This window comes from Pseudomonas sp. R11F (assembly GCF_050312575.1).
In the GTDB taxonomy this organism is placed as follows: Bacteria; Pseudomonadota; Gammaproteobacteria; order Pseudomonadales; family Pseudomonadaceae; genus Aquipseudomonas; species Aquipseudomonas palleroniana.
The window spans coordinates 1-57,671 of the sequence record NZ_JBNPJU010000015.1 but is presented as its reverse complement, the minus strand read 5'-3'; the positions used below and the strand labels follow the sequence as shown (position 1 = coordinate 57,671).

The following is a 57,671-nucleotide window of genomic DNA, read 5'->3' as shown; positions in this document are numbered from 1 at the left end:
CGAAATCGTCGGTATTGGCACGCATCCGTCCCGGGGCCTCAAGAAGGGCGTGGTGGTCAACATCGAGTCCACCGTGCAATCGATCCAGCGCGCCATCGAAGAAGCGCAGCTGATGGCCGGTTGCCGGATTCACTCGGCGTTCGTCGGCGTTGCCGGTAACCACATCCGCAGCTTGAACTCCCACGGCATCGTGGCGATCCGCGACCGCGAAGTCAGTTCGGCCGACCTCGAGCGCGTCCTCGACGCAGCCCAGGCCGTGGCCATCCCGGCTGACCAGCGCGTCCTGCACACCCTGCCGCAGGACTATGTGATCGACAACCAGGAAGGTGTTCGCGAGCCCCTGGGCATGTCGGGCGTACGTCTGGAGGCCAAGGTCCACGTGGTGACCTGCGCCGTCAACGCCGCGCAGAACATTGAAAAATGCGTGCGCCGCTGCGGCCTGGAAATCGACGACATCATTCTCGAGCAACTGGCTTCGGCCTACTCGGTACTGACCGACGACGAAAAAGAACTGGGCGTGTGCCTGGTGGACATCGGTGGCGGCACCACCGACATCGCGATCTTCACCGAAGGCGCGATCCGTCATACCGCCGTGATCCCGATTGCGGGCGACCAGGTGACCAACGACATCGCCATGGCGTTGCGGACACCGACCCAGTACGCCGAAGAAATCAAGATTCGCTACGCCTGTGCCCTGGCCAAGCTGGCCGGTGCCGGTGAAACCATCAAGGTTCCAAGCGTCGGCGACCGCCCACCGCGCGAACTGTCGCGCCAGGCCCTGGCCGAAGTGGTCGAGCCACGCTACGACGAACTGTTCACCCTGATCCAGGCGGAACTGCGCCGCAGTGGCTACGAAGATCTGATCCCGGCCGGCATCGTGCTGACCGGTGGTACTTCGAAAATGGAAGGCGCGGTCGAACTGGCCGAGGAAATCTTCCACATGCCGGTGCGCCTGGGCGTGCCCCATGGCGTGAAGGGCCTGGGCGACGTGGTGCGCAACCCGATTTATTCCACTGGCGTGGGCTTGCTGTTGTACGGGCTGCAAAAGCAGACCGACGGCATTTCCCTGTCGGGCCCGAGCATTCGTGACAGCTACCGCAGCGACGACGATGAGAAAGCGCCGTTGCTGGACCGGATCAAAAGCTGGGTGCAAGGCAACTTCTAACGATTTACCGCAACACCGCAACACCGTTCCAAGCAGTAGGCGAAAAAACTAGAGAAAATGAAAGGAGAGGGAACATGTTCGAACTCGTAGACAACATCCCCGCAAGCCCGGTCATCAAAGTGATCGGTGTCGGCGGTGGCGGCGGCAACGCTGTCAACCATATGGTCAAGAGCAACATTGAAGGCGTTGAGTTCATTTGCGCCAACACTGATGCCCAAGCGCTGAAAAGTATCGGTGCGCGGACCATCCTGCAATTGGGCACAGCCGTGACCAAGGGCCTCGGCGCCGGCGCCAACCCGGAAGTCGGCCGTCAAGCCGCTCTGGAAGACCGCGAGCGTATTGCCGAAGTGCTGCAAGGCACCAACATGGTGTTCATCACCACCGGCATGGGCGGCGGTACCGGTACCGGTGCTGCGCCGATCATTGCCGAAGTGGCCAAGGAAATGGGCATTCTGACCGTCGCTGTGGTGACCCGTCCGTTCCCGTTCGAAGGCCGCAAGCGCATGCAGATCGCCGACGAAGGTATCCGTCTGCTGTCTGAAAGCGTCGACTCGTTGATCACCATTCCCAACGAGAAGCTGCTGACTATCCTGGGTAAAGACGCCAGCCTGCTGTCGGCTTTCGCCAAGGCTGACGATGTATTGGCCGGTGCCGTTCGCGGTATCTCCGACATCATCAAGCGCCCAGGCATGATCAACGTCGACTTTGCCGACGTGCGTACCGTGATGAGCGAAATGGGCATGGCGATGATGGGCACTGGCTGCGCCAGCGGTCCGAACCGTGCACGCGAAGCCACTGAAGCGGCCATCCGCAACCCGTTGCTGGAAGACGTGAACCTGCAAGGCGCGCGCGGCATCCTGGTGAACATCACCGCAGGTCCTGACCTGTCCCTGGGCGAATACTCCGACGTGGGTAGCATCATCGAAGCCTTCGCTTCCGAGCACGCCATGGTCAAGGTCGGCACCGTTATCGATCCGGACATGCGTGATGAGCTGCACGTGACCGTGGTTGCTACCGGCCTGGGTGCAAAAATCGAGAAGCCTGTGAAGGTCATCGACAACACCCTGCACAACAGCCAGGCCAGCCAGCCAGCTGCGGCTCCAGCGCCCGTGCGTCAGGAACAGCCGTCGGTGAACTACCGTGATCTGGACCGTCCGACCGTGATGCGCAACCAGGCCCAGGCCGGTGCTGCGGCGTCCCGTAGCCTGAATCCGCAAGATGATCTGGACTACCTGGACATCCCGGCATTCTTGCGTCGTCAGGCCGATTAATGGAATGTATCAGGGCTATGAAGGTGATTGGTGTTCAGCAAAGGTCTGGTCTGGTATTATCGCCAGCCTTTGTTGATACCAGTTCGCAATTTGCGCTGAAGCGGTCCAATCCATGATTAAACAACGCACCCTGAAGAATATTATCCGTGCAACAGGTGTAGGTCTGCACTCCGGGGAGAAGGTATACCTGACCCTCAAACCTGCACCTGTCGACACCGGCATCGTGTTTGTTCGTGCCGACCTGGACCCTGTGGTGCAGATTCCTGCTCGCGCGGAAAACGTTGGCGAAACCACTATGTCGACCACATTGGTCAACGGTGACGTCAAAGTGGATACGGTGGAGCACTTGCTCTCGGCCATGGCTGGCCTGGGCATCGATAACGCCTACGTCGAGCTCTCCGCGTCCGAAGTCCCGATCATGGATGGCAGCGCTGGACCCTTCGTATTCTTGATTCAATCTGCCGGCCTGGAAGAACAGGACGCAGCCAAGAAGTTCATTCGTATTCTGCGGGAAGTGACAGTAGAAGACGGCGACAAGCGCGCCACCTTCGTCCCGTTCGAAGGCTTTAAAGTGAGCTTTGAGATCGATTTCGATCACCCGGTATTCCGTGACCGCACCCAAAGTGCAAGCGTGGATTTTTCCAGTACTTCGTTCGTAAAAGAAGTCAGCCGCGCGCGTACCTTTGGTTTCATGAGTGACATCGAGTACCTGCGCAAGCACAACCTCGCACTCGGCGGTAGCGTTGAAAACGCCATCGTGGTCGACGCGGATGGTGTACTGAACGAAGACGGCCTTCGCTATGAAGACGAATTCGTGAAGCACAAGATCCTCGACGCAATCGGTGACCTCTACCTGCTGGGCAACAGCCTGATAGGTGAGTTCAAAGGCTTCAAGTCGGGCCACGCCCTTAACAACCAGCTGCTGCGCAAGTTGATTGAGCAGACAGACGCTTGGGAAGTCGTGACCTTCGAAGATGCCAGCACCGCACCGATCTCTTACATGCGTCCCGTTGCGGCGGTGTAAGTAACAACTCTCTTTCTTTAGTTTTGAAAGGCCACCTTCGGGTGGCCTTTTTTTATTCGCTCATTGCTATCCGGTTACGGCCCGAGTACTTGGCCTCATACAACGCCTGATCCGCACTGAGCAATAACGTCTCCAGGGACATGTGGCTGTGTTTGTCCCAGGTGCTCATGCCGATGCTCACGGTAATCGGCTGCTCGGCGCCGGGCACCAGTGGCAAGTGTTCGACGCTGCTGCGGATATGTTCGGCGATCACCCAGGCACCTTTGACGTCGGTGTGCGGCAGCACCACCGCAAACTCTTCTCCACCGTAGCGCGCGGCCAAGTCTGCCGGGCGCCGGATGTTGTCGCTGATCACCTGGGCAACCGTGCGCAGCGCCTCGTCGCCACCGTGATGGCCGTGGCGGTCGTTGAATGCCTTGAAGTGATCGACATCGATCATCAGCAGCGTCAGCGGCTCGGTCGAGCGTTGTGCGCGGTCCCATTCCAGTTGCAGGCGTTGGTCGAGCACACGGCGGTTGGCCAGGCCGGTCAGGGCGTCGGTGGCGGCCAACTCCGACAGCACTTGTTCGGCGCGATAGCGGCGGCGCAGTTCGCGGCGCAGCATCCAGGTCAGCCATAACAAACCGATGCACAGTACACCGGTGGCACCACTGGTCAGCAACGCGGCACGTTTCCAGGGGGCGAACACATCCTCGCTGGACAGGGCCACCACCACGATCAGCGGCAGGTCGCCCACGTTGGTGAACGTATACAGGCGCTCTATCCCGGTGAGGGTAGAGACTGCCTGGAAGCTGCCTTCGCCTTCGCGCAGCATGCGCTTGAAGTTGGGGCGATCACTCAGGTCTTTGTCGATCATGTCGCGTTCCAGCAACGGCTGCTGGGCCAGGAGAATGCCGCGGTTGCTCAGCAGATTCACGGAGCTGCCACTGCCGATGGTAAGGCGATTGAACAATTGATCGAAATACGCCAGGCGCATGGTCGCCACCGCCACCCCGGCAAATTCGCCATTGGGCCCGGATACGCGGCGGCTGAATGCGATACGCCACACTTGCTCGCAGTCGCAGTGGATCTTGAACGGGCGGCTGATAAACAGCCCGGCGTCGGGGTTCTGTTGCTGCACCAGGAAGTAGTCGCGATCAGCAAAGTTGCGCCGTGTCGGATGCAGGGTCGAGGAGTCGGCAATCACCGCGCCATTGGCATCCAGTAACAGTACTTCGCCTTTGAAGGGCGCCGCGTTGGATTGATCAAACTGCACCAGGTGCCGGATGTCCGCAGGCACCGACGTCAAGTCCTTGTACGAGGTGGCCGCGATCAGACCCTGCAATGCCAGATCGTAGAGTTCGACGTTGCGCAGCACATCGGCGTTGATCAGCTGGGCGATGTTGGTGGTCATGCGCTTGGCCGCCTGCAGGGTGCTGGCGTGTTCACGGCTTAGCAGCGCGGTGACGATCACCACGATCAGGATTACGGTCAGGCTACTGCCCAAAAGCAGCAACAGTTCCGAACGGACGGGCAATTTACGAATGCGGGGTTGGCTCATCGCGCAGACTTCAACAGGAAGATACTGGCAGTTTAGTTCTGCACGATGAAAATTAAATCATTGGTTAATAAGAAAAGTTTTTTGATCAGAACACGTTGATCGGGTAGTCCACGATCACGCGGTATTCATCCACATCCCGGTCTACCGCCGAGTAGCCATTGCCCCCGCGGTTGGTCGCCCATTGCAGGCGCACGGCCAGGTTCTTGGCCTTGCCGCCCTGTACCACGTATTTGAGGTCGATGTCGCGTTCCCAGTGCTTGGCGTCCTTACCGTCAGCGCTATACCAGGCGCTGTAGCCACGGCTGTTGGGGTCGACCTTGGTCAGGTCGGTCTTGCCGCTGATGTACGAGACGGCTGAGGTCAGGCCAGGCAGACCGAGGCCGGCAAAATCATAAGCGTACTTGAGCTTCCACGAGCGCTCGCCAGGTCCGTTGAAGTCCGAGTATTGCTGGGAGTTATCCAGGTAAATGCTGTCGCCTTGGGTGATGTAGTCGAATGGCGTGTTGCCGTTGACCCGTTGGTAGGCGGCGGTGACGCTGTGATGGCCGATGCCCACGGTCAGGTGCAGGCTGTAGGTGTTGTTGTCGATGCTGCCCAGCAACGATTGCCCGGTGTCCTGGGTGTGATAGTAGTGCAGGCCAGGGTTGAGGCTGACCAGGTCGTTCAGCGTGTAGGTGTAGTCCAGGTCGTAGTAGTACTGATGCCAGACGTCCTTGAGTTCGGAGGCGTATAGATTGCTGGTGAGGCCCGCAACACCGCTGAACGATACGCCGGCCCAGTTCAGGTGTCGGCTGTCGGTGTGGTCCGGCAGGGTGCCGTAGCTGGTGCCGATACGGCGGTGGCCGCTCTGGTTGTAGAGCTTGGTGAAACTGGCCTGGCCGCCTTCGATCATCCAACCGTCGAAACTGTGGTTGGCCAGGCTCACGCCACGGAAGGTCTGCGGCAACATGCGGGTCATGCCGCCGGCGATTACCGGGTTGTTGAGCAACAGGTCACCGGCTTTCAGCTCGGTGTCCAAAGCACGCATTTTCAAGGTGCCGCCGGCGGTGGAGAACGAGCCGGGGGCTTTGCCGTTGCCGCTGCCATAAGGAAGGATGCTGGAACCGTCGGTGCCGCCACCGCCGTCAAGCTTGAGGCCGAGCATGGCATTGAGGTCCAGGCCGAATCCGACCGTGCCTTGGGTGTAACCGGACTCGAAGGTGCCGATAAAACCCTGGCCCCACTCCTTGCTGTCATCGGTGTGAATGTCGCGACGGTCGCGGTTCATGTAGTAGTTGCGGGTGTTGATGTTGAGGTGCGAGCCTTCGACGAAACCATCGGTGGAGGTCGGGTCGGCGGCGTGGGCGAGAGAGGTGATCGTTGCTGCAATAGCGACAAATAACGGGGTGAATGTCAGCGAGGTTTTCACCAGTGAAGCTCCTTTGGTCAATCATTGACGGCCAATGTCGTAGGGGATGCCTGGCCTTTTTTAACGGCAAAAAAAAGCCGCTGAAGTCAGCGGCTTTAAGACGAATTCCCAGTGTAGAGCCCTGGAAATAAGTCGAGGGAAATTCGGGTGAGCGGGAAGCTGTCTTTGCCATCGCGCTCATCGATGCGTCAAAGTAACGCAGGTGAGCGGTGCGATACAGAGTGTAACAAGATAATGACTGTTGCCAAAACCGCAACAGTTTGGCTTGGCTGATGTGTTTGGTTTCATGTGTGGGAGGGGGCTTGCTTCCGATGGCAGAGTATCAGTCGCTACATTCTTGACTGATGCACCGCTATCGGGAGCAAGCCCCCTCCCACATTTGCCGGCGGATTCAGATTGGCAGGGTGATGCCAAAGGTGTTGCCGCCACCCTCACTGTGTACAAACACATCCCCTCCATGCATCAGCGCAATCGCCTTGACGATGGCCAGCCCCAATCCGTGGTTCGCTCCGCTGTTGCTGCGCGACGCATCCACCCGATAAAAACGTTCGAACAAGCGTGGCAAATGCTCGCCGGCAATCTCGTCGCCAGGGTTGGTCACGCCGATCGTCACCTGATGCGCTTGCTGTTCAATGATCACGTCGATGACCTGCCCCGGCGCGGTGTGCTGCACGGCATTGCTCAGCAGGTTGATCAGCGCACGGCGCAGGTGGGCCTTTTCGATATGGACCAAGGCGTCGCCACGTACCTGCACTTTGACCTGGGCATCTTCGAGGATGAAGTCCAGGTAATCGAGGGTGGTGGCCACCTCATCGGCCAGTGAGCTTTCAATCAGCTTGGTCGCCTTGCTGCCCTGATCGGCGCTGGCCAGGAACAGCATGTCATTGATGATTGAACGCAGGCGTTCCAGCTCTTCAAGGTTCGATTGCAGTACCTCGAAGTAATGCTCCGCCGAGCGCCCCCGTGTCAGCGCGACCTGGGTCTGGCCGATCAGGTTGGTCAGCGGCGAACGCAGCTCGTGCGCCACGTCGGCGTTGAACGATTCCAGGCGTGAGTAGGCTTGTTCCACCCGGTCCAGGGTGGAGTTGAACGAGTTGACGAACTGGCTCAGTTCCGGCGGCAGCGGCGACAACTGCAGCCGCCCGGAGAGTTTGGGTGGCGCAAGCTTCTGCGCTTCGTCCGAGAGCTTGCCCAAGGGCTTGAGCCCGATGCGCGAGACCCAGAATCCCAGCAGAGCCGCCAGCACTACACCGACAAAGGCCAGGCCGATCAGGGCCATCAACAGTTGGTGCTGGGTGGCGCGGAAGTTCTCGGTGTCGATGGCAATCAGGAAGCGCAAGGGCGGGCGTTGTTCTTTGGCCGGAAACTGGCTCACCAGCACTTTGAACGGATATTCATGCCCCGGCAGACGCAGGTCGCGCTTGCCGGTGGGGCCGGCGGCAAAGGCGCGAATCCGTGCATCCGGCTCACCGTATTCATACTGAGAGTCGCTGCTGACCACCCAAAACCGGATGCGTTTGTCTTCCTCACCCAGCAGCTTGAGTTTGGCGGTGATCTTCGCCCAGTGCTCCGGCGTACCGAAGCGTGTCACCGAAGACTCCAGCACGCTGTAGCGGGCATCCAGCTCGGCGCCGGGCAGCAAGCCCAGGCCACGGTCCACTTGCTGGTACAACGCGCCGCCGATCAGCACGAAGATCAGCAGCGCGACCAGGGTGAACATGCCGCTCAGGCGCAGGGCGATCGAGTTAGCGGCCACTTGGGTTCTCCAGCACACGGCTTTCCAGTACATAACCCATGCCGCGAATGGTGTGCAGCAGTTTCTCCTCGAACGGCCCGTCGAGCTTGGCGCGCAGGCGCTTGATGGCAACTTCCACCACGTTGGCGTCACTGTCGAAGTTGATGTCCCAGACCATTTCCGCAATGGCGGTCTTGGACAGGATTTCGCCCTGGCGTCGCGCCAATACACTGAGCAGCGAGAACTCTTTCGCCGTCAGGTCCAGGCGCACGCCATTACGGCTGGCCTTGCGGCTGATCAGGTCGATCCACAGGTCGGCGACGGTGACCTGCACCGGCTCATGCCCGCCACTGCGGCGGGTCAACGCTTGCAGGCGCGCCACCAGTTCCAGGAACGAAAACGGTTTGCCCAAATAGTCATCGGCGCCTTCGCGCAGGCCACGAATACGGTCCTCCACGCGCTCGCGGGCGGTGAGCATGATCACCGGCGTCTGCTTGCGCGCGCGCAATGCACGCAACACGCCGAAGCCGTCGAGGCCGGGCAGCATCACATCGAGCACGATCACTGCGTAGTCATTTTCCAGCGCCAGGTGCAAACCCTCGACACCTTCGCGTGCCACATCGACGGTGTAGCCTTGCTCGGTCAAACCACGGTGCAGGTAGTCCGCGGTTTTCTCTTCATCTTCAACAATCAGAACGCGCATGAGCCGTTTGCTCCAGGACGGGCCTCAGCCTCAATGTGGGGTCGCCAGCTCAAGCGCTGGCTTGGGCCGGTGGAAGATCTTCTCAAGGTACAAGTATATGACCGGCGTGGTGAACAGCGTCAGCGCCTGGCTCACCAGCAGGCCACCCACCACGGCAATGCCCAGCGGTTGGCGCAGCTCCGCACCCGGGCCGGAACCCAGCATCAACGGCACCGCGCCGAGCAATGCGGCCAGGGTCGTCATGATGATCGGCCGGAACCGCGTGACGCACGCTTCATAAATCGCCTCTTGCGGTGCCAGCCCGCGCACGCGCTGGGCTTCCAGGGCGAAGTCGATCATCAGGATGCCGTTTTTCTTGACGATACCGATCAGCAACACCAGGCCGATCAACGCCATGATCGAAAAATCCTGGCCCAGCAGCCACAGCATGATCAGCGCGCCCAGGCCCGCCGAGGGCAAGGTGGAGATGATCGTCAACGGGTGCACGAAGCTCTCATACAGCACCCCCAGGATAATGTAGACCGCCACCAGCGCCGCGAGGATCAGCCAGGGTTGGCTGGCCAGCGAACTCTGGAACGCCTGGGCCGCGCCCTGGAACGTCCCGATCAAGGTTGCGGGCATGCCGATTTCATTCTTGGCCTGGTTGAGCATGATCACCGCATCCCCCAGTGCGACGCCGGGCGCCAGGTTGAACGACAGGTTGGCGGCCGGGAACATGCCGTCATGGCTGATGGACAATGGCCCGACGCTGGGTGGGTCGACCTTGGCCAGGGCCGACAGAGGCACCATCTCGTTGGTCAGCGGCGAGCGCAGGTAAAAGTAGTTCAGGCTTTCAGCCTTGCCGCGCTGCTGGCTGTCCAGTTCCAGTACCACCTGGTATTGATTGATCTCGGTCTGGAATTCGTTGATCTGGCGCTGGCCGAAGGCGTCGTACAGCGCCTGGTCGACATCGGTGGCGGTCAGGCCGAAGCGTGCGGCGGCCTGGCGGTCGATGCTGATGTGGGTGATGCTGCCGCCCAGTTGCAGGTCGTTGGACAGGTCGCGGAACGCCGGGTTGGCGCGCAGTTTTTCGGTGAGGCGCTGGGTCCAGGTGTTGAGCGTCGGGCCGTCGTTGCTCTTGAGTACATATTGATACTGGGCGCGGCTGGGGCCGGAGCTGAGGTTGATGTCCTGACCGGCGCGCAGGTACAGCACGATGCCCGGCACTTTCGCCAACTGGGGGCGCAGGCGATCGATGAACTGGCTGGCGGACACATCGCGATCACCGCGGTCTTTCAAGGCGATCCAGAAGCGACCGTTGGCGATGGTCTGGTTGCTGCCGGTCACGCCTACCGAATGGGAAAACGCTTCCACGGCGGGGTCAGCCTTGATGATCTCGGCCAGGGCCTTGTGTTTGGCGACCATGTCCGGGTAAGACACGTCGGCTGCGGCTTCGCTGGTCCCCAGTACAAAACCGGTGTCCTGCACCGGGAAGAAGCCCTTGGGGATAAACACATAACCGACCACGGCCAGGGCCAGGGTCACCAGGAAGATCGCCGCCATGCTGCGTTGATGGGCCAGCGCGCGGCGCAAGTTGCGCGCATAGCCGGCCAGCAGGCGTTCGCTGAAGCCGGGTTTGTCGGGGGCGTGGTGGGGCGGCGCACGCATGAACAGCGCGGCCAGGGTGGGCGCCAGTGTCAGCGAAACCACCACCGAAATCAGAATGGTCGAGGTGGCCGTCAGCGCAAACTCTTTGAACAGCCGTCCGACCACGCCGCCCATGAACAGCAGCGGGATAAACGCCGCCACCAGCGAGAAGCTGATCGACACGACGGTAAAGCCAATCTCGCCGGAACCCTTGATCGCCGCTTCACGTTTGTCGAGGCCCGCTTCCAGATGGCGGTGAATGTTCTCCACCACCACGATAGCGTCGTCCACGACGAAACCGACCGCGATCACGATCGCCACCAGGGTGAGGTTGTTGAGGCTGAAGCCCAGCACATACATCAGCGCGAAACTGGCGACCAGCGACACGCCAAGCACGCTGGACACAATCAGCGTCGCCGACAACTGGCGCAGAAACAGCGCCATCACCGCCACCACCAGCAGGATGGCGATCAACAGCGTCACTTCCACTTCATGCAGGGACGCGCGGATGGTCTTGGTGCGGTCGCTCAACACACTGACGTTGACCGAAGCCGGCAACATGCCTTCCAGGCGCGGCAGCGCGGCCTGGATACGGTCCACGGTCTCGACGATGTTGGCGCCCGGCTGGCGTGAAATCACCAGGTTGACGCCGGGCGTATCGCCTGACCAGGCCTGTACGTAGGCGTTTTCCGAACCGTTGATGACTTTGGCGATGTCACGCAGTTGAACCGGTGCACCGTTCTTGTAGGAAACGATCAGTTGGCCGTATTCGTCCGGGTGAAACAGCTGGTCGTTGGTCGACAGCGTCGACACGCTGTTCTCCCCGTAGATTGCGCCCTTGGCCAGGTTCAGACTTGACTGCTGGATGGCCAGGCGCACGTCCGCGAGGGTCAGGCCGATGGCCGCGAGTTTGTCCGGCGAGGCCTGCACGCGAATCGCCGGGCGCTGCTGGCCGGTGATGTTGATCTGGCCGACGCCGTCGATCTGGCTGATCTGGCGGGCCAGGAGGGTTTCCACGTAGTCGCTCAGTTCGGTGCTGGGCATGCTGTCGGCGCTGACGCTGAGGATCAGTACCGGGCTGTCTGCCGGGTTGACCTTTTTCCAGGTCGGCAGGCTCGGCATGTCCCTGGGCAGTTTGCCGGACGCGGTGTTGATCGCCGCCTGGACTTCCTGTGCCGCGGTGTCGATGCTTTTGTTCAGGGTGAATTGCAGGGTCAGCAGGCTTGAGCCCAAGGCGCTGCTGGAGGTCATCTGGGTCACGCCGGGAATGGCGCTGAATTGCACCTCCAAGGGCGTTGCGACCGACGAGGCCATGGTGTCCGGGCTGGCTCCGGGCAGGGTAGCGGTGACCTGGATCGTCGGAAACTCCGCTTCCGGCAGTGGGGCGACGGCCAGGCGTGGGAAGGCAATCAGCCCCAGCAACACCAGGGCGAAGGTCAGCAGCAGGGTGGCAACCGGATGGTCGACGCACCACGCGGAAGGCGAACGGCTGCCGCTCATGGTTGCACCTGAGGGGCAACGGTCTGGATCACTTGGGGCGGTTCCTTGAGCACCTCCACCCGCGCCCCGGCCTTGAGCCGCGACTGACCATCGCTGACCAGCACGTCCCCGGCCTGTACCCCCTTGATGATGTTGAGGTCGCTGTTCTGGTAGACCACTTGCACCGGCACCACTTCAACCTTGTCACCGCTGACCCGGTACACGAAGTGCGAGTCCAGGCCGCGTTGCACCACGGTCGGCGGTACCACCAAGGCATTGTTGTCCACGGCGGTCTGGATCTTCAGGGTCACCAGCTGCCCCGGCCACAGGCGCTGGGCGGCGTTGTTGAATTCGGCTTTGGCGCGCAGGGTGCCGGTGGTGGAGTTGATCTGGTTGTCGATCAAGCTCAAATGGCCTTCGGCGAGCAGGTCGCCGGTCTGGCCGTCGGTGTCGGCGCCCATGTAGACATCGACGTTGGCCTGGGTCGGCGCGGCGATCAAGCCTTGCAGGGTCGGCAGCATTTGCTGTGGCAGGGAAAATTCGACGGCAATCGGGTCGATCTGCGTGACGGAGAACAGGCCCTGGGTATCACTCATACGCAGGAAGTTACCCTCATCCACGGTGCGAATACCGACGCGGCCGCTGACTGGCGAGCGTATCTGCGTATAGGAAAGTTGCACCTGAGCCGAGTCGATAGCGGCCTGGTTCCCCTGGACCGTGGCCTTGAGCTGATTGACCAAGGCTTGTTGCTGGTCGTAGGTCTGCTTGGATACGCCGTCGTCAACGCTCAATGCCTTGTAGCGCTTGAGGTTGACCAACGCCACCTGCAACTGGGCCTGGCTTTCTCCCAACTGTGCCCTGGCCTGGTCGAGGCTGGCGCGGATCGAGCGGTCGTCGAGGGTTGCCAGCAGGTCGCCGGCCTTGACCCACTGGCCTTCCTTGACCAGCAGTCTGGTCAGGATGCCGTCGATTTGCGGGCGAATCACCACACTGTGCAGCGACAGCACCGAACCGATACCACTGACGAAACGCGGGACATCCTGTTGTGCAACGCTCACCACACGCACCGGAATGGCAGCCGGTGCAGCCAGTTTGGTCTTGGCGGGGCGGGTCAATGCCCAGGCTGCAACCGCCAGCACCAAAAGGACGCCCACCAGCAGGGCCGTGTTTCGTTTTATTTGCATAGGTGAGGCGCCAGGGCAAAGGATCGTAAGAATGAATGAACCTTTATAGCTCGCCGACCCGGTCAGCAAAGTGACCGCTGTCTGACGGCGCTGTCAGTTAAGGTCCGACCATTCGTACGACAATAGATAAAGATACGAGGGCCGCAGGTATACTGCGCGCCAGTGTGGCCTGCAAGCCGGTCCCTCTCCATTTTTTGCCCGCTCCGGAGCTTTCATGACTTCCCCGACCCAACCCGCTGTTGAAGCGACCGACCTCGTTGATACGGCCAATCCCGACGGCGTTGAAAAAGCCGAGATCCCGGCTTTCAAGTTCCCTTTCAAGCCGGGTGAACTGGCCGGGGCCAAGAATGCCGGCCAGCCTTGGTACAAGGGCGGTGTCAAGAATGGTCATACCAAGACGCCAGGTATGGCGCCACCCGGTACTCGCCGTTCCATGGGTAAACGTTAAGAGTAAAAAATCGCGGGCAATACCGATCATTGCCTACGGCAATAGCTGAAATTTCGTATTGTCGGCCCGCGGACCTTTCTTGAAAGCTTGCACGGTATCCGCTTCGCTCCGGTTGTTTTTGCCGGAGCGAAGGTGAGATGAGGCTGGCTTTTCCGGAAAGGATATCCCCCTGATGCTGAAACAGCTCTGTGTTGCGTTTGCCGTATTACTGCTGCTCGTCATGTTCAGCACTGCCGCTGCCAGTGATCCACCCAGACACGAAATCCGTTTTGCCGTCGCCGCGCATTTTCCCCCGTTTCAAAGCCGCAATCAGCAAGGCCAACTGGTGGGGCTGAATATCGAATTGGGCAACGCCCTGTGCGTGCAGCTCAATGTGCGTTGTACCTGGGTTGACCAGGTGGTTGTGGAAAACTTCCCTGCCCTTGAAGCTCGGCAATTCGACGCGATCATGGGCATGGCGCCGACATCGGCCCGGCGCCAGTGGGTGAACTTCACGGATGATCTCTACCCGATCACCACCCGCCTGGTGGCTCGTAGATCATCGGGTCTGACTCCGGATCGGCGATCGCTCAAGGGCAAGCGTGTCGGTGTCCTGGTGAAAAGTAACCGTGAAGCCTTTGCCCTCTCGCAGTGGGCGCCGGCAGGGGTGACCATCAAGAGTTTCTGGCTCAATGACCAGCTGGTTCGCAGCCTGGTCGCGGGTGACATCGATGCGACGCTGCAAGGTACTGTGGAAATCCGTGAAGCGCTGCTCGACACACCCGACGGCCTGGGTTTCGACTTCCTCGGCCCTGTCGTCTCGTCGCAACTATTGGGTAACAGCGTGGCGATTGCGGTGCGTAAGCCCGATACGGCGTTACGCAGTGAACTCAACCGTGCGCTCGAACAACTGATGCAGAACGGCGAGTACCGACGCATCCTGCACTCTTACCCTGTTAACGGGCTGCATGCCTGTCCATGATCGCCCGTTTCCCCATGGTCAGGCGGCGCGCAAGGAGATGAATGCATAGTTGGCAGGCACTTCGGTAACGATTTGTGCCCCGGCATCCAGCACCTGTTCGGCGATATCCATCCCGGACACATGAAACACCCACTCATGGGCCGCATACGGCTGGTCAACCGCCAACTCGATCGCCTGGGTAAAGGCGTGCATGTCCGGTAAGTAGGCCGTAAAACCGTCACCCTTCAGCGCTGTGGTGCGGATGCCGAGTAAGGCGCACACCGCCTCTTTGGTCTGTACATCATCACGGTCAGCCTGGCGTGAGCGACGAATCAGCTCCGCCAACGCAGGGTCCGTCAGCTCACCCCCGACGATCAGGGCCGGCCCTTGTTCCCAGGATTCCGGTGGGCAATCCTTGGCCGCCGGGTTCAGCGGAATATGCGGGTTGATTTCCATCGGGTATATCCGACACACCAGCGGGCGCCGCTCGTAGATGCCGCAGCGGTTGTCTTCGTCAAGATTCCGGCAGCGCCCGGCGTTGTAGGCGGCAAAGGTGATTGCCACTAATGCCTCGGTATTGCCGCTGGGCACTTTTACCGAACGGCGCTCGGCGTGTTCGCGCTGCTGCTGCGGCACCCCCAGGCCACTGGCCAGGAAACCTTCTACAAGAACGATCACATTACCGCCATCCGCCGCCCATTGCCGGGCTTCGTCGAGGGTCAGGGGGACGTGGTGGTCGGTGCAGCACTTGCCGCAACCTACGCAGGAAAAATGAGTGTTCATGGGCAAGTTCTGTCACCAGGCAAGGTCAGAGGGCACGCAGGAACGGTGACGGGTTTTTTACCTCTATCCACCATTCGGGCTCTCTTGAAGCAAGTTACACGCCAGTGCCTGTCAGTCCTCTATCACTACATCGCGTAGGACAAATCTCATACCTGCGCTTTCATAGAGCTGCCGCGCGCGCAGGTTGCTCTCCAGCACCTTGAGGTCCACATAGGGTTCGCCGCGCTGCTTGAACACTGCAAAGGCCAGCAGCAACAACGCACGCCCCAGCCCCTGGCCTTGGGCGCAGGGGTGAATCGAGAGGTTCTTGATAAAGGCGCTGGTCCAGCATTGAGCCACGCCGAGCACGCCGTCGGCGTTACTGGCCACCAGGCACAGCGTCGGGTCGAACTCGGCATCCGTGATGAATTGATGTTGCCATTGCTCCAGGCTGGCCACGCGACCGCCACCCTGGTCCTGGGTCAGGCGCAAGACTGAATGGATGGCTGGGGCCAGTTCGGCGCGGTAATGATCCAGCTCAATACCCGCCGGCCACTGTGGCGCGGGCAGGCTGCCCGTCAGGTCACGGCGCAGCAGCTGGAAGTATTCCCGCATGCCTCACAGACCTTTTTGCGCCACGCTCTGGGCGGCGACCACCAGGCATTTGGTCAGGTCTGGCGAGGAGAACTTGGTCAGCACCGCGTTGGCCCCGGCCAAGCGCGCTTTCTCGCTGTTCATCGCGCTGTCCAGCGAGGTGTGCAGCAGCACATAAAGGTCCTGGAAGTCCGGAGTTTCGCGCAAGGTGCGGGTGAGGGCGTAACCGTCCATTTCAGACATCTCGATGTCCGACACCAGCACGTTGATCTGCGCGTCAGTGCCTTGCAGCTCCAGCAGCACATCAATTGCTTCCTTGGCGCTGCGGGCGGTGTGGCAGGTCAAGCCGAGGTTGCGCAGGGTATGTACCGACTGTTGCAAGGCGACCTGGCTGTCATCCACCACCAGGATGCGGGCATGGCCGAGAACTTCGGCTTCTTCCATGGTCAGGTCGGTCGGCGCCGCTTCAATCGGGGCCGGGGCGATGCCATGGATGACTTTCTCGATATCCAGCACTTGCACCAACCCGCCTTCCACCTGGGTAACCCCAGTGATAAAGGCACGATTGCCACCGGAGCCATAAGGCGGTGGGCGGATATCAGTGGTCAGGCAGTGCACGATCTTGCTCACCGCCTGCACATGCAGGCCCTGCTTGGAGCGGCTGACATCGGTGACGATCAGGCAGCCGCCGTCGGGGTCTTGCAGGGGCATTTCCCCCAGGGCGCGGCTCAGGTCGATCACCGACAGCGAAGCGCCGCGCAAGGTGGCGATGCCTTTGACGTGGGGGTGCGACTCCGGCAGTCGGGTCAACGGCGGGCAGGGGATGATTTCACTGACTTTCAGCAGGTTGATCGCCATCAGCTTGCCGCTGCGCAAGGTAAAGAGCAGAAGCGAGAGTGAGTCTGCGCGGGCTTTGGTGGTGGACATAAAAACCTTCTGTGGATCAGGGACTGTGATCTGTAGCAGGTTATCGACTCGGGGGAGCCAGGCTTTAACCGGATTTTGTTGCTGGCCGGCTCCCCCCACCGTGGATCTGTATCAGCCCTTCCACACTTGTGGGTTCACCAAGTCCTGCGGACGCTGCCCCAGCAAGGCGCTGCGCAGGTTATCCAAGGCACGGTTGGCCATGGCTTCGCGAGTTTCATGCGTCGCCGAGCCGATGTGCGGCAGCGTCACGGCATTGCTCAGTTGAAACAACGGCGACTCGGCCAATGGCTCCTGTTCATACACATCCAGACCGGCACCGCGAATTTGCTGGTTTTGCAGGGCTTCGATCAACGCCGGTTCGTCGACGACAGGCCCACGGGAAATATTGATCAGGATCGCGCTGGACTTCATCAGTCCCAGCTCGCGGGTGCTAATCAGGTGGCGGGTCTTTTCGCTCAACGGCACCACCAGGCACACGAAGTCGGCTTCGGCCAGCAATTGGTCCAGGCTACGGAACTGCGCGCCCAGCTCCTGCTCCAGCGCCGTCTTGCGACTATTGCCGCTGTACAGGATCGGCATATTGAAACCCAGGCGACCCCGTCGGGCCACCGCTGCGCCAATATTACCCATGCCCACGATACCGAGGGTCTTGCCGTGCACATCGCAGCCGAACAACGGTGCGCCGACGCTGGCTTTCCACTGGCCGGCCTTGGTCCAGGCATCCAGCTCGGCCACGCGGCGCGCGCTGCTCATCAGCAGGGCGAAGGCCAGGTCGGCGGTGCTTTCGGTGAGTACATCGGGGGTATTGGTGAGCATGATCCCGCGCTCGTTGAAGTAGGGCAGGTCATAGTTGTCGTAACCCACCGAGACACTGGATACCACTTCCAGCTTGCTCGCCGCTTCGAGTTGCGCACGGCCCAGCCTGCGGCCCACGCCAATCAGGCCGTGGGCATGGGGCAGGGCGTCATTGAATTGAGCGTTGATGTCGCCGCGCTTGGGGTCGGGCACGATCACCTCGAACTCCTGTTGCAGGCGTTCGATCATGGGCGGGGTGATACGGCTGAAGGCAAGGACAGTCTTTTTCATTGCAGGCGGGCTCATCGACTACGGAAGAATGCCAAGCACGCTAACATTTATCCCCCCAACGCAACACCACTGTAGTGAGCGGGCTTGCCCCGCGCTGGGTGGCGCAGCCGCCCCAAACCCAGGCGCCTCGGTCTTTCTGAAACACCGCGGCGGACTTATCAGGGCGGCTTTGCCACCCAGCGCGGGGCAAGCCCGCTCACTACAAAGTCGCGAGGCGAACGCCGCTGCTCAGCTCATACGCGGCCAGCTCCGCCTGGTGCGCCGCCAGGATCTCCGGCAACGACCCGCGCAGGTATTCCACCCAGGTCTTGATCTTCGCATCCAGGTATTGGCGCGACGGGTAGATGGCGTACAGGTTCAGCTCTTGCGAGCGGTAGGTCGGCATGACCCGGACCAATGTGCCGTTGCGCAGGCCTTCGATGGCGGCGTACACCGGCAGCAGGCCGACGCCCATACCGCTGGTGATGGCGGTTTTCATCGCATCGGCCGAGTTCACCAGGAACGGCGAGGTGTTGATCGCCACGCTTTCCTGGCCTTCAGGGCCATTGAAAGTCCATTTATCCAGTTGGATCACCGGGCTGACCAGGCGCAGGCAGGCATGGTTGAGCAAGTCCTGTGGGCGCTGCGCGCAACCCTTGGCCTTGACGTAGTCCGGCGAGGCACACGCAATGCTGTAGGTGATGCCCAGGCGTTGGGACACAAAACCCGAATCCGGCAGCTCGCTGGCCAGCACGATCGATACGTCGTAACCCTCGTCGAGCAGGTCCGGCACGCGGTTGGCCAGGGTCAGGTCGAAGGTTACGTCGGGGTGGGTACGCCGGTAGCGGGCAATCGCGTCGATCACGAAATGCTGGCCGATGCCGGTCATGGTGTGCACTTTCAGTTGCCCGGCGGGGCGCGCATGCGCATCACTGGCCTCAGCCTCGGCTTCCTCGACATAGGCGAGGATCTGCTCGCAACGCAGCAAATAGCGTTTGCCGGCTTCGGTCAGCGCGATGCGGCGGGTGGTGCGGTTCAACAAGCGGGTTTGCAGATGGGCCTCGAGGTTGGAGACCGCGCGCGACACGTTGGCCGTGGTGGTATCCAGCTGCGCGGCGGCGGCGGTAAAGCTGCCGGCTTCGGCGACGCAACTGAACGCGCGCATGTTTTGCAAAGTGTCCATGGAGTGTTCTCAGGGGAGATGACAAATTGTGACAGAAAGTTACGCCGACCAGTGATCCCTACCAATGGATTATCGCCTGAACGGTAACAAAGATTCACAGGAATACCAGCTTATCGTCCTGCATGCCGCCGCCTAGAATTGCGCCACCTTCCCCGCACCACCACCTCAGGAATTCGCTTGCCGTGCCGTGCCGCATCAGCAGAGAGCTGAAGACTCTCAGTGTTTGGGCTTTATCGTTAGCAATCAGCGGCTGCATCGGAACCGGAGGCATTGCCCCACAAGGCCAGGTCCTCAACGCCAATACCCTGGCCACCGACGAAGCCATCCAGAACGCCGTCCAGGACGCCCACTGGCCCACCGCCCAGTGGTGGCAAGCCTACAACGACCCGCAACTGAACCGCTGGGTTGAACGTGCCACGCAAAACAGCCCGAGCATGGCCATGGCCGCCGCGCGGGTGCGTGAGGCGCGGGCCATGGCTGGGGTGGCCGAGTCGGCCGAGTCGTTGCAGGTCAACAGCGACACCACTCTCAAGCGCCACAACTGGCCCAAGGACCAGTTCTACGGTCCTGGCGAGTTGAGTGGCGCGAACACCTGGGACAACAGTTCCACGCTCGGCCTGAGTTATGCGCTCGACCTGTGGGGCCGTGAAAGCAATACCACGGAACGCGCTGTCGACCTGGCCCACATGAGCGCCGCCGAGGCGCGCCAGGCCCAGCTCGAATTGCAGAACAACGTCGTGCGCGCCTATATCCAGCTGTCGCTGCATTACGCCAGCCGCGATATCGTCGCCGCCACCCTGGCCCAGCAAGAGCAGATCCTGGAGCTTGCCAACAAGCGCCTGAACGCGGGGATCGGCACCCACTTCGACGTCAGCCAGGCCGAAACCCCATTGCCGGAAACCCATCGCCAACTGGACGCCCTGGACGAAGAAATCGCCTTGAGCCGTAACCAGTTGGCGGCGTTGGCCGGCAAAGGCCCGGGGGAGGGCGCGACCTTGCAGCGCCCGACGCTATCCCTCACCGCCCCGTTGAAACTGCCGTCCAGCCTGCCCGCGCAGTTGCTCGGCCAGCGCCCCGACGTGGTCGCCAGCCGCTGGCAGGTCGCTGCCCAGGCCCGGGGTATCGATGTCGCCCATGCCGGTTTCTACCCCAACGTGGATCTGGTCGGCAGCCTCGGCTACATGGCCACCGGTGGCACCGCGCTGGGCTTCCTCAGTGGGCAGAAATTCAACTACACCGTCGGCCCGGCGATCACCTTGCCGATTTTCGACGGTGGCCGCCTGCGCGGGCAATTGGGTGAGGCGAGTGCCGGTTATGACATCGCCGTGGCCAAGTACAACCAGACGCTGGTCAACGCGCTCAAAAGCATCAGCGACCAGTTGATCCGCCGCGAGTCCATGGACAAGCAGGCGGCCTTCGCCGCGCAGTCGGTGGCGTCGGCCCGGAAAACCTATGACATCGCGATGATCGCCTACCAACGCGGCCTCACGGATTACCTCAACGTGCTGAACGCCCAGACCTTGCTGTTCCGCCAGCAACAGATCGAGCAACAGGTGCAGGCCGCACGCTTGAGCGCTCACGCCGAACTGGTGACCGCCCTGGGTGGCGGCCTCGGGGCCGGCAACGATGTGCCGCAACCGGCCAAGACCCTCCCAAGCAAGACCCCGGCGGCGCTCGCCGTGTTTGACCACTGAGTAGCCTGTGATGACTCCTTTGCCTGCACCGCTGCGCTGGCTGCACTCCCTTGAGTGGCGCCGTGGTTTCTTCGACTGGGCGCGCAGCGACGGCGTGACCTGGGTCTACATCTTCAAGGTGCTGATCGCTGCGTTCCTCACCTTGTGGCTGGCCATGCGCCTGGAACTGCCGCAACCGCGCACGGCAATGATCACGGTTTTCATCGTGATGCAGCCGCAAAGCGGCCAGGTGTTCGCCAAGAGCTTCTACCGTTTCCTCGGCACCCTGGCGGGCTCGGCGGTGATGGTCTTGCTGATCGCCCTGTTTGCGCAGAACACCGAACTGTTCCTCGGCGCCCTGGCGATCTGGGTCGGCCTGTGTACGGCCGGTGCGACGCGTAACCGCAACTTTCGCGCCTATGGGTTCGTGTTGGCGGGCTACACGGCGGCGATGGTCGGCTTGCCGGCCCTGGCCCACCCGGATGGCGCGTTCTTGGCGGCGGTATGGCGCGTACTGGAAATCTCCCTGGGAATCCTGTGTTCCACGCTGGTCAGCGCGGCGTTCCTGCCGCAGACCTCCAGCGCGGCAATGCGCAATGCCCTGTACCAACGCTTCGGCGTGTTTGCCTTGTTCGTGACCGATGGCCTGCGTGGGCGCAGCCAGCGCGAAGGCTTCGAGGCCAGCAACGTGCGTTTTATCGCCGAAGCCGTGGGCCTGGAAGGGTTGCGCAGCGTCACCGTGTTCGAAGACCCGCATATGCGGCGGCGCAATGGTCGCCTCAGCCGCCTCAACAGCGAGTTCATGAGCATCACCACGCGCTTTAACGCCTTGCACCAATTGTTGGAGCGGCTGCGCACCGATGAGGCTGACCACGTCGTCGCGGCGATCAAGCCCGGTTTGCAAGTCCTGGCCGAAGTGCTCGACGGTTTTTCCGGCCGTGCCCTCACCAGCTCTGACGCCGCACGGCTGGCCAACCAACTGAGCGCCTACAAGGACGGTCTGCCGGCCACGGTGCGCAGCCTGCGTGCGGCCTTCCAGGAGGGCGAACCCACCGAGGCTGAGCAGCTGGATTTCCACACTGCCTACGAGTTGCTTTACCGCTTTGTCGATGACTTGCACAACTACGCGCTGACCCACGCTTCCCTGGCCGACCACAGCCACGCTCGGGAAGACTGGGACGAGCCCTATACGCCAAAGACCAACTGGCTGGCCTGCGCCGCTTCCGGGATCCGCGCGTCGTTCATCCTGATCGTACTCGGCAGTTACTGGGTGGCCACCGCCTGGCCAAGCGGCGCAACCATGACCTTGATCGCCGCCGCTACGGTCGGGCTGTCTGCGGCGACGCCCAACCCCAAGCGCATGGCGTTCCAGATGGCCTGCGGTACCTTGATCGGTGCGCTGGTGGGCTTCGTCGAAATGTTTTTTGTGTTCCCGTGGATCGACGGTTTCCCGCTGCTGTGCGTGATGCTCGCCCCCGTCATCATCTGCGGTGCGTTTCTCGCTTCACGCCCGCAATACGCCGGCGTAGGCGTGGGCCTGCTGATCTTTTTCAGCACCGGCTCGGTGCCGGACAACCTCACGATCTACAACCCCTACACCTTCATCAACGACTACATCGCGATGGTCATCGGCATGCTGGTGTGCGCGGCGGCGGGGGCGATCATTCTGCCGCCCAACAGTCGCTGGCTGTGGCGTCGCCTGGAGCAGGACCTGCGTGAACAGGTGGTGTATGCGATCAGCGGAAAGCTAAAGGGCCTGGCGTCGAGCTTCGAAAGCCGCACTCGCGACCTGCTGCACCAGGCCTACGGCCTGGCGGTCGGCCAGCCGCAGGTGCAGCGCGACCTGCTGCGCTGGATGTTCGTGGTGCTGGAAGTCGGCCACGCGATCATCGAGTTGCGCAAGGAACAGGCGATCCTGCCGGTGCACCCGGCGTATGCCGAATCCCAGCCGTGGCGCCAGGCGATCCGCGTGATGGGCCGCTCACTGGTGCGACTGTTCCTGCAACCCAGCGCGAGCAACCTGGAGCGCGGCCTGATCGCAGTCGACCACGCCATCAGCCGCGTGCAGGCCACCGACGAACCTTTCGCCCCGCACTTCGACACTTCGGCCCTGCGCCGGGTGAAAAGCTATCTGCATTTTATCCGCACCTCGCTGCTGGACCCGCAATCACCACTGGCGGCCCTCAAGGGCGCCACGCAAGGAGTCACGCATGCCCCGTGAAATCGCGTTCCACGGCCTCTACATGCCGACCATGACCCTGATGTTCCTGATCGCGGCGGGGCTGGCCTGGGGCGTGGACCGCTTCCTGGCCGGGTTCGACCTGTACCGTTTTTTCTGGCACCCGGCGTTGTTGCGCCTGAGCCTGTTCGTTTGCCTGTTCGGTGCCCTGGCGCTGACCGTCTACCGTTGAGAATGCCCCGATGAAAAAGTTTTTCAGTCTGCTTGCGACCTTGCTGGTGCTGGCCCTGGCCATCTGGATTGGCCGCACGCTGTGGGTGCACTACATGCAAACCCCGTGGACCCGCGACGGCCGTGTGCGCGCCGATATCATCAACGTCGCCGCCGACGTGACTGGCGAAGTGGTGGACGTGCCGGTGCGTGACAACCAACAGGTGAAAAAGGGCGATCTGCTGATGCAGATTGACCCCGAGCATTACCGCATCGCGGTCAAACAGGCGCAAGCGCTGGTGGCCTCGCGTAAAGCCACCTGGGAAATGCGCAAGGTCAATGCCCACCGCCGTGCCGACCTCGACGCCCTGGTGATCTCCAAGGAAAACCGTGACGACGCCAGCAACATTGCCGACTCGGCATTGGCCGATTACCAGCAAGCGCTGGCGCAACTGGAAGCCGCCGAACTCAACTTGAAGCGCACTCAAGTGGTCGCGGCCGTCGACGGTTATGTGACCAACCTCAATGTGCATCGGGGCGACTATGCGCGCATCGGCGAAGCCAAGATGGCCGTGGTGGATATGAACTCGTTCTGGGTCTATGGCTTCTTCGAGGAAACCAAGCTGCCCCACGTCAACGTCGGCGACCCAGCCGATATGCAACTGATGAGCGGCCAGACCCTCAAGGGGCACGTGGAAAGCATCTCACGTGGCATCTACGATCGTGACAACCCTGAAAGCCGTGAGCTGGTGGCGGATGTGAACCCGACCTTCAACTGGGTGCGATTGGCCCAGCGGGTGCCGGTGCGCATTCATATCGATGAGGTGCCCGAAGGCGTGCTGCTGGCGGCAGGCATCACCTGCACGGTGATCGTCAACCCGACGACCCGTTGAGCAGGCCGCGTTGCACGGCCTGCCCAGGCAAACGCCTACGGGCCGAACCGCACCAGCATGCGTTGACCGACCCGCAGTGACGCCGGCGGGGGCTGGTCGAACGCCAGGATACATTCGACCGTACGCATGTTGGCCCGCACCTGGGCGTCGTCTTCAAGGGTGCTGTTGCCCAGCACCGCACTGATGCGCACTACATGGGCAGACAGCGGTGCCGAGCCAATGCCGCTGTCATCCGTCACTTCGGCCCGCATGCCGGGGGTGACCACGCCGGCAAATGACTCATTCAGCTCGGCACGTAGGATACGCGGCTGGTTCGGCAACAATACGAAGGCCGCACCGGACTGCGCGGAGACCGCCGCGCCGGGCTGGATCAGGCGACGGACCACTTCGGCATCGATGGGCGCGCGAAGGCTGCGCCGGGTCAGTTCGTAGCGTGCTGCATTGAGCTTTCTCGTCGCGATGTCGGCTTGCACCTTATTGGTTTCGCTCTCGTCACGCAGCCGCTCGACCGCCTCGTGGGCCTCATCGGCACTTTGCTGGTCGCCGGCGCCTGCTCCGGCGGCCAATGTCAGGCGCTTGGCCTTCTGTTCGGCGAACTTGAGCTGCCTGGCCAGTTGTTTGGCTTGTACCTGCACCTGTTGTTGCCCGGTCAGTGCAGCACCCACCGCCAGTTGTTGCAGCTCGCTGTCCAGGGTGGCGAGCAGTTGGCCTTTTTTGACCTGCTCGCCTTCTTTTACCTTGATCTCATTAACCACCGCGTCGGAAGTGAAGCCGAGCTTGAGCAGGCCGCCTTCCACGTCAATGCGGCCACGGGCGACCGCCAGGTAGCTGGGGGCCGATGCGGCTGGGTTTGCCGGTTGATCTTCACGGGAGCAACCCGCGAGCAACAACAGTGCGCTACTCAGAACCAGCCATGGGCGAAGCGAACGCGAGTTCATACAAAATGTTCCTGGGCACCGGCCAGCTTGGCGGGTGGGAAGGGTTGGGAGTGATCGTTCAGGATGCGGCCGTCTTCAATGCTCAGCACCCGGTCGGAACTGCTGATCAGACGCGGGTCGTGGCTGACACACAGCACCGTGGTCCCGTGTGTGCGTGCGATCCTGTGCAAAATGTCGATCACGATATGGCCGTTGGCGGCGTCGAGCGCGCTGGTCGGTTCGTCGGCGAACAGCAGTTCGGGCTCTTTGGCCACGGCACGGGCGATGGCGACACGTTGCTTTTCGCCACCGGACAATTCGGCCGGGCGCAGCTTCATGCGCGCACCGAGCCCGACTTCTTCCAGGGCCGCGATGGCGCGCTGGCGTACTTCTTTGTGAGGCAGGCCCAGGTAGCTCAACGGCAGTTCGACCTGTTGCAGTGCGGTCAGGGCCGGGAACAGGTTGAAACCCTGGAACACAAAGCCGGTGTGCTTGAGGCGAAAACGCTCGAGTGCCTGGTTGTCCAGGCTTGCCAGGTCTTGCCCCAATGCGGTGGCGCTGCCCTGGTCGGGGCGTTGCAAACCACTGAGGATCGCCAGCAGCGTACTTTTGCCGCAACCGGACGGGCCTGAGATCAGGGTCAGTTCCCCTGGCCGTATCGCCAGGGAAATATCGTGCAGCACGGGCGTCACGATCCGGCCCGAAGTAAACGACTTGCTGATACCACGGGCTTGAAGCGTGATGGCGGTTGCCGATGTCGAGAGGCTCATGGGCAGTTATCTCAGAAGGCTTGCCGGGTCGGCGTGGCGTAAGGTGCGGATGGCCGCTAGGCCCGACACCAGTGCCAGGATCATGCTCAGCAGCACGCACGCCAGAGCCGCGCCGGGCGAAAGTTGCAACGGCACGTTGTAGTGCGCCGCCATGACAAAGAACAGCCCCGCCAGCACCGAACTGCCGAGCAACCCCAGCGCCCCGACCCAGAACGCCTGTTCCATCACCACTTTGCGCAGGGCATTGACCCCCACGCCAAGGGCATTCAGGGTTGCGTACTCGCGGATCGAACCGACAATGGCGGCCACCAGTGTCTGGCTGGTGATCACGGCGCCGACCAGAAAGACGATGCCTGCCAGAAACAACACGCCTGCACCGGCGCCCGTGTCGAACATCCAGTACATCTGCGAGCGCTGGGCGAACTGCTGGGCGCTCCAGACTGCGTAGTTGCCGAACCCGGCACCGCCGCCCAGGCGCGCGGCAACGGCTTCGGCCTGGCTCGGGTCGCGCACTTTGGCGACCAGGTACGTCATGCGGTCCGCCGTGGCGGTGGCGTCGAGTTGTTGCGCCGTGGCGAGCGATGCCAGCACGTTGACCCCGCCCAGCGCACGCAGGCCGCTGGTAACGCCGACCACATGCACGCGCTGGCCGTTGATGATTGCGCTATCCCCCAGCTTGACGCCCAGGCTGTCCAGGTCGGCGCGGTCCACGATCACGGCGCCGGGCTCATCCAGGCGGGCACGCAGCAGGGGTGGCAAGGTCCGTTCAAACATCAGGCCCTGGGGCCCGGCATCAATGCCGCAGACGTAGACCGACACGCCACCGGTATCGCGTGCACCGCGCCAATCGGCATCCACCCAGCGGAACGACTCCACCCGCTGGATATCGGCATCCATGCGCAGGCGCATTTCTACATCGGCATTGATCGGCCGCCCGAGGTTGACGCTTTGCGTACCGGGATAACCGACCCAAAGGTCTGCCGTGGAGCCGGTGATATACACACTGGCACTGCCGAAGATGCCCAGTACCAGGGCCGTCTGGAGCAACTGCAGCAAACCTGCAAAGCCTACCGCGATGATCGCGGGCAGGAAGCGGCGCCACTCATGCACCAGTGTCAAACGGGCAAGCGCCACCATCAGTCAGCATCCTTAAGCGTGGTCGCCGGTAACGGCGCGCCACCGAGCGCCTTGTAAAGCGCGACGTAGGCGACATCCCTTTGGGTGGTCGCGTTGTCGGCCTGTTGCTTGGCGCGCAGCGCTTCCACCTGGGCGCCCGTCAGTTCCAGCGGGCTCATCAAACCCAGGTGGACGCGCTGTTGCGCCGCTTCCAGGCGGCTATGTGTCGCGGCATAGACCTGTTTGGCCGATTGCTCGCGCAGACGCAGTTGCTCAAGGTCGCCCAAGGCGATTTCGGCTTCGGCAACGCCTTGCAGTACCGCTTGCCGATACGCCAGCACGGCGGCCTTCATCTGATGATTCCTGGATTTGGCGGCGGCGGCCCGCTGGCCCCAGTCGAACAGCGGGATACTGATCCCGGGCCCGGCCGAGAAAATGCTGTTGCCGCTGGGCGTGTGCTTGCGATTGCTGGCAATATTCAGCGACCACTGCAACGACGTGCCCAGGCTCAGGTGCGGGTACATATCGGCACGGCTCAACCCGAGTTCACCGGCGGCGATCAACACCTCGGCCTCGGCGCCGGCAATTTCCGGACGTGTGCGCAACAGGTCCGCCGGCAGGCCGTTGAATTGCCGTTGGCCAAGTGTGGGGGCGTAGCCGGGTTGCAGCCAACCCGCGTCGGGTTCCGGTTGCCCGGTCAGTAGCGCCAATTGTTGCGCATGGCTGTTGATCAGTTGCCGTGGCTCGGTCAGCAGCATCTCCGTCTGCGCCAGTTCAGCCTCGGCGCCGGCCACATCGCCCTGAGGCGCCAGTGTGAGTTGCTGACGTACCTGCAACAGTTGCAACTTTTCATGCTGGGTGTCGCGCACGCTCAGCAGCGCGCGTTCTGCCTGTTGCGCCGAGCGCAGTTCGATCCATTGGCGCACAACCTCAGCCACCAGCGACACCTGCACGCTGCGCAAGTCGGCAACTATGCGCGCCTCGTTACCCTGGGCCACGCGGTCGGCGCTTTGTCCGGCGCCAAACAGCGGCAGTTCCCACTGCGCGTCAAAGCCGATCAGGAAGTACGACGTGCTGGTATCAGGGCTGATCGCATCGTGAGTCTTGATCCCCAGCGAGGGCAGATACGGCGATTGCGCATGTTGGCGCAATACCCGTGCGGCCCGCAGGCGCTCGACGGCGGCGGCGACATCCAGGTTGTTTTGCAGGGCTCGCGCCACCAGCGCATCCAGCTTGGGGTCATTGAATGCGCGCCACCACTGGTTCAGGTCGGGGGCCAGCGGCGACCCGGGAGGCGGCGCGTTGCGCCACGCTTCGGGTGGGGTGGGTTTCAAGGCCGGCAAGGGGGCGACTGAACAGCCGGTCGTGACCATCAACAGCAGTGACAGTGAGCATAACGTCCGGCAAGAGCGCGATAGGTTAAAAGGCTTGATTGGTTTCACCCAGAAGCTTCCAGGACTGTTTTAGAGGATCGATGCGGACTTCGATCAACGACCAGCCGGATAGGGGCGAGGTGTTTGTTGAGTCAGGAATCAGGGCGCAACTTTACGCAATGCGCCCGTTCAGGGTTGTAGCAAAATTGTATTGCTCTGTAATGAATGACCCTGGAGTCACGCCTGGCAGTAGGTTTCATGCAGGTGCCGCCATAGCAGCGCACCGCTGGCCTGCTTCTCGAACACCACGGTGGCCCGCCGATCCGTCCGGGTACCGCTGTCATCGATCTGAAGCTCGCGGTAAGTGACTGTCGCACCGTTGGCGTGTTGATCAATCCCGGTCATTTCGCTCAGGGTGATTTTCAACCCTGGACGCATGCCACCCAGGCGCGTGAACAGCGCATTGACCCCGGCCGCATTCACCCTGGCGCCGGTGGCGGGTGCCACCATGCTGAATTCGGGCGAGAAGCGCGCCAGCAGGCTCGGCAATGTTCCTTCAGGCGCCACTCCGGCAAACCATTGCTCGATCTGGATGTGGGTGTGGATCACTTCGTCGAAAAAAATACGGTAATCATTCATGGCTGTCGCTCACTGGCAGGATGAAGCAGTGCGCGGACTCTGGACGTATCCAGGCGTGACACTGCGAAGACGGGCAGCACGGTCAGGGCTGCGGCTATCGTGAAGGTTGTCGCGAAAGAATCCAAGGCCGACAACAGCGCACTGAGCGCCGCGGCGCCAAGGCAGAAGCTGATTTGCCGGTTGATGTTCCACAAGGCGCTGGCATGACCCATATGGGCGGCGGGAATATCCAGAAACGCCAGGGTTTGTGCGGTGCTGCTACACAGGCTGCCACCCAGGCCCATCAATACATAGGCAACAATAATCACGCTGGGTTCGGGGTTGTTCAGCAAGAGAATGCCGCCGCATTGCAGGGCCATTCCCATCAGCAACAAGGGTTTGGGGCCGCAACGATTGAACAGTTTTTTGCTGAGGAAAATGGCCAGCGCCGACGCCAGCGCCCACGGCAACATCATTGCGCCAGTGCGTGTTGCGTCATAACCCAGGCTGCGCAAATAGAGAATGGCGATCAGGCTGGTACCGATAAACACGCCGGGAATGAACAGATAAACCAGCATTGCCACCCGCAGCATCGGGCTGCCGGCTTGTTTGAAAATACTGCCGATGTCCAGCGCCGTGCGCACGGCGGTCGGCACGTCAGGTTTTATCCACAACATGGTCAGCAACCCGGTGACCAGCGCCAGCGGCAGGTTGGCATAGAAGATCCAGCGCCACGACACGCTGTCGACGATCAGCCCGCCCAGCGCCGGCGACAGTGCCGGCACCAGCAACGCCACCGACATCACCCGCGCCGTCAGTTGGCTGCGCTCCGCTGCCGGAAATTGCCGATAAGCCATCGCTTGCCCCACCGGAATCAGCAGCCCGCCACCCAAGCCTTGCAACGCACGCCAGCCAATCAGCGCTTCGATCGAGCTTGCCTGGCCGGCCATCACCGAAGCCCCGGCGAACAACAGCAGGCTGCTGGCAATCAACGTGCGCTCGCCCAGGCTCGCCGCCAGCCACACACTCAATGGAATGATCAACGTGAGGCCGAGCATGTAGGCGTTGCTGACCCACGCCAGTTGCGTCACCGAAGCCTGTAACTGGCGGGCGATATCCGGGTAGGCGACGGTAGCGACAAACATGTTCACCAGGTCCAGGGCGAAGCCCAGCAAAAAGATCCAGGCGACTTTCGAGCGGTAGGTCATGAACGTGATCCTGCGAGTGAAGCGGGCAGGGTAGGCCACATGTTCACTTTGGAATACATCGGTTTGCCTGCTAGTTTGTCAAAAATATTTTGACAAGTGAGGGGGGTTGCCCATGGTCAGCCTGGACCGATTCGACACCTTCAAAGCCGTGGTAGAAGCCGGCTCGCTCAGCGCGGCCGCCGACCTGTTGGGCCAGACCCGTGCCGTGGTCAGTTTCAACCTCAAGCGCCTGGAGGCCGAACTGGGCGTTACCTTGCTCACTCGCAATACCCGGCAACTGGCGCTGACAGACGCCGGCGAGCGCTTCTATCAGCGCTGCACGCGGGTGCTGCTGGAAGCGCAACTGGCGATCGAGGATGCCCGTTCGGAACACGCCCAGCTCAAGGGCACGCTGCGCATCACCACGACCGTGGACTATGCGCTGGCCGTGGTGGCCCCGGCGGTCGAGGCGTTCCGTCGACTGCACCCGGACTTACATATTCACTTATCCACATCGTCCACTCACGCCGATTTGATTTCGGAGCGTTTTGACGTGGCGATCCGGCTGGGGCGCCTTGCGGACTCCAATCACCGCGCCGTGCAGCTGTCGACCTACGAGGTATTGGCGGTTGCAGCGCCAGCGTTTGCCGGGGTTCGAACCCTGGACGAGTTGGAGCGCTTGCCCAAGCTGGGGCATGGCCGCCTGACGGAGTTGAACGTGACCGGCCCGACCGGTGACCCGCACTCCTATCGCATCGGCCCGGCGGCACTGGTCGCCGACAGTGCCGCCGTGCTCCAGGCCTTTGCCGTGCGCGGCCACGGTGTCGCGGTGCTGCCGCAGTGGCTGGTGCAAGACGATCTGCGGTCGGGGCGCTTGGTGTGCCTGTTGCCGGACCATCGCTTTGCCCCGCAAGGGGTTTATGCGATGTATCCGGATACGCGGCATTTGCCGCAGAAGGTGCGGGCGTTTATTGATTTTATGAAAGGCTAGAGCGTCCGCGTCAGCCCGAAGCGTTTCATCAGGATTTTCTCCAGCAGCGCCTTGGGCAACAACGCGGCCATCAACGGCAACGCCCGGCTGCCGTTGCCCGAACGCAACAAGCGTGGTGGTTCGTTCTGTTGCACCGCCTTGAGCACATCCGCCGCGAATACATCGGCGGGGGTCGGCTTGTCCTGGGAGGCCTGGCTGCGCGCTCGAATGCCCTCGCGCAGCGGCCACCACGGCGATTGTTCGTTGATCAACAGCTCTGCCTGGGCGCCGGCATTTTTGGCGAAACGGGTGTTGATCGCTCCCGGTTGGACTTCCATCACCCGCACACCAAACGGCGCCAACTCCATGCGCAGTGCATCGCTCAAGGCATGCACGGCGGCTTTGGATGCGCAGTACGCACCGGCAAAGGGGGTCACCAACACGCCCGATACGCTGCCGATATTCACCACCAGGCCTTGGCGACGACGCAGGGCGGGAAACAGCGCCTGGGTCACGCCGACGATGGAAAAAACGTTGGTTTCGAACTGGCGTTGCAAGCCGTCGGTGCCGCCATCGAGCAAGGGGCCCATGGCGCCATAACCGGCGTTGTTCACCAGCACATCCAATTCGCCCAGTTGTTCGGCCAGGCGCTGCAAGGCGGCACTGTCGTTGACGTCCAACGGCACGGCATTGAAGCCGGCCGCGGCCAGGCTGGTCACATCGTCCTGGCGGCGGGCGCTGGCCCACACCTCGTAGCCTGCGCTCTTGAACGCGTCGGCGAGGGCGCGGCCAATGCCGCTGGAGCAACCGGTGATGAGTACATTAGGCATGATCAGTCCTTTGTCAGTCCGAGAAACTGCCCTGCAGGTGCTCGGCGCGAAATTCCAGGGTTTGCGGGCGGTAGCCGGGGCGTAGCGGCGGCGTGGGCAGGCAGTCTTCCCAGGTCTCACCGGCCTGCAGTTCGCCGGGGCCGCGATAGCGTGGAGCGGCGTAGACGTTGTCGGCCAGGTTGACCGTGTCGCCGGGTGCATAGGCGGCCACGCGCCAGCGCAGTTCGGTCAGGGGTACGTCGTTGGTGTTCTTCAGGGTCAGCTTCAACGGGCGGTCAGCCTGGCAATCTTGTGGCGCATAACTGATACGAAGCTCCAGGCGCGCCAATTGCGACGCTTCGCGGTTATCCAGCCACACCACCCAGATCGCCACGCACCCCAGGCCGACAGCGGCGGCGAGGGAAACCGGCAGCGCCTTGGCGGGGTAGCGCAGCAGCAGGATCAGCCAGGTGATGATCAGGAGAACGCCGAAGAACATGGAGACCACCTCGAATAGGGAACGAGCATCCTAACTTAAGCGTAGGCGGGTTTGGGTTGCTTGAGTGCGATGTTGCCTGGGCTGATGTCATCGGGAGCAAGCCCCCTCCCACATTTTGATTTGTGAACACATTCAAGTGTGGGAGGGGGCTTGCTCCCGATGGGGGCACTGAAGGCCCCAAAGAAAAAGCCCCCGCCCAACCGGCTGCGGATAGGGGACGCAGTCGGCTGGGCGAGGGCTTCTTGTACGACTGTTTTACTGCGCGATAGTTTTCACCGAAACACCTCGTTCAACCGGCGTCGAGCGTCCGTAGATATCTTCGAACCGCTCGATATCGTCCTCGCCCAGGTAGCTGCCCGACTGCACTTCGATGATTTCCAGCGGGATCTTGCCCGGGTTGCGCAGGCGGTGCACCGAGGCAATCGGGATGTAGGTGGACTGGTTCTCGCAAAGCAGGAACACGTTCTCGTCACAGGTGACTTCAGCGGTGCCGCTGACCACGATCCAGTGCTCGGCGCGGTGGTGGTGCATTTGCAGCGACAGGCAGGCCCCCGGCTTCACCGAGATGTGCTTGACCTGGAAGCGTCCGCCCATGTCCACCGAGTCGTAGGAGCCCCACGGACGATAGACTTCACAGTGGTTCTGGGTTTCGCTGCGGCCTTGCTCATTGAGGGTGTTGACCATCTGCTTGACGCCCTGGACCTTGTCCTTGTGGGCAATCATCATCGCGTCTTTGGTTTCCACCACCACAATGTTATCGAGGCCGATCACCGACACCAGTTTGCCGTTGCCATGCACCATGCAGTTGCGGCTGTCCTGGATCACCACGTCGCCTTTGCTCACGTTACCGTTGGCGTCTTTATCGTTGACCGCCCACAGCGAGGCCCAGCAACCCACGTCGCTCCAGCCGGCGCTCAGCGGCACGACGCAGGCGCGTTGGGTTTTTTCCATCACGGCGTAGTCGATGGAATTGTCCGGGCAGCAGGCGAAGGTGGCTTCGTCGAACGTCACGGTGTCGGCATCCTGCTCACTGCGCTCGAGGGTCAGTACGCAGGTGTCGTAGATGTCCGGGTCGTGCTTTTTCAGTTCTTCGAGGAAACGGCTGGCGCGGAACAGGAACATGCCACTGTTCCAGAAGTAACCGCCGCTTTTGACAAACTCCACGGCCCGTTTTTCATCGGGTTTTTCCACGAACTGTTGCACGCGGCTCACACCCTCAGGCAGCAGCGAGTCGTTGGTGGACTTGATATAGCCGTAGCCGGTTTCCGGGCGGGTCGCCGGTACACCGAACAGCACCATTTCGCCCCGCTCGGCGGCCACGGTCGCCAGGGCCAGGGCGCGTTGCAGGGCTTTCTGGTCATCGATGACGTGGTCGGCCGGCAGCACCAGCATCAGTTCGTCGCGGCCTTCATTGACCAGCATCATCGCAGTCAGGGCCACGGCCGGTGCGGTATTGCGCCCGAACGGCTCCATCAGGATGCGCTGGCTTTCCAGGTTGCGGGCGTTGAGTTGCTCATTGACGATGAAGCGGTGCTCTTTGTTGCAGACCACGATGGGGGTGTCCATGCCTTCGAACACCAGGCGCTCCAGGGTTTGCTGGAACAGCGTGTGTTCGCCGGTCAGGGCCAGGAATTGCTTGGGGAACTGTTTACGCGAAAGCGGCCAAAGACGTGAGCCGCTACCACCGGAGAGAATTACTGGGATCATGGGTGTTTCTCCTTGAATCGATATGGGTCAGAGCCTGTGGGAGGGGGCTTGCTCCCGAAAGCGGCGTGTCAGTCGGTACATCGTTTGATGAACCTGCGCATTCGCGAGCAAGCCCGCTCCCACAGGGGGAGCGTCAATTTCAGAATCTAATCAGCGGGTCGACACCGGGCGTTTCACCCAGACTGGCGAGATGCTCGAGCCGGAGCCCGTCACATACAGCACCGCCGCTTCACCACGTTCCAACGCAACCGGCTTCACATCGCCGACTTTCTTGTCTCCGTCATACAACGCCAGGCTGACTTTCACCGGGTTGATCTCACGCTCGCCACGGCCCTTGGCGGCCACCGACTGGACCACGTCGGTCTTGCCGTCGGCGGTTTTCAGGGTCAGGGCCTTGTCGCTGAGGTTCTGCACGCGTACCAGGGATTTCTGCTTGTTCTTGAACGGTGGTTCTTCGATCAATTGCGGCTGCCCGCTACTGCTGTTGACCAAGGTGTAGTAGTGGTCCGGGGCGAGTTTGACCGGCACGGTCTGGCTGCCGACCTTGGCGCTGTAGTCACCGCCGGGCATGAAGCTGAAGTCGCTGCTGGAAAGTGGTGCGACATCGCTCAGGTTGGTCGCGCCGACGGTGGCGCTGACCTCTTGGTTGGACGCGTTGTAGATACGTACGAAGCTCGAGCCTTTTGGCGCGGTCGGGCCGTAAAGCGCCGCGTCTCCACCGGCAAAGGCGGACATCGAGACGATGCTCATACCGGCAGCCAGGGCCAGGGTCTTGGCGAGACGACGAGGAGTAGTAGTGAAAGTCATGTGAGTTACCTCTCTTTCAGTTTTGCGCCCGGTCGGGCATCTCGGATTTCTGGGTTTTAACGGTGTTGAGTGCCATGTTTTGTTGGCGCGAACCGGCTTGTTTAAGCTGCGCAACCCACTGCGGGTCGGCATCGCCGATTTCGTTGTTGACGGGCAGATATCGTTCGGGGAACTCCCAGATCAGCACTTGCGGCGGGCTGTTCTTGAAGTCATCGCTTTTCAGGTAGCTGAGCATCGGCAGGATCGGGCCGTGGCCGTCTTCGGCGTAGCTGATTACGTCGCTGTGCAAGGCTTGCTTGAGCGCGCCGACGAAGTTCCAGTTGGGGTTGGCGCTGTAGCTGGTGCCGACCAGGGCCACTGGGGTTTCGCTGTCGCTGAATAACGCATCGTCACCTTTGTTTTCAGCCAGATGAGTGACACGTTTTTGCAGTGGCTCTTTGGGCGGCATCAGGTTTTCGAACAACGGGTCCAGCGGCAGGAACAGACGCAGGTCGCCTTTATGCGGCTCGGTCCTTTCGGCTTCGGTGACGAAGCGCTGGGGTTCGCCGCTGAGCGGGGTCTTGTCGGCAATCACCTTGGCCAGCTGTTTGGCCGCGACTTCGGCGCCGTCCGGTGTCCAGTGGGTGTCGGTACGCAGGAACACTTGCTTGCCGCCGAGCTTGGCCTGTTGCAGCGGGCCCAGCAGGTCGGGGGCGATGATCTTGTCGGCGGCCACGTGGGCGTGGAAGTCCTGGTACAGATTGGCGTGGATGCTCGCAGGTTTCACCTCACCCAGGTGTTCCGGGTACAGGCGCACCTTGGCCGGCACGATCGCCATCACCAGTTGAATACCCTGGGCCTTGAGCTTCTGGCGCACGCCTTCGACCAGTGCGTAATTGTCTTGCAGGTTCTGGTCTTCGTTGGCGCTGGGGTTGAACTCCTCGTCGCTGTACAACCAGTGATCGCGACCGAGCACTACGCCCTTGCGACCTTCGTTGAACAGCTTGTAGTCCAGCGCGGCCCAGAGGTTGGTGCCCAGGCGCTTGATCGGGAACTCGTCGTCGTAGTGGGTCTCGACGGCCTTGGTCCAGCGACCGTTGAGTACAGTCGCGTCGGCATTGGTGCTGAAGCCGAAGAAACTGCGCAGCGACCAGGCGCCAAGGGCCAGCAGCAACGCCAGGAACAGGCTGATGTAGAGGATGCGCAATGAGCGGGTCATGGTCGGCTCCCTCAGAATTGGAAGTAAAGGAACGGCGAGAAACTCTGCGCCGACAGTTTGAGAATCGACGCCACGAACAGCAGCAGCACCGCCGCGCGCATGGCGTAGCGTGGCCAGTCAGCCGTCCAGTAGGCCGGTTGCACCGCGGCATCCCGGCCGACGGTGAAGCCGGGCTGGTGGATGCTGCCTGGGTTGTCGCCCGGCACCGCCTTGATCAGGCTCGGGTCGGCCGGGCGGGTTTTCTCGGCGGGGCGGTTGGCGTAGAAGTCGCGCAGGCCGAAGAACGCCAGCGTGGCGTACGCCACCACCAGGGTTGCCACTTGCAGGCCGGTGAGGCTGGCGCGGTTAAGTTCCGACAGCGACCACTCGTTGAAGCTGAACATCGCGCCGTACATACGCCCGGCGACGTGCAGGTTTTCAGCGCGGAAGATCACCCAGCCCATCACCACCAGGAGGAAGGTAAAGGCCCAACGGATGACGTTGAAACTGCGGGGTGCGGTGTTGAGGCCGATGGCTTTTTCAATCGCCAGCCACATGCCGTGCCATGCGCCCCACACGATGTAGGTGATGTTCGCACCGTGCCACAGGCCGCCGAGCAGCATGGTCAGGAACAGGTTGCGGTAGGTGGTCAGCGTACCTTTGCGGTTACCGCCCAGGGTGATGTACAGGTAATCGCGCAACCAGGTGGACAGGCTGATGTGCCAACGTCGCCAGAACTCGGTGATCGATTGGCTGATGTACGGCTGCTTGAAGTTTTCCATGAAGCGAAAACCCATCATCAAGCCCAGGCCGATAGCCATGTCGCTGTAGCCGGAAAAGTCGAAGTACAGCTGCGCGGTATAGGCCAGCGCGCCGAGCCAGGCGTCGCCGGTGGTGGGGTTTTGCAGGGCGAAGCAATGATCGGCCACCACCGCCAAGGTGTCGGCAATGAACACCTTCTTGATAAAACCCTGCATGAACCGGGTGCAGCCCTCGGAGAATTTATCGAGGGTGTGGGTGCGGTTGTTGAACTGGTCGGCCAGGTCGCGAAAACGCAGGACCGGGCCGGCGATCAGGTGCGGGAAGATCGCCACGAACGCGGCAAAGTCGATGAGGTTACGCGTGGCTGGGGTGTCGCCGCGGTACACGTCGATGATGTAGCTGATGGACTCGAAGATGTAGAACGAGATACCGATCGGCAACAGCACGTGGGTGAGGATGAACGGCTCCAGGCCCATCGACTTCATCATCACATTGATGCTGTCGACGCCGAAGTTGGCGTACTTGAAGTAGCCGAGGATGCACAGGTCGACGGCCACGCCGAGCAACAGCCAACGCTGTGCCGGCCGGGTGCGTATACCGGCGGCGCCGACCTTGAGGCCGATCCAGTAGTTCCACAGGGTGACGGCGGCGAACAGCGCCAGGAAGTCCACTCGCCACCAGGCGTAGAACACGTAGCTGGCAATCAGCAGCAGCAGGTTGCGATAGCGTTGCCCGCTCAAGTAGTACAAGCCGAGAAAGATCGGCAAGAACAGAAACAGGAACACATTGGACGAGAAAACCATCCCGATCTCTCCATGTTTAACCAACAGTCAAGGGCAAGAGCCCCCCCAAACCCCCCCACGATTTCGAGGGGAGGTTGTGATCTTTGTGATCGTCCCCACGCTCTGCGTGGGAACGCCTCACTGGACGCTCTGCGTCCGCTTTTGGGACGCGGAGCGTCCCTGGCTGCGTTCCCACGCGGAGCGTGGGAACGATCAGCCGCTAACTGCCTTTGTTGCCTTTTTCATGCGTCGGGTCGTAGACCTTGGTCAGGTCGCCGCCCAGGCGGAAAGTCTTGAAGGGCTGCATCCCGTGCTTGCGCTCGAGTACGTCCGGGGCGCAGGTGTAGAGGGTGCAGAAGGGTTCGAGCCAGGCGAATTTCATGTCCTGCTTCAAGTCCTTCATGTCCTGCTCTTTGCCGTTCTTCTGTTCGAAGATCTCCGGGTCTTTCACGCCGGCCAGCACTTTGTCGCCCAGGCGCTTGAGCGCGCTGTTGTTTTCCTGGCGCAAGTCCACGCCATTGACCAAGGCAAAACTGGCGATCATCGACAGCGGCGGCAGGGCGTAGTTGTGGTACGACAGGGCCCGCTGCTGACGCTTCAATTCGTTGGGCAAAAAGCCCTGGTCGTCGACCTGGTTCACGCCGACCTTGTATTCCTTCACCGCCCAATCAAACAGGTCGCGGCGGTTGGTGGCGATGGACGTGGCCATCACCGACCAGGCGGCCCAGTAGGAGTGGTTGTTGGTTTTTTCCAGCGGCAGGTTGTCCCAGTCGCTGACGACTTGATCGGCCAGCTTGTTGAACCACGCCTCGATCAGTTGCGATTCCTGCTGATGGTTGGCCAGCGGGTGAGAGTCGGAGAACTTCAGGCGCACATAGGCCGAGGCCATGCTGCCCAATGCCCATTTGCGCATGGATTTGCCGGTGTGGTTGAAGTCCTTGGACATCAACGCATCGGCCTTGGCCCACGACACCAGCCAGTTCAACGTGCACTCGAGCTGTTCCGGGCGGCCGTCGCGCATGAACTGCATCACGCGCTTGCTGGTGTCTTTTTCCAACTTGGTGATATCGGCGGTGCTGTCGCGAAAGGCCTGTTCGGACTTCAGGTTCAGCGTGGCGCGAGCCTTGTCCGAGCCTTCGTACTTGCTGCGAAATTGCAGCGGCCCGGTGTAGGGCGTCGGCATGGTGTCGCAGTTTTCCTTGAAGTCGCCGGTCTTGAACGCTTCAATCGGTGCGAAATAGCCCTGGGGCGGACGTAGCGGGGCGGCGGCGTTGACCGAACCGGCGAAGATCGCCAGGCCGAGCAACGAGGGAATCCAAAGTTTTTGCATAAGTCACCTCACTTCCCGAGTTGGGCGGTCTGCTGACCACCGCTTGGGAATACGTTGCGTGTGCAAATTTTCGCTTCGACCTTTTGCGCGGCAGCTCCCGCTTCCGGCCCCTGCACTTCCACGGCCAGCAAGTTCTGCGAGGCCCAGTCTTCATCGGTGCGCAGTTCAAAGGCGAAACGCCCGTCTGTATCGGATGTTTCGGGTTTCTCGATCTTGATGTCCTCGTGGCGCCCGTTCATGTACCAGAGGGTGGCGTGCAAGGTTTTCACTGACGGATCGGCGAAGCGGATATCCACCTGATGGCTGCTGTTACGCAGGTCCTTGTTCGCGCTGTTGACCAGCAGTTCGTTCTTGCCGGGTTTGAGCGTGGTGCTGGTGCTCATCTGCGCGGTCTTGCCTTCACAGCCGTTGTCGAGCAGCGCCATCATCTGGCGGTAGATGGTTTCCTGGTCCAGGCGATACAGCGGCGAGAATTCCCAGATCAGGATCTTCGGTGGGCTCTTCTGGAATTCATCGCTGCCCAGGTACTGGATCATCGAGCCTTCCAGGCCGCCGCCGGGGAAGGCGACGTTGAGGATATCGGCACCGATTTCCTGTTCCAGGAAGCCGGCGAAGTTGTAGTTCTTGCCACTGTGGCTGGTGCCCACCAGGGTGATCTGCGGGTTGCCCGAGTCACCGAACAAATCGCCGTCGCCCGCTTCGCCCTTGGGCTCGGTGGTGAACTGGTCCATGTACTGGATCGCATAGCTGGTGCCGCACAGTTGCCCGGCCATGTTGTGCAGGGTGCCGGTCTTGCCCATGCGTCCGGAGCGTTTGGTTTCGAATTCACGCTTGGGAATATCCGCGAACTCAGGCATCGCACGCACTTTGGCGGCGACTATTTTCGCGGTGCGCTGGGCGCCGTACGGGGTCCAGTGCTGGTCGCCGCGGAAGTAGAAGTCGTGGGCCGGCAATTCATCCGGCAGTTGCTCATTGGTCAACGGCGACAGGTCCGGCACTACAAAGCCCATCTTGGCGAAACGGCCGAGCATGCTCTTGTAGTTGCCCAACGCCTTGTCGAAATCGAACTTGGCTTTTTCTTCGGGGTTGAGCTTGTTGCGGTTTACCAGGCCACGGGTCGGCTGGTAGACCAATACCAGCTCCACGCCCTTGGCCTTGAACGCATCGTGCAGCTGTTGCATGCGCTTGTAACCGGCCGGGGTGGTGTCGAATTCGGTGCGCAAATCTTCCTGGGTACGGAACAGCCAATCGCCCTGGGCTTGCACCAGGGTGGTGAAGTTCTGCTGGTAGCGCGTGGTGTAGTTCTTCGCGTCATGCGCGGCCGGGCACAGGCTGCAGCAGGGTTCGGCGGTGAAGGTCGGGGCCTTCAGTTCGTCGGCGCGTACGCCCTGGCTGGCCGCGAGCAGGCCGAGGGTCAGACCCGAAAGGCTCAGCAGTTTGATCATGTGTGGGTGCATAAGGGTCATCCTCAATCCTGCATTTCGGTCTGGCGTTCGACAGGGTCGATCAGCACGGCTTTCTGCTGGCGTACCAGCAGGTCGAGAATTTCTTCCTGGCGATCGCCCAGCACGCCGTTGAAGCTGATGCCGCTGGACTTGGTCGGTGCCAGCATCGACACGCGATACAGCTCGACGCTCAGCGGCGAGTCGATGGACAGCGGCCCGCTGGCGTTGCCTGCCAGTTCACCGCCGACCACGATCAGCGAGACCTTGGCGTCGAACGGGTCGAGGGCGATGTCACGGTCGGTGTCGGTCAGATCCTTGATGTGGCCGTACACGCCGGTCAGGCCGTTGGCCATGGCCGTGTTCTCGTAGAGCTTGATGTTCACGCTGTTGCGCACGCGAATGCCGTGACGACGGTTGCTGATCACCTTGTTGCCCCACAACAGGTTGTCGCCGCTCTCATAGAGGGTGATGCCGTCGGTGTGGTTGCGGTAGATCTCGTTGTCGACGATCAGGTTGTTCACGCTGTTACGGTCGATCACCAGGCCCGAGAGCTTGTTGTCGTAGCTGCGGTTGTTGAAGATGAAGCTGTCATTGACCTCACGGGAGATGATGATGCCGTGCTTCTTCTTCGTGCCGTGCACGGTGTTGTCGGCGATGATCAGGCCATGGGAGCGGTCGTGGGGGTCGATGCCGTAGACGATGTTGTCCTTGTAGGTATTGCCCTTGATGACAAAACCGGTGGTTTCATAGCAGTAGAAGCCGTACCACATGTCCGAGAACTCGGAATCGATGATCCAGCCGGTCGGTTCCGGGCGCTTGAGCACCTTGGCCATGTTCGGGGTGTACTGGGAAATACTCACCCCGTACGACTTGCTGTTGGCGTAGCCGAAACTGGCCATCTTGCTGTTGGCCACGTAGGTCTCGGTACCGCCCCAGGCCAGCAGGAACGGACGGAACTCCTTGGGTGACTGGAACAGCGCCGGGCCGTTGGTCTTTTCATTCCAACCGGTGATCTTGGTATCACGCACGAACAGCTGCCCGTCGTTGATCAGGAACGCACCGGCTTGTTGGGACAGGCGCAGCTCCTGGGTTTTGCGGTCGATTTCGAGGATGCCTTTACGCCCGACCACGATCGGCAGCTTGGCCAGGAACACACCCGGCGAGGTCTCGCTGAAGTACTGCTTGGGCACTTTGCCAAGCAAGTCCTTGAGGTTCATGTAGCCGTCATCGACGAAGATCGCCTGGGGAATGCCGTGCTGGCGCACCACCCATTCGGCCATCTTGTTGTCACCGCCGATGAAATCCTTCAGCGCGTCTTCCTGCATCATGCGACGGATGCTGATCTTGCCGGGCTTGCTGCGTACGACTTTCTTTTCCAGCGCCGCAGCGGTGTAGCCGCTCAGGTCCGGCAAGGCGGGCTTGGCCATTTCCAGCGGTGCGGTCGGCGGGCTGGAAATGGTGTAGGTCTTTGCCTGTTGCAGCCCTTTGGCGATGGTCGGCGCCTTGGTCGCCGAATCGGCAAACGCCGGGGCGCTGGCCAGCAGCATTGCGGCGACGAGTAGGCTTTGAGCATTCATTGCGCAGGCTCCCATCAGAATCGCCAGATCACGTCGACAAAGGCGCGGTGCATGTACGAGTCGACTTGGCTGCCATAGGCGTCGCCCGGTTTGAACACGCCTGCACGAAAGCGCACCAGGGCCGATGGTTCATCGATCGACTGGCTCAACGCGGCCGGCAGCAGGCCCTTCTTGAAGTACTTGGTGACCACCAGGTCCATCTCCTGGCCCAGGTCTTTCTTGCCGTCTTCAAGGGGCAGGGAAGTGCTGGACAAGATTGCGCCGGTCACGTCATCGGTGTTGTTCTGCACGGCGTCGATACCGTTGCTGCCCACCGGCTTGTTGCCGTCGACACGCCAGAACTTGTGGTAGACCAGGCTGGCGTCATAGTCCTCGCGCAATTGCCAGGAACCGAACAGGCTCATGGACTGCATGTTGTTCATCTCACCCCGGAACGCCTCGCCGAATCGGTGCACGCGGGACTGGGTGCCGGTCCAGTTCGAACGGTTGCTCTGCAGGCCGTTCTGCTCGTATTCGGCGCTGGCGCGCGAATAAGCTGCACCGACTTGCCACTGCGGGTCGAGGCGCAGGCGCACACCGATATCGGTGGCCCAGCCGTTCACGTCATCACTGCGCTTGGCGTTGCCCGGGCGGGTGCCGTCGGCATTCAACGCGTTGACTGTGTCGCGGTTGCCCTGCATGCCGGTGATGCTGGCCCAGTAGTTGACGGTGTTGGTGTTACGCCAGTTATAGGCGTCGCTGTTGGCTTCGAGGCCGAGCCAGGTCAGGTCGCCGTTTTCACGCTTGTCCAGTGGGTCGGTAGCCACGCCGGGTTCGGCGTAGTCGAGCTTGCCATCGTCATGGGTGTGGTGCCCGCGTATGCCGATCCACTGGCCCGGTGTCCACTGGTAGGACGCATCGGCGTAGAAGTGCTGGCGGTCCTTGTCCTTGGGCGACAGTTCCTTGAGGTCGGTGCGGTATTCGCTGAAGCGTTCGGCGGCGCCGACATTGGCCTTGAGCAAGGTGGTGTCGAAGGTCCAGTTCAGCGCCTCGATATTGGTATCGCGCCATTGGCCGTCGTCGTTGCGCAGGCGTTGGCGACCCAGCTTGAGGATCTCGCCAGGGTAGGGCGTGAAGCCGCTGTAGCCGACCCAGAACTCGCGCAGGGCCAGGTAGTTTTTCTTGGTCTTGCGGTCGTTGTTGCTTGACTGCTCGGTGGCGTCATCGGAGGACTGTTGCAGGGTGTCGGTCTCGATGATGTCGCTCGATGTCACGGCCTGGCCCATCGCATAGGCGCTCCACGCGCCGCTTTCACCATAGACCCACGGGCGCAGGTCGAGGCCGATGCCGTTGACGTCACCGCCGGGCTTGGTGCCCAGGTCGCGGTCGTCTTCGGACTGGCCGGTGATTTTCACTTCCAGGCCGAAGTTCTTGGCTTCGGTCAGCGCCGCCAGGGTCGGGCATGACCAGAGCAGGGCGAAGGTCAGGCCAATGCCGGCCTTGACGAATGGATTGAGCTTCATAGGGATTCCTCGCCGTCTTCTTCTTGCAGGGCGTGCAGTTGCAGCGTGCTCTGGGCCAGGGTGCCGCGGGTGGCCAGTTCTTGTTGCACCAGGCGTTGGCCTTCGGCGCGTTGCGCAGGCGTCAGCGGGGCTTCGAGCTGGGTGGCCAACTCGTTGGCCTCCGGCGTGTCCTGGGCCTTGGCCAATTGGCTGAAGACATAGGCGTTCAATGGGTCGGGCTTGGTGCCCTTGCCTTGGGAGAACAACTGGGCAATGGCGAAGTCGGCGCTGTTCTGGCCGTTGCGTGCAGCCGTCAGCAAGTGGTCCAGGGCTTTTTGCGAGTAGACCTTGCCCAGGTAGCCACGACGGTAGATCTGGCCGAGGTAGTAATCGGCGGCGACTTCCTTGCCCACGGCTTTTTCGAAGTGGGCTTCGGCGGCCTTGGCGTCGGCCGGTACCCACTTGCCTTCGTAGTAGAGCTTGCCCAGCAACAATTCGGCACGCGGCTGATCGGCAGCGCGGCCATTGTCCAGGTACTTCATCATCTGGTCGACGTCACCCAGTTCAGGGAAGTCGTAGAGCAACTGCGCCAGGCTGACCCAGGACGCAGGGTAGCCGGGGGCGATCTTCTCCAGCAGCGCCTGGGCGGTTTTTTCGTCCGGCTGGCCGAGGCTGGCGTCGCCGAGCACACGGGCGACGCTGTCGACGCGTTGTGCGGTGACGGTGCCACGGCTGTAGCCGGCTTCCATCTGTTTGAGCAGCTCGGCTTGTTTCTCCGGCTCGGCCTTTTTCTGATAGACCGTGGCCAGCTCGACGTAGCAGATATCGGTGGTGTTCAGTGCGGCCTTGCAGATGCGTTCCACATCATCCAGGTGCTGGTCGTAGGTGTCCTGGGTGCGATACAGCAGCACTTGGGCCAGGCCGGCTTCGGGGTAACCGGCAGCCTGCCATTGGCTGATCTGCTGCTGGGCATTCACGTTCGGGAAACTGTGCGGGTACTGCAGGTACAGCATCGCCAGCGGGATCAGGGTGTTGCCTTCGCCATGGGCAAAGGCTTTTTTCAGCAGCCCTTCGGCTTCATGCTGTTCGGCTTCGGTGCTGCCGGGCTTGGCCACCAGCAGGCGACCGAGACGGGCCTGGGCGCGGGGCGAGGTGTCCGCCGCCGCACGGTAGGTGGCTTCGGCCTGTTTGATTTGCGCCGGATCGCGTGTGCCGACCTGGATATCGGCCAAGCCTACCTGGGCCTCGCTGTAGCCCAGGTCTGCCAGTTGCTGGTAATTCTGCTGGGCGGTGACGGTGTCGCCACGTTTCAAGGCTTCGTTGGCCAGGCGCTGGTCGGGCAGGCCGGCGCAACCGGCCAGGCTCACCGCAACAGCCAGCAAGGCCAGCGAACCCAGGTGGGAGGGGGCTTGCTGTGGCGAGCAAGCTTGCTTGCGCTGGGGTGCGAAGCGCCCCCAAAAATTCGACGACTGCTGCGCAGTCGAGCGGGAGCAAGCTCCCTCGCCACGGCAAGCCCGGTCCCACAGGGATCGTGTTGTTTTTGATATTGGGTTCACAGGCATGTCCTCGCTTACAGACCGTGAGCCATGGCTTTATCGATCAGCCAGTTCAAGGAGGGGCCGCGGTCGCTGGTCACTTCCACCGGGCGACCGGCGTAGGTGCTGTCCAGTGGGGCGTCTGGCTTGATCTGTACGCGGATGTCGGAAGACAGGTCGGCGCTGTTCAGGCTGGTGCTGCTGACGATGGTGCCGGTACGCACCTGTTCTTCGTCGGCCACCTGGAAGCTCACCGCAGTGCCTGGGCGAACTTCGGCGAACTGGCGATAGGTGAAGCGTGCCTCCACGTTGGCCTGGCTGCCGCGTGGCACCAGATGGAAGATCACGTCACCTTTGCTCGCGTACTGGCCGTCGGCAACCAGTTGCTGGGCGACCACGCAATCGCACGGCGAAGTGAGGGTGCCGGTCATTTGCTTGCCGAACAGTTCTTCAACCTTGGCCGGCTGCAGTTGGTCTTCGTCCAGGTGGCCCTTGAGGACATCGAGCATGCTGGTGCTGAACGTCGCCAGTGGCGCGCCTTTGGCGGCGACCGCGTCACCTTTGAGCAAGCTCTGCACGGTGCCGTCGCGGGGCATGGTCACGTTCATGCCGGGCACGCTGACCAGGCCGGCCTGGGCGTGGCTGACGAAATACATGCCGTACACCGATTTGAAGATAAAACCGAACGCCGCAAGGCCGACCAGGAAGATCCCCGCGCTGAACGTCACTGCACGCAGACGCCCGAACGCGGTCATGCCGCTGCCGCTGTCCTTGACCTTGCGTGCCTTGGTGAAGTTGTCGCGTTGCAGGGTGGCGAGCACGTCGCCCATGGTCACGATGTCACCGGACAAGTGCGAGGTGATCAGGTGGCGCAGGGTGGAAATGTCTTGCGGCTCCAGGTTCTGGAACTGGCAACCGGCGCGGCCGCTCTGGCGGTCGTAGGAGCGGATCTGCAGCTCCACATCCATCGCCAGGCCGAGGTTGTCGATGACAAATTGCAGGCGGCCTTTGTGCACGGCGCCGACGGTCAGCGGCTGGGTGGAGGTGAACGCCAGGCCACCAGCGGACAGGTCGATCACTCGTGCTTCAGTCGGTGTGCGGTCAGTGTTGAAGAAGCGCAACTTGGCCGGAATCTTGACTCGGGCATGTTGGCGCTGGGCTTCGGATTCGTGGACAACATTGGCATTGACTGGGCTGTTCATACTGTTCGATTTCCTAGTTAATTCAGGCTTGGCAGGGTCAGACCATCATCAAAAGCACGGCGACAAAGATGCTGCCGGCAGAGAAGGTCATGGTCCGAGACGACCAGGTGTTGAACCAACGTTGAAAGCTGGCCAAATCGCGGGTCAGTTTGGTGTCCTGGCGGGTCCAGGACTGTTGATCAAGGCGGAAGAACACGTAGATCTTCACCAGCGCCCCCATGATCTGGTTGTAATAGAGAATCACCGGGTAGGCCGGGCCGATCTTGTGGCCGGAGCACGACAGCAGCAGCGTGAGAATCAGGCGAGTGATGCCGATCCACAGCAGGTACGCGAGGATGAACGCGCCGCCGTATTTGAAGGTGGCAATGAACGCTACGGTCAGGCCGAGCAGGGACGTCCACATCGACACGCGCTGGTCGAACAGCACGATGCTGGTAAACACGCCCAGGCGGCGTACACCAAGGCCCAGGGCGCGGGAGTTCTGGCGCAGGTTGTTGCCGTACCAGCGGAACATCAGTTTGCGGCTGGCCTTGATGAAACTCTTTTCCGGTGGGTGCTCGACCGTGTTGATCGCGGCATCCGGCACGTAGAAGGTGTCGTAGCCCAGGCGCATCAGGCTGAACCAGCTGGACTTGTCATCACCGGTCAAAAACTTGAAACGGCCCAGGCGCCAGTGTTGCAGCGAGTCGCTTTCCACATCGGCGATGAAGTCCGGGTCGGTGACCACCGTGGCACGGAACACCGACATGCGCCCGGTCATGGTCAGTACGCGCTTGGACAGGGCCATGGAGCACATGTTGATGTGCCGCTGGGCGAACCGCAGCTTGTGCCATTCGCTCATGATGTAGCCGCCGCGTACTTCGCAGAACTCGTTGGTGGTCAGGCCGCCGACATTGTCGAACAGCTGGAACCACGGCACGGTCTTGCGTACCACGCCTTCTGCGAGCACGGTGTCGCCGTCGATCACGGCCACCACGGCGCGGTCATCCGGCATGTGTCGGGAGATGGCGCGGAAACCGAAGGCCAGGCCGTCGCGCTTGCCGGTGCCGGCGATGCGCACGAAGTCGAGCTTGACGTGGTCCGGAGGGTTCATGCGTTCCCACAGGCTTTTCACCAACAGCTCATCGGACATTTCCACCAGCGAGCAGACCACCGTAGTGGGGAAGCCGCATTCAATGGCTTCACGGATCACCGAGCTGTACACCTGGGCGGTGGTCAACGCGTCGATACGGAAGCTGGTGACCATCAGGAACACATGGGACGGGTCGGCGGCCTTGCCCAGCTTGCGCACTTTGCGGCGCAGGTGCGGGTAGACCACGTACAGGAACAGCATGCCGCGAAAGAAATGCGTCGCCCCCATCGAGTAGCGCCAGATACCGACGGCGCCAATCAGGAAAATAAAATTCTTCGACTGCGAGTCGAACGTGCTCGCCGGCAACAGCAGGGCGAGACCCATCAGCAGGCTGAGGAAGAACAACCAGCCGGCCGATTGGAGCAAAATGTGTCTTAACTTGGACATGAGCGTCATCCGAGGGTGGAGAAGGCTCCGGCTGCAAGCGCTGGGGAAGTACCCTTGCAGCCGGAACTTACCGTTGCCGTTACCAGCAAATGCCTTCGGTGCGGCCGCCGGCGCTGGTCGCCTTGGCCATGAAGCCCACCAGGTCGATCACTTGCTTGCCGTGCGGTGCTTCGTGCGCCAGGGCGCGGAACTTCTCGTCGCGGTTGCCCAGGATGATCACGTCGGAGTTGTTGATCACATCATCGAAGTCCGAGTTGAGCAGGGACGACACATGGGGGATCTTGCCTTCGATGTAATCCTTGTTGGCGCCGTGCACACGGGCGTACTCGACGTTGCTGTCGTAGATGCTCAGGTCGTAACCCTTGCCGATCAGCATTTCCGCCAGTTCCACCAATGGGCTTTCACGCAGGTCGTCGGTGCCGGCCTTGAAGCTCAGGCCCAGCAGCGCGACTTTGCGCTTGTCGTGGCTGGAAACGATGTCGAACGCGTTCTGGACCTGGGATTCGTTGCTGCGCATCAGCGAGTTGAGCAACGGCGCTTCCACGTCGAGGGAACCGGCGCGGTAGGTCAGGGCGCGTACATCCTTGGGCAGGCACGAACCGCCGAAGGCGAAGCCTGGGCGCATGTAGTACTGGGACAGGTTGAGGGTCTTGTCCTGGCACACCACTTCCATCACTTCACGGCCATCGACACCAACGGCCTTGGCGATGTTGCCGATCTCGTTGGCAAAGGTGACTTTGGTGGCGTGCCACACGTTGCAGGTGTACTTGATCATCTCGGCGACGGCGATGTCCTTGCGGATGATCGGTGCGTCGAGTTCTTCGTACAGCGACTGCAGCACGTCGCCGGACGCTGTGTCGAACTCGCCGATGACGGTCATCGGTGGCTGGTCGTAGTCGGCGATGGCGGTGGATTCACGCAGGAACTCCGGGTTGACCGCGACACCGAAGTCGACGCCGGCTTTTTTGCCGGAGCAGTCTTCGAGGATCGGGATCACCACGTTGGCCACGGTGCCCGGAAGCACGGTGCTGCGCACCACGATGGTGTGGCGGGTGGTCTTGTCACGCAGGACGAAGCCGATTTCGCGGCACACCGACTCGATGTAGTTGAGTTCCAGGTCGCCGTTCTTCTTGCTCGGCGTGCCGACGCAGATCATCGACAGGTCGGTGTCGCGGATGGCTTCGGCGAAGTTGGTGGTGCCGCGCAGGCGACCGTTTGCGATGCCCTGGCTCAACAGTTCGCCCAGACCCGGTTCAACGATTGGCGATTTGCCCGCGTTGATCAGGTCGATCTTTTCCTTGGAAATATCTACACCGACCACTTCGTGGCCACGGGCAGACAGGCAACCGGCACAGACTGCGCCAACGTAACCTAGACCAAATATGCTGATGCGCATCGCATTTACCTCTTTGTGTTAATCACGCCAATTAGATGGCCGGAGTTCATGTTTGCAAGCGTCACTGATTGCCGCGAAAGTTGGGCGAATAAACGCCGACTTGTCGCGTGCAGGCATGTTGAGTAGTGAGTGGCTAACGAGTGCACTCAAGTTGTGCTTAACTTGGCCTTGTTATTGGGGAGTGCTCTGAAATGTAGCCAGGCTTCCTGCTGGAAGGGGCTGGCGCCTTTGCCCGCTGGGCTCTGGCTTGCATATTTCAGGCAAACGCTGCCTTGGCCTATAGGGGATAGCAACTAATCCTTATCGCCGCCCTCAACTCAATCAGTTGATGATTCAACCCTGCTATATAAGTCGTGATGGCAACTTAGTTATTGCTGGGTTGTGATGTAAGTCATCTCCTACAGGAACAGAGAATTTTGTTACCGGTGGTATGAGCCGCGTGTTCAGGTGAAGTTCCGAGCCGCTCATCCTGTTTTCTGAAATTTCTTGAAATATTGGAAAAGATGGCACTAGTACTATATTGATAGCACTTGCTACTTCGGCCAGTAGTTGCAGGGAGTTGGTAAGCGGGGATAGTTTTGTGCCACTACCTTTTGAAAAAAGCGGTGCCACTACGAAAAAAAATGACGAATGTCGAGTGAAAGATTCGTTAGTAATGCGTCAATAGATTTTTTGACGCCAAATAAATGACGTTTTCAATTTGAAATACAGGCAAAAGTGGGAGGGGGCTTGCTCCCGATGGCAGAGTGTCAGTCACTCAATGGGTAACTGAACTATCGCTATCGGGAGCAAGCCCCCTCCCACATTTTGAGCGCCTTATTCCGGTGCGTGATCCCGCAGGAACACCAGATTGTCCGGCTTGGACAGCTGCGCATCGAAGCGATAACCCTGCACCTCGAACTGCTTGAGCTGCGCCGGGTCGTTGATGCGTTCTTCGATCACAAAGCGGCTCATCATGCCCCGGGCCTTCTTGGCGTAGAAGCTGATGATCTTGTACTGGCCGTTCTTCAGGTCCTTGAATTCGGTATTGATGATGCGTGCGTTCAGGGCTGTGCGCTTGACCGCCGAGAAGTATTCGTTGGACGCCAGGTTGAGCAACACATCGTCGCCTTGTTCGGCCAGGGCTTCATTGAGCCACTCGCTGATGCGTGTGCCCCAGAACGCGTAGAGGTCCTTGCCACGGGCGTTGGCCAGCTTTGTACCCATTTCCAGGCGGTACGGCATCATCAGGTCCAGAGGGCGCAGCAGGCCATACAGGCCCGAGAGCATGCGCAGGTGGTCCTGGGCGTAGCTGAAATCGGCATCGGTGAAGGTTTCGGCGTTCAGGCCGGTGTACACGTCACCCTTGAAGGCCAGCAGTGCCTGCTTGGCATTGGCCGGGGTGAAGGCGGGCGTCCAGCTGCCGAAGCGCGCCGCATTGAGGCCGCCGATCTTGTCGGAGACGTGCATCAACTCGCTGATTTGCGCCGGGCTCAGTTCGCGCAATTGTTCGATCAGTGCCTGGGAATGGTCCAGGTACTGCGGCTGGGTAAAGCGCTGGGTTACCGGCGGCGTCTCGAAGTCGAGAGTCTTGGCGGGGGAAATCACCATCAGCATGAAGTCGTCTCCTGAAATCGTGGCGTGTAGCGTGGCCGCGATTCTAGGGGGTGCAGCGTTTTGACTCCACCTATGATGGCGATAGTCGCGATCCGCTATGATGCCCGGTGACTGTGGAGAGGGAGACCCTGTGTGCGAATCGCGCTTTTAATCTCGGCTTGTCTGTTATGCCTCAATACCCAGGCTGCGCCGGTGGATGTGGCGAGCCTGGATCGTGGTACCTGGCCGGAAAAACTCAGCAGCCCGGCGCTATTCGATGTGGCCTCGCGTGCGGAAATCCTGATGTTCGCCCATAGCCTGTTGGCCAGTGAGGCCCAGGATGACGGCGCGCTCAAGCAGCGACTGGGGCTGAAGATCATCAACCTGGCGTCGATCTACGACCTGCGTCGCCAGCTGTGGCAGCGCCTGCTGGAGAACTACACCCTCGCCCAGCAGAGTTGCGAAGAGGACGCCTCGTTCTGCTACCTGGTGGAAAACATGGATGACCTGCGCGAGCAGGCCGGCAAGTTCGAAGTCAGTGAAAACTCCTTCTATATAGGCTGGGCCGGGCCGAGCCATCAATTCCATGAGCGTTACCTCGATGAACTGCTGCGCAAGGCAGCGCTGTTCCCGCAGATCAGTAGCGAAGTGGCGCGCTTTGGTGACCATGAGCGCAACGGTGATGAGCTCAATGATCGAATGTTCCTGCTGACCTTCGACGGCGGTCCGGCACCGCTCAACGGCAATACCGACTGGCTCACTGACTATTTGCGTAAACAGAAGATGAACGCCATTTTCTTCGCCCTCGGCGGCAGCCTGCAAACCCGGGTGGAGCGCAGTTCGGCCAGTGACGTGCAGGCGCTGTACCACGGCCAGTGCGTGGGCACCCAGGGTTGGCAATACCGTTCCCACAGCCACTGGGTGGACTGGCAAAGCTCCATCACCCGCGGTGCGTCGCTGACGCAAAACCTGATGCCGGAAAACTACGTGCCGCTGTTTCGCCCGCCTTACGGCCAGCGTCGCGCGGACAGCCAGGGGTTCTTCCAGGCGCAAGGTCTGCAGGTGGCGTTGTGGGATATCGATTCCCAGGACGAGCCGGGCCAGCTCAAGGCCGACGAATCGGCGCAACGGGTGCTGACGCTGATGTTGCTGTGGCGCAAAGGGGTGATTGTGTTTCATGACACCCAGGACAAGGCACGGGTGGCGTTGCCGCTGTTGTTGCAATCTACGGCGCAGAGTGGCCTGGGCTGGCAGGACTGCCGGGAAGCTTTTCGTTGAAAAAGACGAAACGCCCGGCCCGGTTGGGGCAGAGGCATTTTCGGGGTGATTTTGTGCGACAAATCGATGCAGGCGGACTTCCGACTTTAACGGGGTACCTGGCACTCGGCTAGTGTTATTCGTCATCCTGAAAAATAAACTTCAAAAAAGCGTCAAAGTGCTTTTTCCTGTCATGGGTTTTGCGGTATTACGAAGTCAGATCGCCGAAACCTGCAGCACAGGTGGCGTCTTACAAGACTCCTCAGGTGGGCACCGCGCTTGACGTCACTCAGGTGCGGTCGGTGGTCGAATCGAGGCGCAGCACCGCCCAGGTATTGCGTCGAATGGCTCCCACAAAGGTGACCGAGTATGGATGATCATGGACGTAACCCTTCTTCCGACCAGCCAATCCTTTACGTGCTTGATACCAACGTATTGATCCACGATCCAAACGCACTGCTTAACTTCGAAGAACACCACGTCGCCATCCCGATGATCGTGCTTGAGGAGCTCGACAAGCTCAAAAGCGGGCACCACAGCGTGGCCGCCGAGTGCCGCCAGGCGATTCGCCTGATCGACAAGACCCTGGGTGAAGCTTCACCCGAAGACGTTGAAGTCGGCGTGCCGATCCAGCGTGGCAAAGGCGGGCCCAAGGGCTTGCTGTCGATTCTGATGAGCAAGCGCAGCGAGCCCAACAGCCTGTTGCCGGAGAACCTGAACGACAACAAAATCATCAACCAGTTGATCGACTTGCACGCACGCGACAAGGAGCTGCGCGTGGTGCTGGTGACCAAAGACATCAACATGCGCCTCAAGGCACGAGCGTGTGGGATCGCTGCCGAGGACTACAGTACCGACCAACTGGTTGACGACGTATCGATGCTGTCGCGTGGTTATCACATGATGACCGGCTCGTTCTGGGACCGCGTCAGCAAAGTCGAAACCCGTCAGGATCATGGCCGCACCTGGCACCAGGTGCAGTTGATCGACAACCTGCCGGCCGTGCACATCAATGAGTTCATCGTCGACGAACAGGGCTTCGTGGGTTGGATCAAAGAGATCCAGGTCGACAAGCTGCTGATCCTCGACCTGCATCAGGAGCCCCTGTTGCACCAGGAAGCCTGGGGCCTGAAACCGCGCGATATCTACCAGAGCCTGGCGTTGTATGCGCTGCTCGACCCGGATATCCACCTGGTCAACCTGACGGGCGCCGCAGGTTCGGGCAAAACCATTCTCGCCCTGGCGGCCGCCATCGAGCAGACCATGGTGACCAAGCGCTATCGCCGCATCATCGCCACCCGCAGCGTGCAGGGCCTGGACCAGGAAATCGGTTTCCTGCCCGGCACCGAGGCGGAAAAAATGGAGCCGTGGCTGGGGGCGATCACCGATAACCTCGAAGCCTTGCACATGGATGACGAAAACACCCATGGCAGCGTCGATTACATCCTCAGCAAAGTGCCGTTGCAGTTCAAATCCCTCAACTACATTCGAGGTCGCAGCTTCCAGCAAAGCCTGATCCTGATCGATGAATGCCAGAACCTCACGCCGCACCAGATGAAAACCATCATCACGCGTGCCGGCGCCGGTTCCAAAGTGGTGTGCCTGGGTAACCTGGCACAGATCGACACCCCTTACCTGTCCGCGACCAGCTCCGGGCTGACCTACCTGACGGAACGTTTCAAAGACTTCCCCAACGGCGTGCACATCGCGCTGCAAGGGGTGCCTCGTTCGATCCTGGCCGAATACGCCGAGTCGCACCTGTAAACACACAGCTGTGAGAGTTGGTGGCTAAATGCCACAAACCACCCCGGATTTTTCACGAAGTCCGGGGTTTTTGTCGTGGGCGACATTTGTCTTCGTTAATGCGCCCAGGGTGCTTGTGGTCTTTGTAATTATTTTGTTACATTTTTTGCCGCTGCAAAAACAATAAGAACGCTGCGTGACCCCCGTCGGAAAACCACCTCATTCATTCGACGAACACTTGAAAACCCCATGGGTTTTCCGCGTGACCCTGCCTATTACAAAAAGCCCGATACATCGCTCATTGACGACGCACATCTCCAAAGGGAAAGGAAAATGGACGTAGCAGGTAATGGCTCCACTGTATTTTTTCGCAAGCGCCAATCGATACCCCTCACCCCCATCGCACTCGGCTTGGCCTTATGGCTCGGCCACGGCCCAACGGCCTGGGCGGATGACAGCAACCCTTACACCGCCCCGGTGCTCGAATCGGCCTTTCGCAAAGCGGTTGCCTCGTTTGGCCCGAATACCGACGTGTATAAAAACCTGCGGTTTGCCTACGCCGATATCGTCGATCTTGCCGCCAAGGACTTCGCCGGCCAGTCCGCCAAGTTCGATTCGGCCCTCAAGCAGAACTACGAGCTGCAACCAGAAAACCTGACCATCGGAGCCATGCTCGGTGACACCCGGCGGCCGCTGGACTACAGCTCACGCCTGGATTACTACCGCAGCCGGCTTTTCAGCAACAGCGGCCGCTACACCACCAACATTCTCGACTTCTCCAAGGCCATCATCGCCAACCTGCCCGCCGCCAAGCCCTACACCTATGTAGAACCGGGCGTCAGCAGCAACCTCAACGGGCAGCTCAACGCCGGCCAGTCCTGGGCCGCCGTCACCCGTGACTGGAATGCCAACGCGCAAACCTGGAAAACCCCGGAAGCCCAGGTCAACTCCGGCCTGGATCGCACCAACGCGTATTTCGCCTATGCCTTGGGCATGACCGGCAAGGGCGTGAATGTCGGCGTGCTCGACTCCGGCATTCTCACCGAACACTTCGAATTCCAGGGCAAGAACGCCCAGGGCCAGGACCGTGTGCAGGCGGTGACGTCCACGGGCGAGTACTACGCCACGCATCCGCGTTATTTCCATGACACCCCGGCGGGCGAGTTTCAAAAAGGCGAGCACTTCAGTATTTCCGGCGAGTACGACCCGACCATCAACGACGGGCACGGCACGGAAATGTCCGGTGTGCTGGGCGCCAGTCGCAACGGCACCGGCATGCACGGCATAGCCTTTGACGCGAACATTTTTGTCGCCAATACCGGCGGCACCGACGACAACCGTTTCCAGGGCTCCAACGATCTGGACTACAACGCGTTCATGGCCAGCTACAACGCCCTGGCCGCCAAGAATGTGTCGATCGTCAACCAGAGCTGGGGGCAGAACTCGCGCAATGACGTGGAAAACCATTTCGGCAATGTCGGCGACAGCGCGGCCGACAACCTGCGCGACATGACCGCCGCCTACCGCCCGTTCTGGGACAAGGCCCACGCCGGGCAGAAAACCTGGATGGATGCGATGGCCGATGCTGCCCGGCAAAACAGCTTTATCCAGATCATCTCGGCGGGCAACGACAGCCACGGCGCCAACCCGGACACCAACGCCAACCTGCCATTTTTCAAGCCGGATATCGAAAGCAAATTCCTCTCGATCACCGGTTACGACGAGACCAGTGCCCAGGTCTACAACCGTTGCGGCACCTCGAAATGGTGGTGCGTGATGGGTGTTTCCGGGATTCCGTCCACCGGGCCTGAAGGTGAAATCATCCCCAACGCCAACGGCACTTCCGCCGCTGCGCCCAGCGTCTCCGGGGCTCTGGCGCTGGTGCTCCAGCGCTTCCCCTACATGACCGCCAGCCAGGCCCGGGATGTGTTGCTCACCACCTCCAGCCTGCAAGCGCCGGATGGGCCGGACACCCCTGTGGGCACCCTGACCGGTGGTCGCACCTACGACAACCTGCAACCGGTGCACGATGCCGCGCCGGGCACGCCGCAAGTACCGGGCGTGGTCAGTGGCTGGGGCCTGCCCAATCTGCAAAAAGCCATGCAAGGGCCGGGGCAGTTCCTGGGTGCGGTGGCTGTGGCATTGCCCACGGCTACGCGTGACATCTGGGCTAACCCGATTTCCGATGAGGCGATTCGCGCACGTCGGGTAGAAGATGCCACCGAACAAGCGACCTGGGCCGCGACCAAACAGCAAAAAGGCTGGCTCGATGGCCTGCCTGCCAATGCTTCGGCGGATGATCAGTTCGCGTATGAGATCGGCAGCGCACGGGAGCAGGCGACCCTGGCTCGAGGCAAGGATTTGCTTACCGGCGCGACCTATGTCGGCAGCCTGGTCAAGTCCGGTGACGGCGAGCTGGTACTGGAAGGCCAGAACACTTACTCGGGCAGTACCTGGGTGCGTGGAGGCAAGCTGTCGGTGGACGGCTCGCTGACTTCCGCAGTGACGGTGGACGCCAGTGCCGTGGGCACGCGCAATGCGGATAACGGTGTGACGACCACCTTGGGTGGCACGCTGGCCGGCAACGGCACGGTGGGTGCCTTGACCCTCAACAGCGGTGGCCGCGTGGCGCCGGGGCATTCGATTGGCACGCTGCACACGGGTGACGTGACCTTCAATCCAGGCTCGGTGTACGCCGTTGAAGTAGGCCCCAATGGCCGCAGCGACCAGATCCAGAGCAGCGGCGTCGCGACCCTCAATGGCGGTGTGGTGACGGTGTCCCTGGAGAATAGCCCCAACCTGCTGTCCGCCAGCGAGGCGCGCAGCCTGCTGGGCCAGCCGTTCAACATCCTCAGCGCCAGCCAAGGTATCAACGGCCGGTTTGCGGCGATTACTCCCAACTATCCGTTTATTGGCACTGAGCTCAGCTACCAGCCGAACCAACTGAGCCTGACGGTGGCGCGTAACCAGGCGACGTTTGCCAGTGTCGCGCAAACCCGCAATGAGCGTGCGGTCGCGACAGCGGCCGAAGCGTTGGGCGCGGGCAGCCCGGTGTACGAAAGCCTGCTGGCCTCCGACTCGGCGCCGCAGGCGCGGGAGGCGTTCAAGCAGTTGTCCGGGCAATTGCACTCGGATGTGGCGGCGGCGCACATGGCCGACAGCCGTTACCTGCGTGAAGCGGTCAATGGCCGGCTGCAACAGGCCCAGTCGCTGGATTCCAGCGCGCAGATCCAGGCCGGCGATAACGGCGGTTGGGTACAGTTGCTGGGCGGTCGCAACAACATCAGCGGTGACAACAACGCCAGCGGTTATTCCTCATCCACCAGCGGGGTGTTGCTGGGCCTGGACACCGACGTCGGGGACGGCTGGCGCGTGGGGGCAGCTACCGGCTACACCCAGAGCCATCTCAATGGCGCATCGTCTTCGGCAGACAGCGACAACTATCACCTGTCGGTCTACGGTGGAAAACGTTTCGATGCGATAGCCCTGCGCCTGGGTGGCGCCAGCACCTGGCACCGTATCGACGCTTCGCGTCGTGTGGCCTATGCCAACCAGGCGGACTACGACAAAGCCGACTACAACGCGCGCACCGACCAGGTGTTCGGCGAGATCGGCTACACCCAATGGAGCCAGTTCGAGCCTTTCGCCAACCTGACCTACCTGAACTACCAGAGCGATTCGTTCAAGGAGAAAGGCGGCGCCGCAGCCTTGCACGCCAGCAAACAAAGCCAGGACGCCACGCTCTCCACACTGGGCCTGCGCGCGCATACCCAATTGCCGGTCAGCTCGACGTCGGCGGTGACCTTGCGCGGCGAGTTGGGTTGGGAGCATCAGTTTGGCGCTACCGATCGCGAAGCCTCGCTGAAATTCGCCGGCAGCGACACGGCCTTTGCAGTCAACAGCGTGCCCGTGGCCCGCGATGGCGCGGTCATCAAGGCCAGTGCTGAAATGGCCTTGACCCCTGACACGCTGGTGTCCTTGAGCTACAGCGGTTTGCTGTCCAACCGAGGTAACAACAACGGGATCAATGCCGGGTTTACCTTCCGCTTCTGACCCTTTGTAGTGAGCGGGCTTGCCCCGCGCGGCGGTGTGTCAGGTAAGTTTGAGC

The 57,671-nt window shown here is 61.3% G+C and carries 45 protein-coding genes (1 of these 45 running past the window's edge); 13 read left to right on the top strand and 32 right to left on the bottom strand.

The window, feature by feature from the left end:
* From ftsA to lpxC, 3 genes are all read left to right on the top strand, one after another.
* Nucleotides 1–1,165, top strand: the 3' portion of a protein-coding gene (gene ftsA / locus ACQRBV_RS04250; RefSeq protein WP_060753906.1) for a cell division protein FtsA. 98 nt of this gene lie to the left of the window's left edge; only the last 1,165 of its 1,263 coding nucleotides appear in the window; its start codon lies off the left edge, out of view; its stop codon occupies nt 1,163–1,165.
* 74 nt (nt 1,166–1,239) lie between these two features.
* On the top strand, nt 1,240–2,436 hold the full coding sequence (ftsZ, locus tag ACQRBV_RS04245; RefSeq protein ID WP_060753905.1) for a cell division protein FtsZ: 1,197 nt from the start codon (nt 1,240–1,242) through the stop codon (nt 2,434–2,436).
* 112 nt (nt 2,437–2,548) lie between these two features.
* A complete protein-coding gene (lpxC, locus tag ACQRBV_RS04240; protein WP_003171886.1) occupies nt 2,549–3,460 on the top strand; it encodes a UDP-3-O-acyl-N-acetylglucosamine deacetylase in 912 nt (303 codons plus the stop codon).
* A gap of 52 nt (nt 3,461–3,512) precedes the next feature.
* Here lpxC and ACQRBV_RS04235 read toward each other — a convergent pair whose 3' ends face one another.
* From ACQRBV_RS04235 to ACQRBV_RS04210, 6 genes are all read right to left on the bottom strand, one after another.
* Nucleotides 3,513–5,000: a GGDEF domain-containing protein gene (locus ACQRBV_RS04235; RefSeq protein WP_104995548.1), complete on the bottom strand. Its 1,488-nt coding sequence runs from the start codon at nt 4,998–5,000 to the stop codon at nt 3,513–3,515.
* An 85-nt stretch (nt 5,001–5,085) separates the two neighbouring features.
* Nucleotides 5,086–6,408, bottom strand: coding sequence for an OprD family porin (locus ACQRBV_RS04230; RefSeq protein ID WP_411985756.1), 1,323 nt, complete (start codon nt 6,406–6,408; stop codon nt 5,086–5,088).
* A gap of 391 nt (nt 6,409–6,799) precedes the next feature.
* Nucleotides 6,800–8,164, bottom strand: coding sequence for a heavy metal sensor histidine kinase (locus tag ACQRBV_RS04225; protein ID WP_411985755.1), 1,365 nt, complete (start codon nt 8,162–8,164; stop codon nt 6,800–6,802).
* Entirely contained in the window at nt 8,154–8,846 is a 693-nt protein-coding gene (locus ACQRBV_RS04220; RefSeq protein ID WP_060753901.1) for a heavy metal response regulator transcription factor, read from the bottom strand. The genes ACQRBV_RS04225 and ACQRBV_RS04220 overlap by 11 nt, the downstream gene beginning before the upstream one ends.
* Before the next feature lie 30 nt (nt 8,847–8,876).
* Nucleotides 8,877–11,972 (bottom strand): multidrug efflux RND transporter permease subunit, encoded by a 3,096-nt coding sequence (locus ACQRBV_RS04215; protein WP_411985754.1) that lies wholly within the window; start codon nt 11,970–11,972, stop codon nt 8,877–8,879.
* A complete protein-coding gene (locus tag ACQRBV_RS04210) occupies nt 11,969–13,135 on the bottom strand; it encodes an efflux RND transporter periplasmic adaptor subunit (RefSeq protein ID WP_104995551.1) in 1,167 nt (388 codons plus the stop codon). The genes ACQRBV_RS04215 and ACQRBV_RS04210 overlap by 4 nt, the downstream gene beginning before the upstream one ends.
* Before the next feature lie 214 nt (nt 13,136–13,349).
* On the opposite strand from ACQRBV_RS04210, the gene ACQRBV_RS04205 reads away from it, so the two are divergent.
* Nucleotides 13,350–13,583: a hypothetical protein gene (locus ACQRBV_RS04205; RefSeq protein WP_411985753.1), complete on the top strand. Its 234-nt coding sequence runs from the start codon at nt 13,350–13,352 to the stop codon at nt 13,581–13,583.
* A gap of 172 nt (nt 13,584–13,755) precedes the next feature.
* On the top strand, nt 13,756–14,544 hold the full coding sequence (locus ACQRBV_RS04200; protein ID WP_411985752.1) for a transporter substrate-binding domain-containing protein: 789 nt from the start codon (nt 13,756–13,758) through the stop codon (nt 14,542–14,544).
* An 18-nt stretch (nt 14,545–14,562) separates the two neighbouring features.
* On the opposite strand, the gene ACQRBV_RS04195 is transcribed toward ACQRBV_RS04200, so the two are convergent.
* From ACQRBV_RS04195 to ACQRBV_RS04175, 5 genes are all read right to left on the bottom strand, one after another.
* Nucleotides 14,563–15,306 carry a YkgJ family cysteine cluster protein gene (locus tag ACQRBV_RS04195; RefSeq protein ID WP_104995552.1) on the bottom strand — a complete coding sequence of 248 codons (744 nt, stop codon included), beginning with the start codon at nt 15,304–15,306 and terminating at the stop codon, nt 14,563–14,565.
* Between the two features lie 111 nt (nt 15,307–15,417).
* Nucleotides 15,418–15,900, bottom strand: a complete 483-nt coding sequence (locus ACQRBV_RS04190) for a GNAT family N-acetyltransferase (RefSeq protein WP_411985751.1) — start codon at nt 15,898–15,900, stop codon at nt 15,418–15,420.
* Between the two features lie 3 nt (nt 15,901–15,903).
* On the bottom strand, nt 15,904–16,806 hold the full coding sequence (locus ACQRBV_RS04185) for a chemotaxis protein (RefSeq protein WP_060753894.1): 903 nt from the start codon (nt 16,804–16,806) through the stop codon (nt 15,904–15,906).
* A 111-nt stretch (nt 16,807–16,917) separates the two neighbouring features.
* Nucleotides 16,918–17,892, bottom strand: coding sequence for a 2-hydroxyacid dehydrogenase (locus ACQRBV_RS04180; protein ID WP_411985750.1), 975 nt, complete (start codon nt 17,890–17,892; stop codon nt 16,918–16,920).
* A 199-nt stretch (nt 17,893–18,091) separates the two neighbouring features.
* Entirely contained in the window at nt 18,092–19,054 is a 963-nt protein-coding gene (locus ACQRBV_RS04175; RefSeq protein WP_060753892.1) for a LysR family transcriptional regulator, read from the bottom strand.
* A gap of 182 nt (nt 19,055–19,236) precedes the next feature.
* On the opposite strand from ACQRBV_RS04175, the gene ACQRBV_RS04170 reads away from it, so the two are divergent.
* From ACQRBV_RS04170 to ACQRBV_RS04155, 4 genes are read left to right on the top strand one after another with little or no spacing between them, the layout of a single operon-like run.
* Nucleotides 19,237–20,748 carry an efflux transporter outer membrane subunit gene (locus tag ACQRBV_RS04170; protein WP_411985749.1) on the top strand — a complete coding sequence of 504 codons (1,512 nt, stop codon included), beginning with the start codon at nt 19,237–19,239 and terminating at the stop codon, nt 20,746–20,748.
* Between the two features lie 10 nt (nt 20,749–20,758).
* On the top strand, nt 20,759–22,948 hold the full coding sequence (locus tag ACQRBV_RS04165; protein WP_411985748.1) for an FUSC family protein: 2,190 nt from the start codon (nt 20,759–20,761) through the stop codon (nt 22,946–22,948).
* Nucleotides 22,938–23,138: a DUF1656 domain-containing protein gene (locus ACQRBV_RS04160; protein WP_060753889.1), complete on the top strand. Its 201-nt coding sequence runs from the start codon at nt 22,938–22,940 to the stop codon at nt 23,136–23,138. The genes ACQRBV_RS04165 and ACQRBV_RS04160 overlap by 11 nt, the downstream gene beginning before the upstream one ends.
* A gap of 10 nt (nt 23,139–23,148) precedes the next feature.
* Nucleotides 23,149–24,009 carry an efflux RND transporter periplasmic adaptor subunit gene (locus ACQRBV_RS04155; protein ID WP_411985747.1) on the top strand — a complete coding sequence of 287 codons (861 nt, stop codon included), beginning with the start codon at nt 23,149–23,151 and terminating at the stop codon, nt 24,007–24,009.
* Nucleotides 24,010–24,044: 35 nt separating this feature from the next.
* On the opposite strand, the gene ACQRBV_RS04150 is transcribed toward ACQRBV_RS04155, so the two are convergent.
* From ACQRBV_RS04150 to ACQRBV_RS04125, 6 genes are all read right to left on the bottom strand, one after another.
* Complete coding sequence (locus ACQRBV_RS04150) at nt 24,045–24,947, bottom strand: HlyD family secretion protein (protein WP_411985746.1); 903 nt, start codon at nt 24,945–24,947, stop codon at nt 24,045–24,047.
* Nucleotides 24,944–25,696 carry an ABC transporter ATP-binding protein gene (locus ACQRBV_RS04145; RefSeq protein WP_060753886.1) on the bottom strand — a complete coding sequence of 251 codons (753 nt, stop codon included), beginning with the start codon at nt 25,694–25,696 and terminating at the stop codon, nt 24,944–24,946. Before ACQRBV_RS04145 ends, ACQRBV_RS04150 begins: the two co-directional genes overlap by 4 nt.
* A gap of 6 nt (nt 25,697–25,702) precedes the next feature.
* Nucleotides 25,703–26,833, bottom strand: coding sequence for an ABC transporter permease (locus ACQRBV_RS04140; protein ID WP_411985745.1), 1,131 nt, complete (start codon nt 26,831–26,833; stop codon nt 25,703–25,705).
* A complete protein-coding gene (locus tag ACQRBV_RS04135; protein WP_411985761.1) occupies nt 26,833–28,185 on the bottom strand; it encodes a TolC family protein in 1,353 nt (450 codons plus the stop codon). Before ACQRBV_RS04135 ends, ACQRBV_RS04140 begins: the two co-directional genes overlap by 1 nt.
* A gap of 237 nt (nt 28,186–28,422) precedes the next feature.
* Complete coding sequence (locus ACQRBV_RS04130) at nt 28,423–28,824, bottom strand: hypothetical protein (RefSeq protein WP_060753883.1); 402 nt, start codon at nt 28,822–28,824, stop codon at nt 28,423–28,425.
* Nucleotides 28,821–30,011, bottom strand: a complete 1,191-nt coding sequence (locus ACQRBV_RS04125; protein WP_411985744.1) for an MFS transporter — start codon at nt 30,009–30,011, stop codon at nt 28,821–28,823. Before ACQRBV_RS04125 ends, ACQRBV_RS04130 begins: the two co-directional genes overlap by 4 nt.
* Before the next feature lie 112 nt (nt 30,012–30,123).
* On the opposite strand from ACQRBV_RS04125, the gene ACQRBV_RS04120 reads away from it, so the two are divergent.
* Nucleotides 30,124–30,981 (top strand): LysR family transcriptional regulator, encoded by an 858-nt coding sequence (locus ACQRBV_RS04120; protein ID WP_161548239.1) that lies wholly within the window; start codon nt 30,124–30,126, stop codon nt 30,979–30,981.
* Here the strand turns inward: ACQRBV_RS04120 and ACQRBV_RS04115 are convergent.
* From ACQRBV_RS04115 to yaaA, 15 genes are all read right to left on the bottom strand, one after another.
* Nucleotides 30,978–31,790: an SDR family oxidoreductase gene (locus ACQRBV_RS04115; protein ID WP_090366655.1), complete on the bottom strand. Its 813-nt coding sequence runs from the start codon at nt 31,788–31,790 to the stop codon at nt 30,978–30,980. The two genes, ACQRBV_RS04120 and ACQRBV_RS04115, sit on opposite strands and share 4 nt — an antisense overlap.
* A gap of 13 nt (nt 31,791–31,803) precedes the next feature.
* On the bottom strand, nt 31,804–32,268 hold the full coding sequence (locus tag ACQRBV_RS04110; RefSeq protein ID WP_060753879.1) for a hypothetical protein: 465 nt from the start codon (nt 32,266–32,268) through the stop codon (nt 31,804–31,806).
* 255 nt (nt 32,269–32,523) lie between these two features.
* Nucleotides 32,524–33,975 (bottom strand): mannose-1-phosphate guanylyltransferase/mannose-6-phosphate isomerase, encoded by a 1,452-nt coding sequence (locus ACQRBV_RS04105; RefSeq protein WP_060753878.1) that lies wholly within the window; start codon nt 33,973–33,975, stop codon nt 32,524–32,526.
* Nucleotides 33,976–34,125: 150 nt separating this feature from the next.
* Entirely contained in the window at nt 34,126–34,782 is a 657-nt protein-coding gene (locus ACQRBV_RS04100; protein WP_198760490.1) for an alginate O-acetyltransferase AlgF, read from the bottom strand.
* A gap of 16 nt (nt 34,783–34,798) precedes the next feature.
* Nucleotides 34,799–35,980, bottom strand: a complete 1,182-nt coding sequence (locus ACQRBV_RS04095) for an alginate O-acetyltransferase (protein ID WP_161548237.1) — start codon at nt 35,978–35,980, stop codon at nt 34,799–34,801.
* A gap of 11 nt (nt 35,981–35,991) precedes the next feature.
* Nucleotides 35,992–37,524, bottom strand: coding sequence for an MBOAT family O-acyltransferase (locus ACQRBV_RS04090; protein ID WP_411985743.1), 1,533 nt, complete (start codon nt 37,522–37,524; stop codon nt 35,992–35,994).
* Nucleotides 37,525–37,723: 199 nt separating this feature from the next.
* A complete protein-coding gene (locus tag ACQRBV_RS04085) occupies nt 37,724–38,833 on the bottom strand; it encodes a mannuronate-specific alginate lyase (protein ID WP_411985742.1) in 1,110 nt (369 codons plus the stop codon).
* Between the two features lie 8 nt (nt 38,834–38,841).
* On the bottom strand, nt 38,842–40,290 hold the full coding sequence (locus tag ACQRBV_RS04080; protein ID WP_060753932.1) for an alginate O-acetyltransferase: 1,449 nt from the start codon (nt 40,288–40,290) through the stop codon (nt 38,842–38,844).
* A gap of 11 nt (nt 40,291–40,301) precedes the next feature.
* On the bottom strand, nt 40,302–41,870 hold the full coding sequence (gene algG, locus ACQRBV_RS04075) for a mannuronan 5-epimerase AlgG (protein WP_411985741.1): 1,569 nt from the start codon (nt 41,868–41,870) through the stop codon (nt 40,302–40,304).
* Nucleotides 41,870–43,357 carry an alginate export family protein gene (locus ACQRBV_RS04070; protein ID WP_161548235.1) on the bottom strand — a complete coding sequence of 496 codons (1,488 nt, stop codon included), beginning with the start codon at nt 43,355–43,357 and terminating at the stop codon, nt 41,870–41,872. Before ACQRBV_RS04070 ends, algG begins: the two co-directional genes overlap by 1 nt.
* Nucleotides 43,354–44,898 (bottom strand): alginate biosynthesis TPR repeat lipoprotein AlgK, encoded by a 1,545-nt coding sequence (gene algK / locus ACQRBV_RS04065; RefSeq protein ID WP_411985740.1) that lies wholly within the window; start codon nt 44,896–44,898, stop codon nt 43,354–43,356. The genes ACQRBV_RS04070 and algK overlap by 4 nt, the downstream gene beginning before the upstream one ends.
* 8 nt (nt 44,899–44,906) lie before the next feature.
* On the bottom strand, nt 44,907–46,073 hold the full coding sequence (locus ACQRBV_RS04060; RefSeq protein ID WP_411985739.1) for a PilZ domain-containing protein: 1,167 nt from the start codon (nt 46,071–46,073) through the stop codon (nt 44,907–44,909).
* A 37-nt stretch (nt 46,074–46,110) separates the two neighbouring features.
* Entirely contained in the window at nt 46,111–47,592 is a 1,482-nt protein-coding gene (gene alg8 / locus ACQRBV_RS04055; RefSeq protein ID WP_161548234.1) for a mannuronan synthase, read from the bottom strand.
* Nucleotides 47,593–47,671: 79 nt separating this feature from the next.
* Nucleotides 47,672–48,988, bottom strand: coding sequence for a nucleotide sugar dehydrogenase (locus ACQRBV_RS04050; RefSeq protein WP_060753869.1), 1,317 nt, complete (start codon nt 48,986–48,988; stop codon nt 47,672–47,674).
* Nucleotides 48,989–49,804: 816 nt separating this feature from the next.
* The gene (gene yaaA, locus ACQRBV_RS04045) at nt 49,805–50,584 is read right to left on the bottom strand and encodes a peroxide stress protein YaaA (protein WP_411985738.1); all 780 of its coding nucleotides are present in this window, start codon (nt 50,582–50,584) and stop codon (nt 49,805–49,807) included.
* A gap of 132 nt (nt 50,585–50,716) precedes the next feature.
* On the opposite strand from yaaA, the gene ACQRBV_RS04040 reads away from it, so the two are divergent.
* The 3 genes from ACQRBV_RS04040 to ACQRBV_RS04030 all read left to right on the top strand — a co-directional run bounded on the left by ACQRBV_RS04040 (nt 50,717) and on the right by ACQRBV_RS04030 (nt 57,616).
* Nucleotides 50,717–51,841 carry a polysaccharide deacetylase family protein gene (locus ACQRBV_RS04040; protein WP_161548232.1) on the top strand — a complete coding sequence of 375 codons (1,125 nt, stop codon included), beginning with the start codon at nt 50,717–50,719 and terminating at the stop codon, nt 51,839–51,841.
* Between the two features lie 348 nt (nt 51,842–52,189).
* Complete coding sequence (locus ACQRBV_RS04035) at nt 52,190–53,584, top strand: PhoH family protein (RefSeq protein WP_060753866.1); 1,395 nt, start codon at nt 52,190–52,192, stop codon at nt 53,582–53,584.
* A 312-nt stretch (nt 53,585–53,896) separates the two neighbouring features.
* Nucleotides 53,897–57,616, top strand: a complete 3,720-nt coding sequence (locus ACQRBV_RS04030; protein WP_411985737.1) for an autotransporter domain-containing protein — start codon at nt 53,897–53,899, stop codon at nt 57,614–57,616.
* Nucleotides 57,617–57,671: the final 55 nt, after the last annotated feature.

Bases quoted from the DNA above. Each gene is read 5' to 3' on its own strand.
- ftsZ (WP_060753905.1), top strand. From the start codon at position 1,240: ATGTTCGAACTCGTAGACAACATCCCCGCAAGCCCGGTCATCAAAGTG.
- lpxC (WP_003171886.1), top strand. From the start codon at position 2,549: ATGATTAAACAACGCACCCTGAAGAATATTATCCGTGCAACAGGTGTA.
- ACQRBV_RS04235 (WP_104995548.1), bottom strand. From the start codon at position 5,000: ATGAGCCAACCCCGCATTCGTAAATTGCCCGTCCGTTCGGAACTGTTG.
- ACQRBV_RS04220 (WP_060753901.1), bottom strand. From the start codon at position 8,846: ATGCGCGTTCTGATTGTTGAAGATGAAGAGAAAACCGCGGACTACCTG.
- ACQRBV_RS04215 (WP_411985754.1), bottom strand. From the start codon at position 11,972: ATGAGCGGCAGCCGTTCGCCTTCCGCGTGGTGCGTCGACCATCCGGTT.
- ACQRBV_RS04210 (WP_104995551.1), bottom strand. From the start codon at position 13,135: ATGCAAATAAAACGAAACACGGCCCTGCTGGTGGGCGTCCTTTTGGTG.
- ACQRBV_RS04205 (WP_411985753.1), top strand. From the start codon at position 13,350: ATGACTTCCCCGACCCAACCCGCTGTTGAAGCGACCGACCTCGTTGAT.
- ACQRBV_RS04200 (WP_411985752.1), top strand. From the start codon at position 13,756: ATGCTGAAACAGCTCTGTGTTGCGTTTGCCGTATTACTGCTGCTCGTC.
- ACQRBV_RS04195 (WP_104995552.1), bottom strand. From the start codon at position 15,306: ATGAACACTCATTTTTCCTGCGTAGGTTGCGGCAAGTGCTGCACCGAC.
- ACQRBV_RS04190 (WP_411985751.1), bottom strand. From the start codon at position 15,900: ATGCGGGAATACTTCCAGCTGCTGCGCCGTGACCTGACGGGCAGCCTG.
- ACQRBV_RS04185 (WP_060753894.1), bottom strand. From the start codon at position 16,806: ATGTCCACCACCAAAGCCCGCGCAGACTCACTCTCGCTTCTGCTCTTT.
- ACQRBV_RS04180 (WP_411985750.1), bottom strand. From the start codon at position 17,892: ATGAAAAAGACTGTCCTTGCCTTCAGCCGTATCACCCCGCCCATGATC.
- ACQRBV_RS04175 (WP_060753892.1), bottom strand. From the start codon at position 19,054: ATGGACACTTTGCAAAACATGCGCGCGTTCAGTTGCGTCGCCGAAGCC.
- ACQRBV_RS04165 (WP_411985748.1), top strand. From the start codon at position 20,759: ATGACTCCTTTGCCTGCACCGCTGCGCTGGCTGCACTCCCTTGAGTGG.
- ACQRBV_RS04160 (WP_060753889.1), top strand. From the start codon at position 22,938: ATGCCCCGTGAAATCGCGTTCCACGGCCTCTACATGCCGACCATGACC.
- ACQRBV_RS04155 (WP_411985747.1), top strand. From the start codon at position 23,149: ATGAAAAAGTTTTTCAGTCTGCTTGCGACCTTGCTGGTGCTGGCCCTG.
- ACQRBV_RS04150 (WP_411985746.1), bottom strand. From the start codon at position 24,947: ATGAACTCGCGTTCGCTTCGCCCATGGCTGGTTCTGAGTAGCGCACTG.
- ACQRBV_RS04145 (WP_060753886.1), bottom strand. From the start codon at position 25,696: ATGAGCCTCTCGACATCGGCAACCGCCATCACGCTTCAAGCCCGTGGT.
- ACQRBV_RS04140 (WP_411985745.1), bottom strand. From the start codon at position 26,833: ATGGTGGCGCTTGCCCGTTTGACACTGGTGCATGAGTGGCGCCGCTTC.
- ACQRBV_RS04135 (WP_411985761.1), bottom strand. From the start codon at position 28,185: ATGGTCACGACCGGCTGTTCAGTCGCCCCCTTGCCGGCCTTGAAACCC.
- ACQRBV_RS04130 (WP_060753883.1), bottom strand. From the start codon at position 28,824: ATGAATGATTACCGTATTTTTTTCGACGAAGTGATCCACACCCACATC.
- ACQRBV_RS04125 (WP_411985744.1), bottom strand. From the start codon at position 30,011: ATGACCTACCGCTCGAAAGTCGCCTGGATCTTTTTGCTGGGCTTCGCC.
- ACQRBV_RS04120 (WP_161548239.1), top strand. From the start codon at position 30,124: ATGGTCAGCCTGGACCGATTCGACACCTTCAAAGCCGTGGTAGAAGCC.
- ACQRBV_RS04115 (WP_090366655.1), bottom strand. From the start codon at position 31,790: ATGCCTAATGTACTCATCACCGGTTGCTCCAGCGGCATTGGCCGCGCC.
- ACQRBV_RS04110 (WP_060753879.1), bottom strand. From the start codon at position 32,268: ATGTTCTTCGGCGTTCTCCTGATCATCACCTGGCTGATCCTGCTGCTG.
- ACQRBV_RS04105 (WP_060753878.1), bottom strand. From the start codon at position 33,975: ATGATCCCAGTAATTCTCTCCGGTGGTAGCGGCTCACGTCTTTGGCCG.
- ACQRBV_RS04100 (WP_198760490.1), bottom strand. From the start codon at position 34,782: ATGACTTTCACTACTACTCCTCGTCGTCTCGCCAAGACCCTGGCCCTG.
- ACQRBV_RS04095 (WP_161548237.1), bottom strand. From the start codon at position 35,980: ATGACCCGCTCATTGCGCATCCTCTACATCAGCCTGTTCCTGGCGTTG.
- ACQRBV_RS04090 (WP_411985743.1), bottom strand. From the start codon at position 37,524: ATGGTTTTCTCGTCCAATGTGTTCCTGTTTCTGTTCTTGCCGATCTTT.
- ACQRBV_RS04085 (WP_411985742.1), bottom strand. From the start codon at position 38,833: ATGCAAAAACTTTGGATTCCCTCGTTGCTCGGCCTGGCGATCTTCGCC.
- ACQRBV_RS04080 (WP_060753932.1), bottom strand. From the start codon at position 40,290: ATGCACCCACACATGATCAAACTGCTGAGCCTTTCGGGTCTGACCCTC.
- algG (WP_411985741.1), bottom strand. From the start codon at position 41,870: ATGGGAGCCTGCGCAATGAATGCTCAAAGCCTACTCGTCGCCGCAATG.
- ACQRBV_RS04070 (WP_161548235.1), bottom strand. From the start codon at position 43,357: ATGAAGCTCAATCCATTCGTCAAGGCCGGCATTGGCCTGACCTTCGCC.
- algK (WP_411985740.1), bottom strand. From the start codon at position 44,898: ATGCCTGTGAACCCAATATCAAAAACAACACGATCCCTGTGGGACCGG.
- ACQRBV_RS04060 (WP_411985739.1), bottom strand. From the start codon at position 46,073: ATGAACAGCCCAGTCAATGCCAATGTTGTCCACGAATCCGAAGCCCAG.
- alg8 (WP_161548234.1), bottom strand. From the start codon at position 47,592: ATGTCCAAGTTAAGACACATTTTGCTCCAATCGGCCGGCTGGTTGTTC.
- ACQRBV_RS04050 (WP_060753869.1), bottom strand. From the start codon at position 48,988: ATGCGCATCAGCATATTTGGTCTAGGTTACGTTGGCGCAGTCTGTGCC.
- yaaA (WP_411985738.1), bottom strand. From the start codon at position 50,584: ATGCTGATGGTGATTTCCCCCGCCAAGACTCTCGACTTCGAGACGCCG.
- ACQRBV_RS04035 (WP_060753866.1), top strand. From the start codon at position 52,190: ATGGATGATCATGGACGTAACCCTTCTTCCGACCAGCCAATCCTTTAC.
- ACQRBV_RS04030 (WP_411985737.1), top strand. From the start codon at position 53,897: ATGGACGTAGCAGGTAATGGCTCCACTGTATTTTTTCGCAAGCGCCAA.